37 protein-coding genes, 3 tRNA genes and 1 pseudogene are annotated in these 42468 nt (G+C 66.1%); 19 read left to right on the top strand and 22 right to left on the bottom strand.

Features of this window, described 5'->3' with window-relative positions; genetic code table 11:
• Nucleotides 1–591 (bottom strand): maleylpyruvate isomerase family mycothiol-dependent enzyme (locus ABZW74_RS14565; RefSeq protein WP_355277038.1); only part of this gene is annotated, 591 nt, incomplete at its 3' end.
• A 113-nt stretch (nt 592–704) separates the two neighbouring features.
• On the opposite strand from ABZW74_RS14565, the gene ABZW74_RS14560 reads away from it, so the two are divergent.
• From ABZW74_RS14560 to ABZW74_RS14550, 3 genes are all read left to right on the top strand, one after another.
• On the top strand, nt 705–2351 hold the full coding sequence (locus tag ABZW74_RS14560; protein WP_355277035.1) for a serine/threonine-protein kinase: 1647 nt from the start codon (nt 705–707) through the stop codon (nt 2349–2351).
• A 56-nt stretch (nt 2352–2407) separates the two neighbouring features.
• A complete protein-coding gene (locus tag ABZW74_RS14555; RefSeq protein ID WP_355277032.1) occupies nt 2408–3382 on the top strand; it encodes a YafY family protein in 975 nt (324 codons plus the stop codon).
• A 75-nt stretch (nt 3383–3457) separates the two neighbouring features.
• Nucleotides 3458–3529: transfer RNA gene (locus tag ABZW74_RS14550), tRNA-Val, on the top strand.
• Between the two features lie 75 nt (nt 3530–3604).
• On the opposite strand, the gene ABZW74_RS14545 is transcribed toward ABZW74_RS14550, so the two are convergent.
• Nucleotides 3605–4507: an oxygenase MpaB family protein gene (locus tag ABZW74_RS14545; protein ID WP_355277045.1), complete on the bottom strand. Its 903-nt coding sequence runs from the start codon at nt 4505–4507 to the stop codon at nt 3605–3607.
• A gap of 357 nt (nt 4508–4864) precedes the next feature.
• On the opposite strand from ABZW74_RS14545, the gene ABZW74_RS14540 reads away from it, so the two are divergent.
• Nucleotides 4865–5590: an SGNH/GDSL hydrolase family protein gene (locus ABZW74_RS14540; protein ID WP_240862294.1), complete on the top strand. Its 726-nt coding sequence runs from the start codon at nt 4865–4867 to the stop codon at nt 5588–5590.
• A gap of 157 nt (nt 5591–5747) precedes the next feature.
• On the top strand, nt 5748–8393 hold the full coding sequence (locus tag ABZW74_RS14535) for an acyltransferase family protein (RefSeq protein ID WP_355277030.1): 2646 nt from the start codon (nt 5748–5750) through the stop codon (nt 8391–8393).
• Between the two features lie 50 nt (nt 8394–8443).
• Here ABZW74_RS14535 and ABZW74_RS14530 read toward each other — a convergent pair whose 3' ends face one another.
• Entirely contained in the window at nt 8444–9415 is a 972-nt protein-coding gene (locus ABZW74_RS14530; protein ID WP_240862269.1) for a helix-turn-helix domain-containing protein, read from the bottom strand.
• A gap of 82 nt (nt 9416–9497) precedes the next feature.
• Between ABZW74_RS14530 and ABZW74_RS14525 the strand changes: the two genes are divergently transcribed.
• Entirely contained in the window at nt 9498–9716 is a 219-nt protein-coding gene (locus ABZW74_RS14525; RefSeq protein ID WP_240862267.1) for a hypothetical protein, read from the top strand.
• Nucleotides 9717–9732: 16 nt separating this feature from the next.
• On the opposite strand, the gene ABZW74_RS14520 is transcribed toward ABZW74_RS14525, so the two are convergent.
• The 3 genes from ABZW74_RS14520 to ABZW74_RS14510 form a co-directional block, all read right to left on the bottom strand.
• Nucleotides 9733–10215 carry a peroxiredoxin gene (locus ABZW74_RS14520; RefSeq protein WP_240862264.1) on the bottom strand — a complete coding sequence of 161 codons (483 nt, stop codon included), beginning with the start codon at nt 10213–10215 and terminating at the stop codon, nt 9733–9735.
• Nucleotides 10212–10646 (bottom strand): DUF3052 domain-containing protein, encoded by a 435-nt coding sequence (locus tag ABZW74_RS14515; RefSeq protein WP_240862262.1) that lies wholly within the window; start codon nt 10644–10646, stop codon nt 10212–10214. Before ABZW74_RS14515 ends, ABZW74_RS14520 begins: the two co-directional genes overlap by 4 nt.
• A gap of 139 nt (nt 10647–10785) precedes the next feature.
• The gene (locus ABZW74_RS14510; RefSeq protein WP_240862260.1) at nt 10786–11382 is read right to left on the bottom strand and encodes a hypothetical protein; all 597 of its coding nucleotides are present in this window, start codon (nt 11380–11382) and stop codon (nt 10786–10788) included.
• 220 nt (nt 11383–11602) lie between these two features.
• Here ABZW74_RS14510 and aceE point away from each other — a divergent pair, with 220 nt between their 5' ends.
• From aceE to ABZW74_RS14480, 6 genes are all read left to right on the top strand, one after another.
• Entirely contained in the window at nt 11603–14437 is a 2835-nt protein-coding gene (gene aceE, locus ABZW74_RS14505) for a pyruvate dehydrogenase (acetyl-transferring), homodimeric type (RefSeq protein WP_240862258.1), read from the top strand.
• A gap of 58 nt (nt 14438–14495) precedes the next feature.
• A complete protein-coding gene (locus ABZW74_RS14500; protein ID WP_240862255.1) occupies nt 14496–15767 on the top strand; it encodes a helix-turn-helix domain-containing protein in 1272 nt (423 codons plus the stop codon).
• Nucleotides 15768–15962: 195 nt separating this feature from the next.
• Nucleotides 15963–16871 (top strand): ACP S-malonyltransferase, encoded by a 909-nt coding sequence (locus tag ABZW74_RS14495; RefSeq protein WP_240862253.1) that lies wholly within the window; start codon nt 15963–15965, stop codon nt 16869–16871.
• A gap of 134 nt (nt 16872–17005) precedes the next feature.
• Entirely contained in the window at nt 17006–17311 is a 306-nt protein-coding gene (gene acpM, locus ABZW74_RS14490; protein ID WP_240862251.1) for a meromycolate extension acyl carrier protein AcpM, read from the top strand.
• The gene (locus ABZW74_RS14485; protein WP_308221091.1) at nt 17308–18579 is read left to right on the top strand and encodes a KasA/KasB family beta-ketoacyl-ACP synthase; all 1272 of its coding nucleotides are present in this window, start codon (nt 17308–17310) and stop codon (nt 18577–18579) included. The genes acpM and ABZW74_RS14485 overlap by 4 nt, the downstream gene beginning before the upstream one ends.
• Before the next feature lie 40 nt (nt 18580–18619).
• Entirely contained in the window at nt 18620–20071 is a 1452-nt protein-coding gene (locus tag ABZW74_RS14480; RefSeq protein ID WP_240862249.1) for a carboxyl transferase domain-containing protein, read from the top strand.
• A 203-nt stretch (nt 20072–20274) separates the two neighbouring features.
• On the opposite strand, the gene ABZW74_RS14475 is transcribed toward ABZW74_RS14480, so the two are convergent.
• The 5 genes from ABZW74_RS14475 to ABZW74_RS14455 all read right to left on the bottom strand — a co-directional run bounded on the left by ABZW74_RS14475 (nt 20275) and on the right by ABZW74_RS14455 (nt 25836).
• On the bottom strand, nt 20275–20793 hold the full coding sequence (locus ABZW74_RS14475) for a DUF3145 domain-containing protein (protein ID WP_240862248.1): 519 nt from the start codon (nt 20791–20793) through the stop codon (nt 20275–20277).
• 253 nt (nt 20794–21046) lie between these two features.
• Nucleotides 21047–21865 (bottom strand): serine hydrolase domain-containing protein, encoded by an 819-nt coding sequence (locus tag ABZW74_RS14470; protein ID WP_355277021.1) that lies wholly within the window; start codon nt 21863–21865, stop codon nt 21047–21049.
• Nucleotides 21866–21953: 88 nt separating this feature from the next.
• On the bottom strand, nt 21954–23084 hold the full coding sequence (locus ABZW74_RS14465; RefSeq protein WP_240862243.1) for an NDMA-dependent alcohol dehydrogenase: 1131 nt from the start codon (nt 23082–23084) through the stop codon (nt 21954–21956).
• Nucleotides 23085–23314: 230 nt separating this feature from the next.
• Nucleotides 23315–24919 (bottom strand): fatty-acid--CoA ligase FadD5, encoded by a 1605-nt coding sequence (fadD5, locus tag ABZW74_RS14460; protein ID WP_240862241.1) that lies wholly within the window; start codon nt 24917–24919, stop codon nt 23315–23317.
• Between the two features lie 95 nt (nt 24920–25014).
• Nucleotides 25015–25836: an enoyl-CoA hydratase-related protein gene (locus ABZW74_RS14455; RefSeq protein WP_355277041.1), complete on the bottom strand. Its 822-nt coding sequence runs from the start codon at nt 25834–25836 to the stop codon at nt 25015–25017.
• 245 nt (nt 25837–26081) lie between these two features.
• Here ABZW74_RS14455 and ABZW74_RS14450 point away from each other — a divergent pair, with 245 nt between their 5' ends.
• On the top strand, nt 26082–27290 hold the full coding sequence (locus tag ABZW74_RS14450; RefSeq protein ID WP_240862239.1) for a TetR family transcriptional regulator: 1209 nt from the start codon (nt 26082–26084) through the stop codon (nt 27288–27290).
• A gap of 12 nt (nt 27291–27302) precedes the next feature.
• Here ABZW74_RS14450 and ABZW74_RS14445 read toward each other — a convergent pair whose 3' ends face one another.
• On the bottom strand, nt 27303–28265 hold the full coding sequence (locus ABZW74_RS14445; RefSeq protein WP_240862237.1) for a hypothetical protein: 963 nt from the start codon (nt 28263–28265) through the stop codon (nt 27303–27305).
• Nucleotides 28266–28381: 116 nt separating this feature from the next.
• Between ABZW74_RS14445 and ABZW74_RS14440 the strand changes: the two genes are divergently transcribed.
• Nucleotides 28382–29521, top strand: coding sequence for an acyl-CoA dehydrogenase family protein (locus tag ABZW74_RS14440; protein ID WP_240862234.1), 1140 nt, complete (start codon nt 28382–28384; stop codon nt 29519–29521).
• Nucleotides 29478–30218: a GntR family transcriptional regulator gene (locus ABZW74_RS14435; protein ID WP_355277016.1), complete on the top strand. Its 741-nt coding sequence runs from the start codon at nt 29478–29480 to the stop codon at nt 30216–30218. Before ABZW74_RS14440 ends, ABZW74_RS14435 begins: the two co-directional genes overlap by 44 nt.
• A gap of 230 nt (nt 30219–30448) precedes the next feature.
• On the opposite strand, the gene ABZW74_RS14430 is transcribed toward ABZW74_RS14435, so the two are convergent.
• The 7 genes from ABZW74_RS14430 to ABZW74_RS14400 form a co-directional block, all read right to left on the bottom strand.
• Nucleotides 30449–30874, bottom strand: coding sequence for a pyridoxamine 5'-phosphate oxidase family protein (locus tag ABZW74_RS14430; protein WP_240862230.1), 426 nt, complete (start codon nt 30872–30874; stop codon nt 30449–30451).
• A gap of 58 nt (nt 30875–30932) precedes the next feature.
• Nucleotides 30933–32537: a DUF222 domain-containing protein gene (locus ABZW74_RS14425; protein WP_355277013.1), complete on the bottom strand. Its 1605-nt coding sequence runs from the start codon at nt 32535–32537 to the stop codon at nt 30933–30935.
• 724 nt (nt 32538–33261) lie between these two features.
• Nucleotides 33262–33334 (bottom strand) — tRNA-Asn (locus tag ABZW74_RS14420).
• Nucleotides 33335–33483: 149 nt separating this feature from the next.
• Entirely contained in the window at nt 33484–35082 is a 1599-nt protein-coding gene (locus ABZW74_RS14415) for a regulator (RefSeq protein ID WP_355277011.1), read from the bottom strand.
• An 87-nt stretch (nt 35083–35169) separates the two neighbouring features.
• The gene (locus ABZW74_RS14410; protein WP_355277008.1) at nt 35170–35883 is read right to left on the bottom strand and encodes a cysteine hydrolase; all 714 of its coding nucleotides are present in this window, start codon (nt 35881–35883) and stop codon (nt 35170–35172) included.
• Nucleotides 35884–35940: 57 nt separating this feature from the next.
• Nucleotides 35941–37365 (bottom strand): allophanate hydrolase, encoded by a 1425-nt coding sequence (locus tag ABZW74_RS14405; protein ID WP_355277006.1) that lies wholly within the window; start codon nt 37363–37365, stop codon nt 35941–35943.
• A gap of 71 nt (nt 37366–37436) precedes the next feature.
• Nucleotides 37437–38123, bottom strand: a complete 687-nt coding sequence (locus ABZW74_RS14400) for a GntR family transcriptional regulator (RefSeq protein WP_355277003.1) — start codon at nt 38121–38123, stop codon at nt 37437–37439.
• A 149-nt stretch (nt 38124–38272) separates the two neighbouring features.
• Between ABZW74_RS14400 and ABZW74_RS14395 the strand changes: the two genes are divergently transcribed.
• Nucleotides 38273–38346: transfer RNA gene (locus tag ABZW74_RS14395), tRNA-Ile, on the top strand.
• Nucleotide 38347: 1 nt separating this feature from the next.
• Here the strand turns inward: ABZW74_RS14395 and ABZW74_RS14390 are convergent.
• Both ABZW74_RS14390 and ABZW74_RS14385 read right to left on the bottom strand, forming a co-directional pair.
• Complete coding sequence (locus ABZW74_RS14390) at nt 38348–38713, bottom strand: metalloregulator ArsR/SmtB family transcription factor (protein WP_240862624.1); 366 nt, start codon at nt 38711–38713, stop codon at nt 38348–38350.
• 13 nt (nt 38714–38726) lie between these two features.
• Complete coding sequence (locus tag ABZW74_RS14385) at nt 38727–40082, bottom strand: MFS transporter (protein WP_355276999.1); 1356 nt, start codon at nt 40080–40082, stop codon at nt 38727–38729.
• Between the two features lie 126 nt (nt 40083–40208).
• Here ABZW74_RS14385 and ABZW74_RS14380 point away from each other — a divergent pair, with 126 nt between their 5' ends.
• The 3 genes from ABZW74_RS14380 to ABZW74_RS14370 all read left to right on the top strand — a co-directional run bounded on the left by ABZW74_RS14380 (nt 40209) and on the right by ABZW74_RS14370 (nt 41622).
• The gene (locus ABZW74_RS14380) at nt 40209–40976 is read left to right on the top strand and encodes a DUF1524 domain-containing protein (RefSeq protein WP_308221098.1); all 768 of its coding nucleotides are present in this window, start codon (nt 40209–40211) and stop codon (nt 40974–40976) included.
• A gap of 102 nt (nt 40977–41078) precedes the next feature.
• Nucleotides 41079–41297 carry an excalibur calcium-binding domain-containing protein gene (locus ABZW74_RS14375; RefSeq protein WP_308221097.1) on the top strand — a complete coding sequence of 73 codons (219 nt, stop codon included), beginning with the start codon at nt 41079–41081 and terminating at the stop codon, nt 41295–41297.
• Nucleotides 41298–41469: 172 nt separating this feature from the next.
• Entirely contained in the window at nt 41470–41622 is a 153-nt protein-coding gene (locus tag ABZW74_RS14370) for a hypothetical protein (protein WP_240862620.1), read from the top strand.
• 344 nt (nt 41623–41966) lie between these two features.
• Here the strand turns inward: ABZW74_RS14370 and ABZW74_RS14365 are convergent.
• Nucleotides 41967–42468: pseudogene (locus ABZW74_RS14365) on the bottom strand (DNA primase); the annotation flags it as partial.

The following is a 42468-nucleotide window of genomic DNA, read 5'->3' as shown; positions in this document are numbered from 1 at the left end:
CCGAACCAGGACCGAGGTGCCCGCGGGCGCACCTGCGCGTTTGCCGACCACGAACGGCAGCGAGGCCGCGATCTCGGCGATCGCCCACTGCGCAGCGCCGGTATCGGCCGGTGACGCGACGCCGATGCCGTCGCTCAGGTCGATCTCGTGCATCCAGCAGTCGAAGATGCGAATCCGCATGAACCGGCCGTAGGTGTCGGGACCGGCAGGGGTCATCGACGCGGCATCGAAGTCGTTCTGGCCCATCGCCGCAAGGGCCTCGGTGCGCAGGGCGACGATCTCGTCGAACGCTGCGAGCACATCTGCGCGTGGCTGCCCGCGAAAATGCTCGACCCACTTCTCATTCAGTTCACCGATCGGATTGCGCACGTGCGCAAGCGCACTCACGTCCACTGCCGCGACATCACGCCCGGCGAGCAGGCTCTCGGTCCCGATGATGTGGGCCACGATGTCGGCGTTGGTCCAGCCCGGGAGCACAGATGGCACGCCCCACTGATCGGCGTCCATGGTCTCGGCGAGGCCGCGGATACCCGCCCAGGCGGCCACGAGGCCTTCGGTCACCGGGCCGATGGGCAGGATCGTCGTCGCCATCCGAACTCCTCACATGTGGGCTGTGCTTTCACCGTATCGGGCGGACATGGACGCATCGGTGCGATCGGCTGCAACGGTCGCGACCGTCGGCGTCGAGCCACTACGCTGATCACGTGAAGGAGGATCGATCCGGTTCTGTGTTGGGGCATTACAAGATCGACGCCCTGCTCGGACGCGGCGGTATGGGCGAGGTCTACCGCGCCACCGACACCCGCAAGGGCAGGGTGGTCGCGCTCAAACTGCTGCGCGAATCCGTCGCCGACGACCCCGCATTCCGGGATCGCTTCCTCCGTGAATCCCGGGTTGCCGCCTCGCTGAACGACCCGCACGTGATCCCGATTCATGACTGGGGCGAGATCGAGGGTCTGCTCTACATCGACATGCGACTGGTCGACGGCCACGATCTGCGGGCGTTGCTCGACGCAACAGGTCCCCTCGCGCCCAGTCGTGCGCTATCGATCCTGAGCCAGATCGCCGACGCCCTCGACACCGCGCATCGGGGCGGGTTGATCCACCGTGATGTCAAACCCGACAACATCCTCATCGACCGTCGCGATTTCGCTTACCTGGTGGATTTCGGTCTGGCGCAGGCAGACACGGACACCCGGATGACGAGCGCCGGGACCGCCATCGGATCGTTCGGCTACATGGCACCCGAGCGGTTCGGCGACTCCCCACTGGGTGCGCCGGCGGACATCTACGCACTCGGATGTGTGCTCTACGAATGTCTCGCCGGAGCGCACCCGTTCGCGAGCGCGACGACCGTCGAGCAACTCATCGCCGCCCACCTCGCCAAGCAGCCGCCCAGCTTGTCGTCGCCGCTGGACTCGGTGATCGCCCGCGCCATGGCCAAGGATCCGGCGCAGCGATACCTGAGCGCAGGGGACATGATCGACGACGCCCGGGCCTTACAGACTGCCACCGGCATCAAGACCTTGACGCCGCGCGTCGCTCCCCCGACGGTCACCCCTTCAGCGCCTCCGACGATGCCGCCCGCCTACCTCTCGACGGCCGCGCGCCCGGTGTCGCCTCCCCCGCCCACCGGGGGTCAACCGACGTTGCGGGCGTCCGCGGATCGCTTCTCCGGACCGCATCCCAACCCGCAGTATCCGAATCCGCAGTATCCGAATCCGCCGTATCCGAGCTACCCGGCTCCAGAGAAGTCACGGTCGATCGCGGTCCCGGCGGCGCTCACCGCGATCGTCGTGCTGGTGATCGCGATCGGCGCCGTCGGGTGGGTGCTTTTCACGTCGGGTTCCGACGACTCGAAGAACGCGGCCGACGTATCGCGGGAGCCGCAGACCGTGACCGTCGAACGCGCGACACCGCAGGTGACCGAGACAACAGCCGAAACGACGGTCGAGACGACGGCCGGACAGACCCCGCCGTTCGTGCCGACGACGACCCAGCCGACCACCCCGCAGCGGGGTGCCGGCGATCTCGGCCTGGCCACCCCGATCTCCCGCCCGGCCTGCGACGGCACCGGGATCGTTGTCGTCGCGAACGCCGTCACACCGGGGCAGTACGCGTCCGAGGTCCAGGGCTACCTGAATTCGTATCCGGGCTTCAGCTACCTGCGCACCGACCAGTCCTGTCCGTCACTGCGGCAGAATCTCAACGGCAATCCAATCTACGCCGTGTACAAAGTCGCGGGTACAACGCTGCGCGAGATCTGCGCCCTGCGCAGCCAGATCGGCGGCGACGCCTACGGCAAGTGGCTGGACACCACCTCCAACCCGACGTCGTACATCACCTGCTGATCCGCTCTTGTCAATGCGGTCAGAAGTTGTCCGCAACATGCGGCAGCATGTGAACCATGCTGGAAACGTCGGCTCGTCTTCTCGCCCTGCTGTCACTGCTGCAGATGCGGCGTGAGTGGTCGGGCAACGAGCTCGCCGACCGTCTGAACATCACCACCCGGACCGTCCGCCGCGACGTCGACAAGCTGCGTGAACTGGGGTATCCGGTCGATGCGACGGTCGGCGTCGGGGGTGGTTATCGCCTGGGCGCCGGTGCCGAGATGCCGCCCCTGCTGCTCGATGACCAGGAAGTGCTCGCGGTCGCGCTCGGGCTCGACGCGGTGACCACCGGGCCGGTCGCCGACATGGCCGAGGCGTCCGCCGGGGCGCTCACCAAACTGCGGCAGGTGATGCCGTCGCGACTACGCCACCGTCTCGACGCGCTGCGGGTCGAGGCCGTGCCCCGCGAGCAGCCGCACAGCGCCGTCTCCGCGGACACGCTGACCGAAATAGCGACGACGTGCCATCGCCTCGAGCGTCTGCGCTTCGACTACCGACGCCGCAACGGCGAGGAAAGCCGCCGCGAGGTGGAGCCCTATCGTCTGGTGCGCAACGGATACCGCTGGTATCTGGTGGCGTGGGATCTGGCCCGGGAGGATTGGCGTTCGTTCCGGGTCGACCGGATGACGCTCAAGACACCGACCGGTCCGCGATTCACGCCGCGAGAGTTGCCCGACGACAGCGCCGCCGCCTACCTGGCCCGCAATCTCGGTGCCGTGTATCGCCAGGCCACCGCACGCGTTCGGATCCACGCGCCCATGGAGACGGTCACCGCGATGGTCGACGACTCCTGGGGCGTCATCGAAGCCGGGGACGACCACAGTTGCGAGCTGATCGTGTTCAGCACGTCGCTCACCTCGATCGCGCGCTGGCTGCGCGCGTTCGACGCGGATTTCACCATCATCGAGCCCGACGAGCTACGCGCCGAATGCGCCGAGGTCGCCGCCTACCACGAACGCGCGGCGCAACGGTACCGGCGAGCCGTCGGCTGACGCCTACTAACGGTTTTGCCGTCCCGGCAGGTGAGCCGCTACATTCGTTTGTTGGCGCGCCCAGCAGGCGCCCGAGCGCGTATAGCTCAGCGGTAGAGCTCTGGTCTTACACACCAGCGGTCAGGGGTTCGAATCCCTTTGCGCGCACCGTTACACCCTTGCCGACCTCCGGCCGGAGTGCTCCCACTGACGTGTGAAAAGAGATATACGCGGGCGCACCGTCTACACGGGACAGCCCGATCGCCCCTCTGGGACGGCGAAGGATTCCAAGCCGTACTTGCGGTGCGCCCTCACCAGCTTCTCGTACTCGAGCCGGTTGCGAGCGAGTGGCAGTAGCAGGACACGGTCCGGAAGTACCTTCCAGGACAACTGCAGGAACGCACAAATGATGGCGAACTCGACGTCGTGGTGCGGTCGCAGGCGGAACCCGGTGAGCTTCTGCACGCCCGGATGCATTGCCTTGGAACAGGAGACAACAATGGCGCGGCCAACCACCGGGCGCAATGCATACCAGAGGGGCCGCATCACCACCCGTTCCAGGGGCTTCATGCCCAAGGTGGGCATCGGCAGTCGGGTGAGCCCGGCAAACTGCTCCACCAGGAAAGGTGTCGATGCCAGCTTGGTCTCGACCATCTCCTCGTAGTACGAATCGGCGTCGGCGAGCGTCGGCGGCAACTTTCCCGCAGCGCTCGGCAACTCCAGGTCCATGAACACCTCGCGCAGCATCTGATAGCCGACTTCGCGCTCGGCGGCATTCATCCGGATGCCGGTGCAGAACTCGAAAGTGTTGAGCGACAGCATCATCCCGCTGACCGCGATCCACTTCCAGTTCTCCGGTTTCAGGGCGCTGTACCGGACATCGCGATATGCGCCCCGACCACGGCCACGAACTGCCTTGTGTTGCTCCTTGAGCCACCGAGCCTCGGCAGCGCGGTCGGCCGGGTCGCCCCATGTTGCGAGCATCGCCGACAGACTCCCACGAAAGCCACGATCACTGAAGTTCTCGGCAAACCTGCCCGAGCGGTCGACCGCCGCAGCAACCTCGGGCAAGGCAACCTGATCGAAGGCCACGCCACCGAAGAGTCCCCCAAGCGCACTCCCGGTGTGCCTCCGGAATTCTTTCATGACGTCGGCGCGCACCTCTGCGCTGTCCGAACTCGCTACCGGTGCCACCCCGACGTTTGTCGCCACGAAAGCCGCCCCTTGCCTCGCTCGATTGACGCTTGATAGACGCAATGAGTGAATTCTCATCACCCATCGAGGGGCGTCGAGGTTGCACTTCCGCGACGTCCGCTTGACCCAATCGTTGTGCTCTTCGGATTGCCAGCACTGTTACAGGTGTTGTTTAGTGGGGTCATTGTGACTAACAGACGCCCACGCCCCGCCCGCACGCTGGTTAGACGTGCGGGCCTCGTCGCTGCGGTCGCTGCAGCGCTGACCGCTTTCGGCACGGCCGGTGCCCACGCCGCCCCGAACCCCGACATCAAAACCCCAGACGCCAACAGCTCCGTCGACCTGCTCGGCCAGCTCACGCAACTCCCGATCATCCGCGACCTCCTACCGAAGCCGGGTACCGGCAACGGCCGCACCGGATGCGATCGAGTGATCCAGATCGGCGATTCGACCTCGGTCGGCGTCGATGACGCCGCACGCGTGCCGACTCCCGGCGATCGCCTCACCGCGCAGTACCAGCGAGTGGGCGCACGCACGGTGACGCTCGACGCACTCGGCGGGCGCTCCATCGTGGAACGCGTGAACGGCGAACCGAATGCTGCCGACGCCACTGCGGCGCACCTCGCCAAAGGCGAACGCGGCTGCTGGGTCATCGCGATGGGGGTCAACGACGCGGCGAACATCGCGGTGGGCAGCCGGGTCAACGCCGATCAACGCATCGACCGGATCATGACTCAACTTCGCGGACAACCTGTCCTGTGGCCGACGGTCTCCACCACGCCGGCGGCAAGCAACAAGGCGTACAACGCCGCCGCCATGCGCGGCTTCAACGACGCGCTGCGACGAGCGACCTCGAGGTACCCCAACCTCGCCGTCTACGACTGGGCAGCACACGCCAACGCCAACCTCTTCTCCGACGGCATCCACTACACCGCGGCCGGGACCGCCCAACGCAACGCTCGATTCGCCGACGCGCTTGCCACCGCATATCCCAACCCGTCTCCGACGACGCCGCGGATGAACTGGATCGCCTGACCGCTCGCTCCTGCCCCCAACTATTCGACCGACCGGGGGACGCGGAACTGAAGTCGGCCCGTATACACTCGCAAGCTGACTCCACTGGTTCGTTCGACGCTGCCGTCGACGATTCCAGGCTTGTTTCCCATCCCCCACCGAGGTTGAGCCACAACCAATGCCACGTCCCGCCCACGCGGGGACGACCTACCTGCCAGCGCTGGACGGACTCCGTGCGCTGGCAGTTGCCTTCGTCGTCCTCTATCACCTTCATGTGCCCGGGTTCACCGGTGGGCTTCTCGGCGTCGGTGTCTTCTTCACGCTCAGCGGCTACCTGATCACGTCGCTGCTGCTGCGTTCGCGCGAACGCACCGGCGGGTTCGAGCTGAACAAGTTCTGGCTCTCCCGCGCGCGCCGTCTGTTGCCGGCACTGATCCTGGTGCTCGTGACGTCGCTCGCCGCAGCGGCCATCGCTCGACCGGCAAAGCTCGGCGAGTACTCACAGCAAGCATTGAGCGCGTCGTTCTATGTCAACAACTGGCACAACATCGCCGTCTCCGACGACTACTTCAACCGCTTTCTCGGCCCGGGGCCGTTCGATCATCTGTGGTCGCTGTCGATCGAGGAACAGTTCTACATCGTGTGGCCGCTGCTCCTTCTGGGACTGATACTGCTCTTGCGGCGCCGGGTCTTCGTGACGGTGGCGATCATCGGACTCGCACTGATTTCGTTCCTTCTGCTCGACGCCGTCGCGCACGCAGGAATCGACAACACGCGCGCCTACGAAGGCACCGACACCCGCGCCGGCGGCCTTCTTCTCGGTGCGGCGCTTGCGTTTTGGTGGCCGGCCCGCCCACGGACGGTGACACACAACCAGCGCTGCGTGATCGACGTGATCGCCCTGATCGGACTGGCGACGATCGTGCACCTGGTCCGCGCCACCCCAGACGGCGCGATGTCGCTCTACAGCAGTGGCATCGCCGTTCTCACGATCGCGACCTGCGCGGTCCTGGTCGCCACCGTCGTCCCCGAGACCCTCGTCGCCAGCGCGCTGGGAATCGCCCCGCTGCGATGGATCGGCGAACGGTCCTACGGCATCTACCTGTGGCACATGCCTGTGATCGCCTTCCTGCCGGCCAACGTCCGAGTCGGGCATCCGGTCGCCGCGGGCACCCTCGTCATTCTGGCCACTCTGTTGCTGTCCTGGGCCTCGTGGCGCTACGTCGAAGATCCCATCCGCCGTCACGGCCTGCGCGCCGCCTTCAGTACCCAACCGATTGCGAGGAAGCCCATGGGCCAGCAGCTGGTACAGAAGCTGATCGACCTGCTCACCCGCCTGCTCGGTGTGCTGACGGGGCTGGCCACCCGGCTGGAAGCGCGCGGCGAGAAGAGCCCGAGGCCTGACGCCGTCGAATCCCCGGTGCCAGTACTCGACTCCGACGCGCATGCCCCCGACGCTGACTCGCCCGACACCGACGCCCCCGACGCTGACCGGACAGACGAGCCGATCGAGGTGGAGATCGCCCTCGACGAGACCGTCGCACATGCGCCCGACGATGGACCCAAGTACGACACGCCCGAGCCGGTTGAGTGTGAGGACGCCGAAGGCTCCGACGGTGAACTTGCCGAGGACGCACCGGTCAGCGAGCCTGCTGACGCGGTTGTCCTCAACGAGACTGCCGACGACACCGTCGACGAATCCGACTCCGAGGTCCGCGTCATCGAGACGGCAGCGGTCGACGCCGATACCGATACCGGTACCGACAGTGCCGAACCGGACGGCGAGATCGCGGCGTCCGCCGACCCCGCACCTGACACCGACCCCGCTCCGGAGACCGACCCCGCACCTGACACCGTCAGGGCCCTCACCGACGGACGCGAACTGGAGACGGTCCCCGCAGGTCCGCCCGAGTCGCAACGACTGTTTGACCGGGTGCCGCGATTGGCGGTCTCGCTGGTTGTGGTGACAGCGCTGGCGGTCGGGACGCTGGTTGCCATCAGCGCTATCAAGGCGTCTGCGCCCGACGACGGGGGCGCGGACCCGGCACTGGCCACCGAGCTCGCTCCAACGTCACCCGCCGTCCGATACGGCCCGACGATCCCCGTTGTCGACCGGCGCACCAGGTGCCGAACGGTCATCCACATCGGCGACTCCACCTCGATCGGCATGAACAGCATCGACACCCTCCCGCGGGCGTCCGAGCGGATCACCGGCCGCTACCAGCAGGTCGGGGCGCGGACGGTCATCACCGACATCGTCGGCGCACGGTCGAGCCTGGAGACGGTCAACGGCGAACCCAACGCGGCCACCGCGATTGCCGGGCATCTTGCTCGTGGGGAACGCGGATGCTGGGTGATGGCGATGGGCATCAACGACACCGCCAACATCGAGGTCGGCGGCCCGGGTCCGCTCAGCATGCGCATCGACCGACTCCTCGGGCCACTGAAGGATCAGCCCGTCATGTGGCCGACGGTGATCACCAGCAGCCTCAACGAGAATCCGGCCTACAACAACGCAGCGATGCGCCGATTCAACCGCGCACTGGTGAAGGCCTGCGAGCGGTACCCCAACCTGCGCATCTACGACTGGGCCGCCGAGACCAAACCGTCGTGGTTCATCGACGGCATCCACTACACCGCACCGGGATACGTCGAACGCGCCTACCGGTTCTCGATCGCGCTCGCGACCGTCTTCCCCGCCACCGACTTCCCGCCGGCGACGTGCCTGCTGCGGTCGTCGGACGTGGTTGCGGCCCCCAAGCCTGTCCCGCCGCCGGCCGCGGCCCCGCCGAACCGGCTCGCCATCGGAACTCCGACGCCCTGACGCGAGTCGGCAACCGGCGTTGCCTTGAATCTGCGTCGGCGTGAGTCCCATCATTGCGACACGGGGACGTCGCTCGCACACGCGAACCGACGCCGATAGGCCAGCGGCGCGACGCCGACTGCCGAGGCGAAGTGATGCCGAAGAAGCGTTGCCGACGCGAACCCGACGAGCCTCGCCACCTCCTCGATGGGCAGGTCGGTCTGTTCGAGCAGCCCCTTGGAAGCCAGCACGCGTTGTTCGGTGAGCCACCGGCGCGGTGCGACGCCCACCTCGTCGACGAATCGCCGAGCAAAGGTCCGCCCCGACATGTGCATCCGGGCCGCCAGATCGTCGACGGTGAGATCGCGGTCGAGGTGTTCGACCATCCACTCCAGCAATTCCCCGAACCCGGCGTCGGCGCAGGTCGGCATCGGCATGTCGACGAACTGTCGCTGGCCGCCGTCGCGGTGCGGTGGCACCACCATGCGCCGAGCGATTCGGTTGACCACCGCCGGACCCCACGACTCGCGCACGAGATGGAGTGCGGCATCGATCCCGGCGGCCGTGCCCGCGCTGGTGGTGATCGGACCGTCGTCGACGAACAGGACATCGGTGTCCACCCGCGCCTGTGGGTACATGCGTCCCAGCTTCGCGCCGTAGCGCCAATGCGTCGTACACCGCCGACCGTCGAGCAGGCCGGCCGCGCCGGCGACGAAGGCGCCCGAACACACGGTGAGCACACGTCCTCCGTTGTCGACCACCGTGCGCAACGTCTCGAGGATCTCGCTCGGGTAATCGCCTGAGGTACTGCCACCGGGAATCGCCACCAGGTCGACGTCGCGGCAGTCCTCGAGCGAGTGCGGTGCCGCGATCGTCACCCCGTTTCCCACATTCAGCGCTGCGCCGGGTTCGGGCGACGCGACGCGGAAGTCGAACGCAGGCACACCGTCGTCGGTGCGGTCGAGGCCGAAGACCTCACTGAGCACGCCGAACTCAAAGAGCGCGACGTCTCCGAACAGGAGTACTCCGATGGATCGCAACACACACCCAGTGTGGCAGATTCTTTGCGAACAATGTCTTTCCCGCCTCTGTTGGCAGGAACTTTATGCGCGCATGATTTCTTCCATGACCGCACTCACCATCGTTCTCGCCATCGCCATCGTGCTACCGATCGCCGTAATCGTGTACCGCACGCACCGCCGGGTCGACGACCCGAGGCCGATCCCACTGGGATATCTCGTCGACTGGGCAACCCGCGCCCAAACACGTCGCTACGGACCCGACACCGACCGCATCATCGCCGAACTCGACATCCTCGCCCGGTCCGATCGCACTCGGAACTGAACCACTGGGGCGTGTCTCAGCCCAGCGCGGTGAATGCCTTGTCCCACAACGCTTGTTCGCGCACCTCACCGGGGCCGACCACGTCGGAGAACACGATGTCACCGTCCGGTCCGACGAGGAAGGTGCCGCGGTTGGCGATCCCCCGCTCGGCGTCGAACACCCCGTAGGCCTGTGCGACCGCACCGTGCGGCCAGAAGTCCGACAGGATCGGGAACAGAAATCCCTGCGCCGACGACCAGACCTTGTGCGTGGGTGATGCCCCGACCGATACCGCGACCGTTGTGAGCGCGTCGTTGTCGAACTGCGGCAGGTTGTCGCGGATGTGGCCGAGTTCGCCCTGACAGGTTCCGGTGAACGCCAGCGGGAAGAACACGACCAGCACCGAGCCGTCTGCGCGGAGTCGTTCCAGCGACACGACCTGATGATTCTGGTCGCGCAATTCGAAATCGGGCGCGCGGGTACCGACGGGCAACGGCCCTGTCGGTGACGCGTCGTTCATGCGCGCTTTCCGGGGCGGGCCTTGGGCTGAACGAGCCGGGACCCCGACCACTCACCCAGGTTCACCACCGACGTCTGCGTCAATCCGGCAGTCGTCGCGGCCTCGGCGATCTCGCTCGGATCGACATAGCCCGTGTTCCCGGTCTTCGGTGAGACCACCCACACGAACCCGTCGTCGGCCAGCGGCGAGATCACATCCATCAACTCGTCGACAAGATCGCCGTCATCGTCGCGCCACCAGAGGAGGACCATGTCGATGACGTCGTCGGCGTCATCGTCGAGCATTTCGGCTCCGATGGCGTCTTCGATGTCTGCACGCAGGTCGTCGTCGGTGTCCTCGTCCCAACCCAGCTCCTGCACAACCATGCCGGATTCCAGACCGAGTTTGTCGGCCCTACTACCCCCCGAGCTACCGTCTGTGGCGGCTACCACCGCGCGAAACCTCCTACAAGTGCCAATGTGGTGCTGGACGAACTTAGAGAACAGCCTAGGGCATGTCTTTCAGTTCCACTGGGAGGCATGAACGGATTCGTTTTGTTGCACTCCCCCGGCCACTGCGTCGAGCGGGCGCTCACCCGGGCGTCGCCGACGGACGCGGTGTCGCGGACGTGGCCGCGGGCATGGGTACGTACGGTGCACAGGCATCGAGGAGGCGCTGCTTGTCGCCGGTCCAGCCGCTCGCGATCGGGTTGAGTGCGACCAACAATTCGCGACGGATGCCGTCCTCCAACCGCCCACTCGACGCCAGGAACGCCCGGGCCGGAGCAGCGACGTCTGCCGGGGTCACGCCGGTGATGTGCGGACGAATCTGATCGGCACCGGCGATGAGGCTTGCACGGGCCTTGTTGTCCAGATCGCCCACCGCCGGGTAGTTGTGCGCCTGGTTCAACCGACCGACGAAGGTGTTGTAACCCCGCACCATCACCACCATCGCGGCCATCGCCTCACGACACAGCTCGACACCGGCCGTCTTCGCCTTCGACTGACGCGCCGCGGTCACCTCGGACCGGTAGGCGGCAACCTCGCCCGGCGCCGCCACGCCGTGTCCGGGCAGCGTCGTCGCGCACGACGACAGCACGAGAGCACCTGCGGCGAGACCCACGAACAGCGCCACCAGACGAGTCGCCGACGCCGCGGCGAAACGTCTCCGCGCCGGTCCGCCCCACATGCTCAACTCCTTACGCGTCAGTAATAAGGACCAAACGCTACCGCACCCATGACGCGCGAGATGGCCAACACCGCCGCACCCGGTGCCAAGCGACCTCACATGGGGCACGATGTGAGAGGGACACCGCAGTTCTCACCATCTCCGAGGAAGCGGCGCCCATGTCATCGGACGCCGGACCTCCACCCGTTGGCCCGGCCGAGTCGAGGGAGTAGGCAACACAGTGACCCATGAGGCACCGACCGAACAGGCAAGCGCGAGCGGAAGCGACACATCTACAGGGAGCGACGGCACCGTCGATCCCTCGCGGAATGGTCACTCCAATCGCGTCCGCGTCATCCGTGAAGGAGTCGCGTCGTACCTGCCCGACATCGATCCAGAGGAGACCGGCGAGTGGCTGGAATCCTTCGATCAGCTGATCGATCACGCCGGACCATCCCGAGCGCGCTATCTCATGCTGCGGCTGCTGGAACGGGCCGGTGAGAAGCAGGTCTCCATCCCGTCGCTGACCTCGACCGACTACGTCAACACGATCACCACCGAACGCGAGCCCTGGTTCCCGGGCGACGAGGCGGTCGAACGCCGGTTCCGCCGCATCCTGCGCTGGAACGCCGCGATCATGGTGCACCGTGCGCAACGACCCGGCGTCGGCGTCGGCGGCCACATCTCGACCTACGCGTCCTCGGCCACCCTCTACGAGGTCGGCTTCAACCACTTCTTCCGCGGCCTCGACCACTCCGGCGGCGGCGACCAGATCTTCATCCAGGGCCATGCCGCGCCGGGAATCTACGCACGTGCCTTCCTCGAGGGCCGCATCGACGAGGCCCGCATGGACGGCTTCCGCCAGGAACACAGCCACGCCGGCGAGGGTGGCGGCCTGCCGTCGTATCCGCACCCCCGACTGATGCCCGAGTTCTGGCAGTTCCCGACAGTCTCGATGGGTCTGGGACCGATGAACGCCATCTACCAGGCCCGGTTCAACCACTACCTGCACGATCGGGGCATCAAGGACACCTCCGACCAGCACGTGTGGGCGTTCCTCGGCGACGGCGAGATGGACGAAACGGAGTCGCGCGGATTCGCGAGCTTCGCCGCCACCGAGGGTCTCGACAACCTCACCTTCGTCGTCAACTGCAACCTGCAGCGACTCGACGGCCCGGTCCGTGGCAACGGCAAGATCATCCAGGAGCTCGAATCGTTCTTCCGCGGCGCCGGCTGGAACGTCATCAAGGTCATCTGGGGCCGCGAGTGGGACAAGCTGTTCTACGCCGACCACGAGGGCGCGCTGGTCAACCTGATGAACACCACGCCCGACGGCGATTTCCAGACCTACCGCGCCAACGACGGCGGTTTCATCCGCGACCACTTCTTCGCCCGCGACCCGCGGACCAAGGAACTCGTGAAGAACATGTCCGACGCCGACATCTGGGAGATGAAGCGCGGCGGACACGACTACCGCAAGGTCTACGCCGCCTACGCGGCAGCGATGGCCCACAAGGGGCAGCCGACCGTCATCCTCGCGCACACCATCAAGGGCTATCTGCTCGGCAGTCACTTCGAGGGACGCAACGCGACCCACCAGATGAAGAAGCTGACCCTCGACGATCTCAAGGCCTTCCGCGACAACAACCGGATCCCGATCACCGACGAGCAGCTCGAAAAGGACCCCTACCTTCCGCCGTATTACAACCCCGGGCCCGAGTCGGCGGAGATCCAGTACATGCTCGACCGCCGCAAGGCGCTCGGCGGATCGCTGCCGGAACGGCGGACCAAGGCGAAGGCACTGAAGCCCGACGTCAGCCAGGCGCTCAAGACGAGCGGCAAGGGATCCGGCAAGCAGCAGGTGGCCACCACCATGGCGCTGGTCCGCATCTTCAAGGACCTGTTGCGCGACAAGGAGATCGGCAAGCGCATCGTCCCGATCATCCCGGACGAGGCCCGCACCTTCGGCATGGACTCATGGTTCCCGAGCCTCAAGATCTACAACCGCAACGGGCAGCTGTACACGGCCGTCGACGCCGAGCTGATGCTCGCCTACAAGGAGAGCTCGGAAGGGCAGATCCTGCACGAGGGCATCAACGAGGCCGGATCGGCGGCGTCGTTCACCGCCGTCGGCACGTCGTACTCCACGCACGGCGAACCGATGATCCCGCTCTACATCTTCTATTCGATGTTCGGTTTCCAGCGGACCGGCGACAGCTTCTGGGCCGCCGCCGACCAGATGGCCCGCGGTTTCGTCATCGGCGCGACAGCCGGACGCACGACGCTCACCGGTGAGGGACTGCAGCACGCCGACGGGCACTCACCGCTTCTCGCGGCGACCAACCCGGCGGTGGTGGCCTACGACCCCGCGTTCGCCTTCGAACTCGGCCACATCATCGCCGACGGTCTCAAGCGCATGTACGGCGAGAATCCGGAGAACATCTACTACTACCTGACCGTCTACAACGAGCCGTTCAGCCAGCCCCCGCAGCCGGAGAATCTGGACGTGGCCGGCGTCCTCAAGGGCATCTACCGCTTCGCCGACGCGCCGGAGGGCAAGGAACACCCGGCCAGCATCCTGGTGTCCGGGATCACCATGCCCGATGCCCTGCGCGCCCAGGAGATCCTCGCCGAGGAGTGGAATGTCGGCGCCAACGTCTACTCGGTGACGTCGTGGAGCGAACTCGCCCGCGACGGCATCCGGGCCGATCGGGCCGCGGTGCGCGAACCGTCGACCGACGGCGGCCGCGCGTACCTGACCGAGGTTCTCGGCGAGGTTCCCGGTCCGTTCGTCGCGGTCAGCGATTACATGCGCGGCGTGCAGGAACAGATCCGCGCCTACGTGCCGGGCACCTACCTCACCCTGGGCACCGACGGGTTCGGCTTCTCCGACACCCGACCGGCCGCGCGGCGATTCTTCAACGTCGACGCGCAGTCGATCGTCGTCGGCGTTCTGGTCGCACTCGCCCGCGACGGGCACATTCCGATGACCGTCGCACGCGAGGCGGCGGACAAGTACAAGATCACCGACGTCTCGGCGGCCGAGGTCTCGTTCGCGGATACCGGGAGCGCCTGAGCAGACCGGACCGTCGAGCACGGTCTCGACCACCTCCACCGACCACTACATTGGAGTGGTGTCGGACGCACGGATCAACCAGCAGCCCCCGAGCATCGACGTGTTCGGGGAGCGTGGTGCACACGTGCCTGCGCCGGCCACTGTGCACGACGCCCTGCCGGACACACTGCTGCGCCGGGTGAAGCAGTACAGCGGCCGTCTCGCCACCGAGGCGGTTCACTCGATGCAGGATCAGCTGCCGTACTTCGGCGACCTCGACGCCGCGCAGCGGGCCAGTGTGCAACTGGTGGTGCAGACCGCGGTCGTCAACTTCGTCGAGTGGATTCAGGACCCCGAGGGCAACGTCAAGTTCACCGTCCAGGCATTCCAGGTGGTGCCGCAGGATCTGGCCCGACGCATCACGCTGCTGCAGACGGTCGAGATGGTGCGGGTCGCGATGGAGTTCTTCGAGAAGTGGTTGCCGCTTCTCGCCCGCAACGACGCGCAGCTCCGAGCGCTCACCGAGTCGGTCCTGCGCTACGGCCGCGAGATCGGTTTCGCCGCGGCCTCGATCTATGCGTCGGCGGCGGAATCACGTGGCGCGTGGGACTCGCGCCTGGAGGCACTCGTCGTCGACGCCGTGGTCCGCGGCGACACGGGGCCGCAGCTGCTCTCCCGAGCCGCAGCCTTGAACTGGGATTCCGACGCCCCCGCTACGGTCATCGTCGGCGCGCCACCGCCCGAGCAGAACGTGTCGGTCCCCCTCGCGATCCACAACACCGCACGTGCACACGACCGGTCGGCGCTGTCGGTGGTGCAAGGCTCGCTGCTGGTGGCCATCGTCAGCGGCCCGATCAAACCGACCGAGAAGTTCACGACCGCCCTGCTCGGCCATTTCGCCGACGGTCCGGTGGTGATCGGTCCCACCATGCCGAACCTGGGAAGTGCGCACGCGAGCGCCACCGAGGCCATGTCCGGAATCACCGCCGTGGTCGGGTGGCCGAACGCACCACGACCGGTGCACAGCCTCGAACTTCTCCCCGAACGCGCTCTGAACGGGGATGACTCCGCGATGGCCGCATTGAGCGAATCCCTCGTCCGACCGCTGGAGAAGGGTGGGGCCACGCTGAACTCCACTTTGGAGGCATACCTCGACTCGGGCGGTTCGGTCGAGTCGTGCGCCCGTGTTCTGTATATCCATCCAAATACGGTTCGTTACAGACTGAAGAAAATTTCAGAAATCACAGGACGTGATCCAACTAACCCGCGCGACGCGTACGTACTGAGGATCGCAGCGACTGTGGGTCGACTGACACACTTCCGACACGAATCGCCTACACAAGCAACATAGGAAACATCCGTAACACGGCCATTTCGACGTTTCCGCAGTTAGAGCGCCCGAAGACACGGTTGGGTAACGAATCTCAGTGTGATGACGAACCAGGTGACGCCAAGGTGAAGTTTGTAGGAACCCCACAAAAGTGCTCGACAAGGTTCATGCTTCTCTACACCCACATATGTCGTTCAAACGGTGTTCTCTGGTCACGTGCTAACGATGCTTGCCCCCGGACAGGGTTCCCAGACGCCCGGCATGCTCACGCCGTGGCTGGATCTTCCTGGCGCGCGTGATCAACTTGCGACCTGGTCGAAGCTGACCCGCCTCGATCTGGAACGCCTCGGCACCTCCGCGACCGCGGAGGAAATCACCGACACCGCAGTCACCCAGCCGCTCGTCGTCGCCTCGGCGCTCCTGGCCTTCGACGAGGTGCGCAAGGGTGGCGAACTCCCCGACGACGCGGTCGTGGCCGGCCATTCGGTCGGCGAACTCGCCGCGGCCGCCATCACCGGAGTCATCAGCTCCGACGAGGCTGTGACCCTCGCCGCCGTCCGCGGCGCCGAGATGGCCCGGGCCTGCGCACTGGAACCGACCACGATGGCCGCCGTTCTCGGTGGTGACGAAGCGCAGGTGCTGGCACGTCTCGCCGAACTCGACCTCGTACCGGCCAACCGCAATGCCGCCGGGCAGATCGTCGCCGCCGGCGCCGAATCGGCGATCGACGAACTCATCGCCGCTCCGCCGGAAAAGGCGCGCATCCGTAAGCTCGCCGTCGCCGGTGCATTCCACACCCGCTACATGGCGCCGGCCCAGGAGGCTGTCGCCGAGGCGGCTGCGCGGATCACCCCGGCCGACCCCAACCGCACCCTGCTGTCGAATTCCGACGGTCAGCCGGTCGCGAACGGCGCGGACGCACTGACGAAGCTCGTCGCCCAGGTGACCAGCCCGGTCCGCTGGGACCTGTGCTCGGCCTACCTCCGCGACAACGCCGCGAACGCAATCGTCGAACTCCCGCCGGCCGGCACGCTGGTCGGCATCGCGAAGCGCGAGCTCAAGGGCACCCCCGCGGTCGCCCTCAAGGCGCCCGCCGACATCGCGAAGATCACCGAACTTGGATAGCGGTCACGGCTTAGTTGCCTGACCCCCGGAAGATCGGCAGTGTGCCGGTTGTCCAAGCGCCCGTGGGCGAATGCTGCCCTCGTCGCGCTCCGGAGCGAGTAATCACCCAAGAGAATCAAGAAGGGAACCACACAGTGGCTGCCACCCAGGAACAACTCATTGCCGGCATCGCCGAAATCATCGAGGAAGTCACCGGCATCGAGCCGTCCGAGGTGACCTTGGAGAAGTCGTTCGTCGACGACCTCGACATCGACTCGCTGTCGATGGTGGAGATCGCCGTGCAGACCGAGGACAAGTACGGCGTGAAGATCCCCGACGAGGATCTCGCCGGCCTGCGCACCGTCGGTGACGCGGTTGCCTACATCCAGAAGCTCGAAGCCGAGAACCCCGAGGCCGCAGCTGCCATCGCCGCCCAGGTCGAGGCAGACAAGAACTCGTGAGCTCCCCCTCCCTCCGCGAATATTCGACGCTGGGCGGGAACTTCCCGAGCGTGGTGGTCACCTCCATGGTGGCCACCACCTCGCTGGGCGAAGACCTCGACTCCACGTGGAAGGGTCTTCTCGCCGGCGAGTCCGGCATCCGGCTGCTGACCGACGACTTCGTCACCCAGTACGGCGAACTGCCGTGCCGTATCGGCGGGCGGATGCTCAAGGACCCCGCCGAGGAGGTCACCCGCATCGAGGCGCGTCGTATGGCCTATGTCGAGCGCGTGTCGCACGTCATGAGCAAGCGTCTCTGGGCGCACGCCGGTGAGCCCGAGGTCGATCCCGAGCGTCTCGCTGTCGTGATCGGTACCGGTCAGGGCGGCGGTGACGCGATGGTCGACAACGTCAAGGCGATCGAGCAGTCCGGCAACTACCGCAAGGTCTCCCCGCTGGCCGTCTCGATGGCGATGCCCAACGGTCCGGCCGCGGTTGCCGGCCTCAATGTCGGCGCGCGCGCCGGAGTGATCACCCCTGTCTCGGCATGCTCTTCGGGCGCCGAGGCGATCGCACACGCGTGGCGTCACATCGTCATGGGTGACGCCGACATGGTCGTCGCCGGTGGCGTCGAAGGTCATATCGATGCGATTCCGATCGCGGCCTTCTCGATGATGCGGGCGATGAGCACACGCAACGACGATCCTGCGGGCGCCTCCCGGCCGTTCGACAAGGACCGTGACGGATTCGTGTTCGGCGAGGCCGCCGCGATGCTGATCCTCGAGCGTGAAGAGCACGCCAAGGCGCGCGGCGCTCACATCCACGCCCGCGTTCTCGGTGCGGGCATCACGTCCGACGGTTTCCACCTGGTTGCCCCCGACCCCAGCGGTCAGGGCAACGCGCGGGCCATGGCCCGCGCCATCCAGACCGCAGGTCTGAGCAAGACCGACATCACCCATATCAATGCCCACGCCACGGCGACACCCATCGGTGACACCGCCGAGGCCGTCGGCATCGTGTCGGCGGTCGGCCAGCACGCTGCGGTCTATGCACCCAAGTCGGCACTCGGACACTCCATCGGCGCAGTCGGGGCGCTGGAGTCGGTGCTGACCATCAAGAGCGTCGAAGAAGGGGTCATCCCTCCCACGCTCAACTTGGAGAACCAGGATCCGGAGTGCGACATCGATGTCGTCCACGGCGAGCCCCGCTATGGACAGATCGACTACGCGATCAACAACTCCTTCGGATTCGGTGGGCACAACGTGGCGATCGCCTTCGGTCGTTACTGAATCCGCCAACACACCCCCGACACCCTGCAGGAGACCGCGAATGACGACCTTGGCTCCGATCAGCGGCCATGAAGAAGCTGCCGACCCCCGCGACCCGTTGCTGCGGTTGACCAACTTCTTCGACGAAGGCTCGATGTCGTTGCTGCACTCGCGCGACAAATCGGGCGTTCAGGCGGCGATCGGCCTCGTCAACGGCGTTCGTACCGTCTCCTACTGCACCGATGGCACCGTCATGGGCGGTGCCATGGGTGTCGTGGGGTGTGCCCACATCGTCAACGCCATCGACACCGCCATCACCGAACAGGCGCCGGTCATCGGCATCTGGCATTCGGGCGGTGCTCGACTGGCCGAGGGCGTCGAAGCTCTCCACGCGGTCGGCCAGGTCTTCGAGGCGATGGTCCGCGCGTCGGGCTACATCCCGCAGATCTCCGTCGTCGTCGGTTTCGCCGCAGGCGGCGCCGCCTACGGTCCGGCACTCACCGACGTGGTGATCATGGCTCCGGCCGGCCGGGTGTTCGTGACCGGCCCCGACGTCGTCCGCAGCGTCACCGGCGAAGACGTCGACATGGAATCGCTCGGCGGGCCCCTCACCCACGGCAAGAAGTCCGGCGTGTGCCACATCGTCGCCGACTCCGAGCCCGACGCGTTCTGGCGCGCACGGCGTCTCGTGTCGACCTTCAGCCGACAGGGCCACTTCAACCGCGAGCAGGCGCAGGCCGGTGACACCGACCTCAAAGCCCTTCTCCCCGAGTCCAATCGACGCGCTTACGATGTGCACCCCATCGTCGAGCAGCTGCTCGACACCCAGCTCGCCGCCGACGGCGAAACCGAGATCTCCAGTTTCGAAGAGCTGCAAGCCCGTTGGGCCCCGAACATCGTGACCGGATTCGGCCGGCTCGCCGGCCGCAGCGTCGGCGTGATCGCCAACAACCCGCTCCGCATGGGCGGCTGCCTCAACTCCGAGAGCGCCGAGAAGGCGTCCCGATTCGTCCGCCTCTGCGACGCGTTCGGTGTTCCCCTCGTGGTCATCACCGACGTCCCCGGTTACCTGCCCGGTGTCGGCCAGGAATGGAACGGCGTCGTTCGACGCGGTGCAAAACTGTTGCACGCCTTCGCCGAATGCACCGTTCCGCGGGTCACCCTGGTCACCCGCAAGATCTACGGCGGCGCCTACATCGCGATGAACTCGCGTGCCCTCGGCGCCACCGCCGTCTACGCCTGGCCCGGCTCCGAGGTCGCCGTCATGGGCGCCAAGGCAGCCGTCGGCATCCTGCACAAGAAAGCCCTCGCCGCCGCACCCGACGACGAGCGAGAGGCCCTGCACGAGCGTCTCGCAGCCGAGCATGAGGCCATCGCGGGCGGCGTGGGACGCGCTCAGTCGATCGGCGTGGTCGACGAGATCATCGATCCGGCCAAGACCCGCAGCATCATCGCCGAGGCCCTCGCGGCCGCACCGGCACGACGCGGGCGGCACAAGAACATTCCGCTGTAGGCTGCCTGCCACCACTGCCTGAGGTGTGAACCACCACTGCCTGAGGTGTGAACCACCACTGCCTGAGGTGTGAACCACCGCTCCCTGAGGTGCGAGCTTGCGAGCCTCCACCGCTCCCTGAGGTGCGAGCTTGCGAGCCTCCACCGCTCCCTGAGGTGCGAGCTTGCGAGCCTCGAAGGGCAGCGCCCGCCCGCTGACGAAATTCAGCCGACCCGTTGCTGTAGCCAGGTGACCTCGGCGCCCGCACCGCCCATGCGATACGGCTCCAGCGCCTCGTCCCACGCGGTTCCGAGAGCGGCTTCCACTTCACCGGCGAGGCCGGCGCTGTCGGGCTGCGCCTCGATCATCGTCCGCAGCTGCATCTCCCCGATCACCACGTCGCCGTTCGCGCTCGTCGAACCGCGCCACAGACCAAGACCCGGTACGTAGCTGAAGCGTTCGCCGTCGACGCCGTCGCTGGCGTTCTCGGTGACCTCGAAACGCAGCGCCGACCACTCGCGCAGCGCAGTGACCAAGCGGGCCGCGGTACCCACCGGGCCTGCCCAGTCCACCGTCGCGCGCTGCAATCCGCGGTCGGCCTCTTGCGCGGACCACTTGAGGTTGGCCCGCGCATTCAGGGTCGACGACAGAGCCCACTCCACATGCGGGCACAGCGCCACCGGCGCCGAGTGGATGTACACCACTCCAGTCGTCATGTCCGCAAACTGGTTCAGATTGCGCACCGTCTTCACCTCCGGTTGTCGACGAGGAACGTCTTCCCCAACACACCTCGCGATACCGGATATCACATCGTTGTGGTTTATTGTGCCCCATGGTGCACGTGTTGCGCCAGTTTCTCGTGCGATTATCTATCACTTACGTGACGAAACTGCCGTCGGAAAGCGGTACGCCCCGGCCCGACCGACTGCACTGTGCACTTGGGCGGCCTCGCACGTACAGATTCCCGTAGCTCAACGGCCCCGGTCACCGGCCGGATCAGTCCGACGACCGGATCGCCGCGACCACGGCGTCGTTGAACTCACTCCACAGCGGCTTGGCCCAGGCTCCGAAGTCGCGGTCGGTCAACACGACACATGCGGCGCCGAGTTCGGGGTCGACCCACAGGAATGTGCCGGACTGGCCGAAATGCCCGAACGTCCGTGGCGAATTCGACGATCCAGTCCAGTGCGGCGACTTGTTCGAGCGAATCTCGAACCCCAGACCCCAGTCGTTCGGGCGGTGCTTGCCGTAGCCGGGCACAAAGCCGTCGAGCCCCGGGAACTGCACGGACGTCGCCAGATCTGAGGTCTCCCGGGACAAGAGCTGTGGCGCCAAGAGTTCGGACGCGAACGCCGTGAGGTCGGCGACACTCGACCGCGCACCATGTCCGGCGGGACCGGCCAACTCCGAGGACGCCATACCCAGCGGCTCGAATACCGCACCGGCGAGATACTCCGGGAAGGCGATCTGCGTGGCCGATTCGACGACCTCGGCCAGCACCTCGAAACCCGCGCTGGAGTAGATGCGCCGTTCCCCTACCGGCGCCTCGACGTCGCGTGTGCCGAACGCCAGGCCCGACGCGTGTGCGAGCAGATGCGCGACCGTCGCGCCGGGAGGCCCGGCGGCATCGTCGAGCTCGACCGCCCCCTCCTCGACGGCGACGAGTACCGCCTCGGCCACGAGAAGCTTGGTGACCGAGGCGAGTTCGAAGACCGCACCGGTGTCGCCGAACTCCTCGACCACGCCGTCGGGCATGATGAGCGCCCCTGACACACGGTCAACCGGCCAGTCCGCCAACGCTTCGAGTGCCGCCACAACAGGCCACGTTACCGCCGCGCTCCGGCCCAGACACACCGATGGCGGCCGAGTACGAGACCCGACCGCCATCGCAACTTACGAACGGCTAGTGATCTTCGTCGGTGTAGCGGATGACGCCGCGAATGTTCTTGCCGTCGAGCATGTCCTGGTAGCCCTCGTTGATCTGGTCGAGACGGTACTGCCGGGTGATCATGTCGGCGATGTTCAGTTTGCCGAGCTTGTACATCGACAGCAGGTTCGGGATGTCCAGCTTGGGATTGGCACCACCGAAGATGGAGCCCTGCAGGTTCTTCTGCAGCAGGGTCAGCATCGCGAGGTTGAGGGTCACATCGCTCTCCATCATGTTGCCCATGCCGGTGAGCACGCAGGTGCCGGCCTTGGCGGTGATGCCCATCCAGGTGTCGACGTCCTTGCCGTGTACCTCGCCGACCGTGACGATCACCTTGTGGCACATGTGCCCGTGGGTGATCTCCGCGATCGACATCGCCGCTTCCTCGACCGACGCAAAAGCATGGGTGGCGCCGAACTTCAGGGCCTGCTCGCGCTTCCACTCGACCGGGTCGATCGCAAAGATGTTGCGGGCGCCCGCGATCACCGCACCCTGCAGCGCGGCGGTGCCGACACCGCCGACGCCGACGATCGCGACATCTTCGCCCGGCCGCACGTCACCGCTGCGGGTCGACGAGCCGTAGCCGGTGGGGATACCGCAGCCGCACAGGGCGGCGACCTCGAACGGGATGTCCTTGTCGATCTTCACCGCCGACGCCTCGTGCACCACCATGTACGGCGAGAAGGTGCCGAGCAGCGTCATCGGGTAGACGTTCTCCCCCGCCGCGGTGTGGATGCGGAAGGTGTTGTCCGACACCGCCTCGCCCTGCAGGAGCATCGCACCGAAGTCACAGAGGTTGGCCAGACCGGCCTTGCACGACGGGCACTTGCCACACGACGGGATGAACGACAGCACCACGTGGTCGCCGACCTCGAAGTCGGTTACACCCTCACCGACCTGTTCGACGACGCCCGCCCCTTCGTGGCCACCGAGGATCGGGAAGCCCGCCATCGGGATGCCGCCGGTCATCAGATGATGATCCGAGTGGCACATGCCGGCCGCTTCCATGCGGATCTTGATCTCACTGGCCTTGGGGTCGCCGATCTCGATCTCCTCGATCTGCCACGGCTTGTTGAGTTCCCGAAGCAGTGCACCCTTTGTCTTCACGTCACATCCTCCATTCGCCCCGACGACATCGATCCGCCGGGAATTCCACCCGCAATGGTGATTTCTCCTGTGAGGGTAGTCACTGAATCCGAAAAATGAAACGTGTTCTAATGTGCGTTTCTTGAGATTCGCATATTCGCAGGTCACACGCAGTTATCGACCACTTCGACGCGAACGACCCGGACGCCGTAACAGGCGTCCGGGTCGGTGTCCGGTGATGCGGTGCGGCGTCAGTTCGCCAGTCCGGCGTCCTTGCTGCCGTAGCTGCTGCGCAGCGTCGGCTTGACGACCTTGCCGCCCGCGTTACGGGGCAGCTCGTCGACGATCACGATGTCCTTGGGGTGCTTGAATCGCGCGAGGTTCTCGTTGAGGTACGGCTCGAGGTCCTCGAGGGTGAGGTCGTCGACGCCCTCGGCGAGCACGACGACCGCCACCGGCACCTCGCCCCACTTCTCGTGTGCGCGGCCGATGATCGCGGCCTCCACGATCTTCTCGTGGCCGAAGAGCACGTTCTCCACCTCGGCGCAGTAGATGTTCTCGCCGCCGGAGATGATCATGTCCTTGGCGCGGTCGACGACGTAGATGAAGCCCTCTTCGTCCTGGCGGACCAGGTCGCCACTGTGGAACCAGCCGCCGTGGAATGCGTCGGCGGTGCCCTGCGGGTTCTGCCAGTAGCCCTTCATCATGTTGGGTCCGCGGTAGACGATCTCGCCCACGACGCCCGGTTCGACGTCGTTCATCTCCGGGTCGACGATGCGCGCGGTGACCGCAGGCACGACCTTGCCGATGGAACCGATCTTGCGCAGGGCATCGCGGCCCTCGAGCACGCAAGTGATCGGCGACATCTCGGTCTGACCGAAGACCGCCACGTTCATGGCATCCGGGAACGTCTCGTTCATGGCGTTGAGCACGCTGTCCGAGGCGGGCGCGGCACCCCAGCTGATGACACGCAGCTTGAGGTCACGCGGCTTGGCCTGCTGCACGGCACACACGGCCTGCCACTGAGCGGGCACCAGGAAGATGGAGGTGGTGCCCTCCTTCTCGAGGGTGTCGAGCATGTCGTTGGGGTCGAACGCCCCCAACGGGTGGATCACCGAGAGCGCACCCATGTAGAACAGCGGCGCCATCGCGCCGAGGCCGGCAATGTGGAACATCGGCGCAACACACGAGCCCACATCGTCGGACCGGGTGTTCAACGCCTGCAGACAGGTCACCGCCTGCGCCTGCAGGTTCTGGTGGGTCAGCATGGCGCCCTTGGGCTTTCCGGTGGTGCCGGAGGTGTACATGATGAGGGCGACGGTCTCTTCCGGGACGTCGATCTCCGGCAGGTCCGAGGAGTCCTCGGCCACCAGGTCCTCGAACTTCAGGTGCGCCTCGTTCTGGGTGTCGCCCACCACGACGGTGGCGTCGATCGCGCCGGTCGCGGCGCTGACCGCGTCGGCCAGCGGTGCGAGCAACGACTCGGTGACGATGACCTTCGCGCCGCTGTCGGTGACGAGGAACGCGATCTCGGCGGGACTCATCCGGATGTTGACCGGCACCGGAATTGCGCCGATGAGGTTGGCGCCCAGCGTCGCCTCGACATACTCCGAACGATTCAGCAGGATCAGCAGGATTCGGTCACCGAACTGCACGCCTCGACGGCTGAGGGCGGCGGCGAATGCGCGCGACCGTTCGTCGAGCTGCTTCCACGTGGTGACCTGCCCCATGAACTTCAGCGCAGGCTTGTCCGGTGTCATGAACGCATGGCGGCGAATCTGGTTGTTCCAGTGATTGCGGCGGGAGCGCAATGGCTCGGTGACGAGATCGCTGCTCGAATCGAGGGTGGCGGTCATCGGTGTCTCCTTCTTCTTCGGACGTGCGAATTGATTGTCGAGTGGTATCGGTGGCGAGCGAGATCAGCTCGGCCACAACACTTTTGGTCGGCAGGCTACCTGCCGGTGAAGGCCGCGAGTGCGGCCTGGAACTCGGGTGACTGCAACAGCGACGTCTGACCGGCGAGTTCGCGTTCGAGGGCGGCTTCGAACCCGGCCATGGTGTGCGCGTCGAGCGCGGCCTTGGTGAGCCGCATCGCGGCCGGGCTCGAGGACGCGACCTTGTTCGCAGCCTTGTCGACCGCGGCGTCGAGGGCGGCACGGTCGTCGAGGACAGCCGTCACCAGTCCGGCGTCGTAAGCGGCGGACGCCCGCAGCTTCTCGCCCAGCAAAGCCATCGCGTTGGCACGCGCACGACCCACCGACACGGCCGGCAGCATCGAGGCCGCGCCGTCGGGCATCAGCCCGATGTTGATGAACGCGAGCAGGAAGTACGACCGCGACGTCGCGTAGACGAGGTCGGCCGCAATGGCCAGCGAAGCACCGATACCCACGGCCGCGCCGTCCACCGAGGCGATCACCGGCACCGGCACCCGGCGCACGGCACGCGCCAGCTCGGAGCCACCCGAGATCGTCTGGCGCGCCTGCTCAGGCGTGAGGCCGGCCGACCCCGACGCAGCGTTCTTGGCGGCATTCTCGGCGATCGCGATGACGTCTGCGCCGGTGCTGAAGCTGCCGCCGGCACCGTCGATGACCACCGCACGGACGTCGTCGTCGGACGCCCACGCGTCGAGGGCCTCGATGATCGCGGCCGACGCCGCACCATCGAGCGCATTCATGCGTTCGGGCCGCGAGATCGTCAGACGCGCGACGCCGCGCTCATCGACGTTGGTCCCGATTCCGCTGGCCCCGATCCCCGTCGTCGGCCTATCCGTCACCTTCTCCGTCACCGCACCGTCGCTCACAGCACTCCTCGTCCGCCATGACATTCCACGCCACGGCATCGATAGACACAACCGGACATATCCGTCCCATCGGGTCCTGACCTTACTACCATAGTGCGACCCACATCACGAGAATACCGGTTAACTTATCACGGCCACACACGCGGTCTTCCTGGTCTTTTTGTGCCTGCGACATAAATCGGTCACGCGAAGACTGCATCCGGCTAGGCTGAACCGTCATGACCGCACAACCAGGGACCACGCCATCCGACGTGCCTGCCGCAGACGCCGGCGCACCTCGTCGGCGACGCCCTGCTGCGCGGCGACAGTTCATCCTCGACGCGGCCGCCAAGGCGTTCAGCGCCGGGGGTTTCCACACTGTGCGGCTCGAGGACATCGCCGACGCGGTCGGCATCTCCGCGCCCGCGCTCTATCGCCACTTTCCGACGAAATACGCACTGTTCGCGGAGACGACCGCACAGTTGGCGCACGGGCTGAGCGGCGCCGTCGACGGGGTCGAACCGGGTTCACCCACCGAACTCGACGACCTGCTCAGCGCCATCACAACCACGTCGATCGAGAACCGCCGCACCGGTGGCCTCTATCGCTGGGAGGCCCGCTACCTCGAAGGTGCCGACGCCGACCTCGTGCGAGAGGTGGTCATCAACCAGCACCGGCGCATCCGGGCCGCGCTACAACGACGCCGACCCGGCCTGAGCGACGCCGACGCCGATCTGATCACCGCGGCAATGACGAGCGTGGTGGCCAGCCCGGCCACGCACCGAGCGGCGCTCCCGGCCCGCGAGGCACATACCCTGATCCGTGACGCGGCAACCGATCTCGTCCAGGTCGATCTACCCCCGCCGACCGACCCCACCACAGCCACACCCGGCACCGGACTGCTCCCCGCGGCCAAGCGGGAGGTGGTCCTGGCCGAGTCGATCCACCTGTTTGCCGCGCGCGGATTCCGGGACGTCACCATCGACGACATCGCGCGCGCCGCCGGGATACCCGCATCAGGTGTCTACCGGCACTACCCGAGCAAGTCGGCGATCCTCGAGGCCGCGTTCTGGCGTGCCGCCGAGCGAGTGACCGCGTCGATCACCGACGCACTCGCCGCGTCGAGCACCCCTCGCGAGGCGATCGTCGCACTCGTCACCCGCTATGTCGGATTGACCTGCGGCAGTACCGAGTTGATCACCGTGTATGTCACCGAGATCGGGCATGTCGGGCCGACGCAGCGCACGGCGCTGCGCAACCAGCAACGACTCACCGTCGAGGAATGGGCGACTTGGGTGACCCGGTGGCGACCCGATCTGAGCGCAACTCAGGCCCGCTTCCTCGTGCACGCGGCACTCAACGTGATCACCGACTTGGCGCGACTCCCCCAGCAACCCTCCGAGGCGCGGATCACCGCGCTGAGCTCACGAATTCTGCTGGGCGAATGAGATTTCCGAGACTCAGACGACGTCGAAATCGTCGATGAGCCAGCGCCCGTCGTCGGACTGGACCAGCGTCATCTTCACGCGGGATTGGTAGAGAATTCCGTCCGGCTTGGCCTTCCGGATCTCCGGCGACGTCACTGTCTGGTCCAGCGTGAGCAGCACGACGTATTTGCCCTCGTCGACCGACATGATCGCGGCGTTGTCGGCCTTGGCCGACGACACCGCTTTGACCTGCGCACTGCCCCGACGCGCATCTTGCGACGACGCGATGTACGACTGCGCGAACTTGGGTGTCGAGACCGCCTCGATCCGACGATCGAGGTCGGCGAAGTTCGCCGAGTCGTAGCTGGTGAGTTCGACGGCGTACTTACGCGCGGCATCGACGGCCGACTGTGTCGTCGGGTCAAAGCCTGACGACGCCGCGACGTTGTCCGACTTGGCATCTCGATACGCCACGGCCAGCCACGCGGTGGAGACCGCCAATGCGACCACGAGCGCCGCCAACGCTGCGATCACCAAGAAGGTCTTCCGACTACCGCCCACCCGGAAGCGACTCCCCGTTGTCGCGGCACGATCGCCTGCCTCGAGTTTGCGAGGTATCCGATCCACGGCCATCTCGGCGGGGTCTGCCTCGTCTGCCGCGCCAACGGCATCGACTTTGTCCGAGGCATCGTCGGCGTCGTCCGACGCTCCCCGACGACCGGCCTTCCGGTCGGCCTTCGCCGCTTCGCGCGCCGCCTTGCGCTCCGCCTCGACTCGATACTTTTCTCGATTTGTGCGGTTGGCAGCCAAGAATGCCTGCCCGTCGAGCGGCGTCGGGTCCTTGACGAGGGACACCTCGGCCGGGTCGTCGGTCACGTCAGGGCCGTCGGCGGCGTCACCGTCGACGTCGGTGTCGACGACCTTGGTGTCGACGACGTCGGTGTCGATGACGTCGGTGGAATCCCCGGCGCTCGGTACGTGTCGAGACTTCGGCATCCCACCAATGTAGCGACAGTGATTTGTGTCCCAGCTCACGCCCAGTCGTATCAAATATATTTGATGTGATAGCTTGGCCACCGATTTGGGCGTCAATCGAGAGGACAGGCACAACGATGGTGAATTTCACCGAGGAACAGACCGCGTTCGCGAAGGCCGTTGCCGACTTCTGCCAGCGTGAGGCGGGCACGCGGGAGCAGCGCGATCGTCTCACCGACAACGGCGCCGAACTGCATTCGCCGGAGCTCTACAAGAAGATGGCAGAACTCGGCTGGGCCGGCATCCTCGTGCCCGAGGAGTACGGCGGCGCCGGCGCAGGCAACGTCGAGATGTCGATCCTGCTGCACGAGTCGATGCGTGCGATGGCTCCGATCGGCGGCATCGGTCCCACCCTGATCACCGCCGCCGCCTACCAGAAGTTCGCCGATGAGCAGCTCAAGAAGGAGGTTCTCACCGGTGTCGCGGAGGGCGACTCGCTCTCGATCTCGATGTCCGAACCCGAGGCCGGCTCCGACGTCGCCAACCTCAAGTGTCGGGCCGAGAAGGTCGACGGCGGCTGGATCATCAACGGCCAGAAGACCTGGTGTTCCAACGCGCATTTCGCGAAGTCGATCTTGCTGATCGCGCGCACCGAGCGCAGCGACAAGAAGCATGAAGGCCTCACCCAGTTCCACATTCCCGCCGACACCCCCGGGCTGGAGATCAAGGGCATCGACACGCTGGGCGGCCGCGAGGTCAACGACCTCTACTTCACCAACGTCAGGGTCCCGGATTCGGCGGTCGTCGGTCACGTCAACAACGGCTGGAATCAGCTGATGGCCGGCCTCAACACCGAGCGGCTCATCCTGGCGGCGATGCAACTCGGTGTGGCCGAGCGTTCCTTCGCCGACACGCTCACTTTCGTCACCGAGCGCAAGCAGTTCGGCCGGCCGGTGGGTACGTTCCAGGCGCTGCGACATCGTCTTGCCGACCACGCGACCGAGATCGAATGCACCAAGCTGCTGGTCTACCGGGTAGCGGAGCTCGCCGACACGTACCCGAAGAAGCTGTTCCCGCGCGAGGCGTCGATGGCCAAGCTGAAGGCCACCGAGGTTTCCAAGGCGATGACGATCGACGCCATGCAGATGATGGGCGGCTACGGATACGCCACCGAGTTCGACGCGGAGCGGCAGATGCGCGGCGCCATCATCTCGACTGTCTATGGTGGCACCAATGAAATCCAGCGAGACATCATCGGCAAGACGTTTGGCCTCTGAGCCGGCCGACGTCGACGTGCCGTCTCGCGCTGCGGCCAAGCCGCTTCGGCGGCGGCCGCAGTTGTCCGAGGAGGTGGCCACGCACCTGCGTGGTCAGATCATGACGGCTGCCGTCCAACCGGGCGACTACATCCGGATGGACGAGACCGCCGAGGCGCTCGGTGTCAGTGTCACCCCCGTCCGGGAGGCGCTGCTGACGTTGCGGGGCGAGGGCATGGTGAACCTCGTCCCGCGACGCGGCTACGTGGTCGCCGAGCTGAGCCGCACCGACGTCGAGGATCTGTTCTGGCTCCAGGGCGCGATCGCCGTGAAATTGGCGCTGCGCACCGCCGACGTCATCACCGAGGAGCAGTTGGCCGAGCTCGAATGGTGCAACCGGCAGTTGCGAGCGGCCCTCGACGCGGGTGACGTGGACGCCGTGCAAGACGCCGAGTTCGACTTCCACCGCGTCCACAACCACATCGCCGACTGCCGGAAGCTGGCCTGGTTCCTCCTTGCCGCCACCCGCTACACGCCCGCGCACCTCTACGCGGCCGACCCCGAGTGGGGCGACGTTGCGGTCGACAGTCACGCCCGACTCATCGACGCCTACCGGTCGGAGGATCGCGACGCCGTGGTCGAGCAGACGCGTCGCCAGTTCGTCGACGGTTCAACACGTCTCACCCGACACCTCGAATCCGCCGGCATCTGGTCCTGACCCCCGGTTCACCGTGCGCCAGCCTTGCTTCCGCTCGTTGAAGTGCGAGGAGCGCGATTCGAAGACTCATCCGCTCCCTGAGGTGCGAGGAGCGCGAGCGACGAGCCTCGAAGGGCCTGGTGAGACAGGGTATTTGGGCGACAAGCGCCATGCACCCCACCGCCGCCTGAGGTGCGACGAGCGCCATGCGCGAGGAGCCTCGAAGGCCCGGGCGACCTTGATATGCCAACTCAGACACTGCCGAGATCCAGCGACACCCACTGTCGCGGCTCGAGCGTCACTCTGGTCTGCGGACCGTGGTTGTCCCATGCGAAGTCGACGTACGGCCCGACCTTTTCCTCGGGCAGGTAGCGCGCGGCCATCTCCCACAGGTCATCTCGCGTCGCATCGTCATATCCGACGACGTCGCCCGACACCGACGCGTACCGGATAGTCGGTTCGACGCGTTCCACCATCAGAGTGAATCGACCTGCGGCCCTTATCAATCCGAGCTTTCGTGATTCGGTGCCGGTGAGCAGCCATGGCCTCTCCCCCGGCGTGTACTGGTACCAGATCGGAACGGTCAGCGGTGCCCGTCCTGGTTCTGCTTCCACCGACAGTGCAGCGATGTGCGGTTCGGACAGGAACTGTTCTCGTTCGGTGACGGTGAGTGCCATGCCTCCACCGTAGATCCGAGCACCGACACACCTGTGCGCGTCGGCACCGCGAGCCGTCTTACAGGTACTTCTCGACCAGCGCCATGGCCAGGCGTGCTTCTACCGCCGAGACCGGTGGTGGGATGGTCTCGGTGAGTTGGTATGTGGCCGACGGTGGCGGGTCGGGTTCGGTGTGGTGGATTCTGCCGCGGGCCTTTTCGAGTTGTTGGTCGAACAGTGCCCGGATGTCGGGGCGCCGGTTCACGCGCGCCGGATTGGGTGGCGCACCGGGTCGGTGGTTACGCCGCCACCAGGTGCGTCCGGCCAGATCACCACTGCGATACACCCCGGTGGTGTAATCACCGAGCCGACCACTGACCATCCGATTGTGCTTCGGACACGCCGGCGCAAGGTCGACGATGTCGGTGCGCCCACCGTCGGCCCAATCACGGTGCGCGTGATGCATTTCCACGTGCGTGGCCGGCTGATCACAGCCCGGTGCCGAACACACCTCCCCGTCCTCACGGGCAAACGACATCAACCGCTGCGCCATGGTGGCGCACCGCTTGGACCGGCCCTCGTACAGGGCTAGTGGAATGTTGTCGGCGAACACCGCCAAATACTGTTCGGCCTCGGCCGCCAGACGCACCACATCGGCCATCGGCAGCAGCGACCCAGTCGCCGTCGTACCGAACCCGGCCTTGGCGATCAGGTCCTCGAGTTCGACCTTGATGATCAACTGCACCGGCAACCCACGATGGGTTTTGCCCAGCAAACCATCTGTGAACACTGCTTTCAGCAACGCCGAGAGCGCATCATGATTGCGTTGGGCTTGTGACCGCCCATCACGGGCGGCGGCCGCTTTCAACTGGTCGGGGTCGGCGTCGTCTTCGGCACCACTGGGCGAGTCAGGATCGTTGGGGTTGTTGAGACCGGGTTTGGCCCAGACCGCCAACAGCATGTCCACCAGCGCCCGGGTTTCCGGGTCGAGGTGAGCGGTCAGTTTCGACATCTGTTGCGCGTTCTGCCGATTCAGCCACAGATTGCGTTGCCGTTTACGGTCGGCGTCGTCGGACAGTTCCCCATCCGGATCCAGATGCGCCAGGATGCGTTGCCCCAACGTGTTGATCTCGTCCGGTGTGTGTTCGGCAGCCAACCCCGACAGCGTCGCTTCCGCGGCGACCTGCTTGTCGTGGGACACCTTGTGCGGGATGGCATCCAACATCTCCGCGGTCTTGCGTACATGGCCGGGCCCCACGAGTCCGTCGGCGAACGCGGCCGCCAGCGTCGGATACCTCGGCTCCCTCAGCTGCCCATCGAGTTCCCGGAAGCGGCCGGTCGCGGCCATCTGGTCTTTGCGTCGCGCCGGGTCCGACACCCGCAGCTCGACGTTCAGGAAGTTGGTGAGACTACGAAACCCCATCGCGCGGGGCACATTCCGATCCGACAGCTCCAGCACTTGTCGATTGCCTTGAAACGTCATCCGATTGATGGCACGCTCCTGAGCCTGCGCAACAGCCACCAACTCGGCATCAGAACAGCGCGTCAGATCCGCGGCCGCCAACCGATCCAGCAACCCGTCGATCTCGGTGAGCAGACCAGGAACCTCCGACAACGACGACTCCGCCGCTTGGCCGATCTGCTGATCCATGCTCACCCCCGAATCCGGATCACTCGAACTCACATTCGAGAGTACATGCCTAGCGCCGGGTTCGCAAGTATTTTCGACGACACCTACACAACATCAGGAGACTTGTCGAATCATGTTGAACCACAGCATTTTCGACAAATCGACAGATCGTCCGACCACTGCGGCCCCTCCGAATGACGGCGTCGCCCAGGAGTTGTCGTCGACGAAGCGGTCAGGCCGGTCACTTTGGGCGGACCCATACTCCGTCGAGTAGAGACAGTTCATCGTCTGGGTTTTCAGGGTCCACGTCGCACACCGTGAGTGAGTGCATGGTGAACAGTCCCCAGCCCGGGAAGTCGTGCCCGATGGCGGTCTCCTCACCACAGAGACCGATAGCAGCGAGCTCAGCGATGACATCGTCGTACGCCCGGCAACTAAGCCGGATTCCCTGGACGACCAGCACTGGTTCGCCTGGCCGTGAGTACGACAACTGGGCGAAAGGCACGCGACCTGCGCTGTCGAACTCGACCTCGATCGCATTCTCGCGATAGAGGAGATTGCCACGCGCCTCGGCTGAAGGCGCGCCGATGACAGCTTCAACCTCTGTGCGACTGCCCCAGGACTACCGGGCCGATCCGCCTCCCGGGAACGACTTCAAGAATCTCCGTCATGTGATCGATCCTCACACATTTGGCGGCACCCGAGTCTTCTCGGAGAGCCAGTCCGGCACCAACAGAAAAGGCCCGGCGGAAACCGGGCCTGACCTGCTGCTACTCTGCTCCCCCAACTGGACTCGAACCAGTAACCGTTCGATTAACAGTCGAATGCTCTGCCAATTGAGCTATGGGGGATTGCTCTCGGCTCGCCCACCTTGTCGGTGACGATTCAGCAGGTGAACCGAACGCTGACTTTAGCGCATGGACTCCCCGGAGAACAAAACGCCTGCCCCGGACGCTACGTCAGTCCGGGGCAGGCGCGTTCGTGGTCAGTGACCGGCGCCTCAGTGACCGGCGACGACGTCGGCTTCGTCGACGGTGACTGGTGTGCGTGCCCCCGGTAGGAACCAGTAGGCGATGCAGATCACTGCGAACATCAGGTAGCCCAGCGCTACCTCGGGACTCGCCGCCCAGGCCACTTCCGGAGCGTGGATCAGGCCGATGAAGGACAACGCGGCACCCACCAGTGCGGCGATGGCCGCGAAGTGGAACTTCTTGTCGAGAATGAAGGTGACGATCGCACCCAGGATCAGGCCGACGAGCACCGCTCCCTCCCCCAGCGTGCGCATGCCGTCGTAGACGACGCCTGCGCTGTTCAGCGCCTCCATGCCCACCTTGTCGGCAGTCGTGTCGACGGCGGCGAGCGCATTGTCTATCAGTCCTGATCCCCATTGCGCGAGGTTGGGGATGATCGCGGCGACCACGGCCACCGCGTGGAGTCGCGGCACGGCCTGGAATGCCTGGGCGCCGATGAGCAGGCCGATGTACAGCAGGATCGGCACGATCGCGGGTACCGGTAGCAAAGCTTCGAGCACGCCGAAGAGACCGAGGAAGCACAGCAGGCCGATCGCGATGCCGCTGGCCAGCGAATAGCTCGACCGTCCACCAGCGTCTTTCCACCCGGGATGCCCGATGTACACGGCGGGCGGGAACGGCGAGCCGAAGGCCGCACCGATGCACGCGCCCGCGCCGTCGGCCAGCAGGACGCTGCGGAGGTTGTAGTTGTCGCCCGCCGCAGCGGCGCTTTCCACGTTGCTCATCGCCTCGGTGAAGTTGTAGACGCCGAGCGGAATCGCCGTGCCCAACAGCGGAGCGAGGTCGCCGAGTCCGGAGAACAGGAGGTCAAATCGCTGGTCAGGGATGCCTACCGCGACGTTCTCGACGGCCGACGTGAGGTCCGGCACCGACATGAAGCCACCGATCCAGCCAATCGCCGTACCGACCAGAAGGGCCGCCAAACCGACCGGAACTCCGCCGGGCAGCTTCACGTCGGTGAAGAAGCCGATGAGGATGATCGCGAGTACCGGCAGGCCGATCCAGGCCGCCTCCCACATCTGCGCGGCCGGGCGCATCGAGATGAAGGTGATCGAGATGCCGGCCAGCGTGCCCAGCATCGCGGCGCGCGGGGTGATCTTGCGGATGTACGGACCGACGAACGCGCCGATCATCACGATGACACCGATCATGAACGCCCAGGCGAGGCCCGCTTGCCACGCCTGCATCGCGTCCTTGGTGTTCAGGTAGACCGGCAGCATGACGACGAACACGACGATGAACATGTGCGGCACACTCGGCCCGTACGGCAAGGCCGTGACGTCGTCGCGGCCCTCCTTGGCGGCCAGTCGACGCGCCAGGAACGTGTAGTACAGATTGCCGAGGATCAGGGCGACGCCGAGTGCGGGCAGCACCGTCCCGAGCACGTCGTCGGCCTTGACGCCCACCACAGCGATCATCAGACCGGTGAGTGTCAGAACGTTGACGAGGATGTTGAACCCGAGGCCGAAGAATGCGTTCGTGTCACCGCGAGTCCACCACGGGACCTTGAGAGTTGGTGTCGGAGTTGGGGGATCGGCGGGTGGAGCAGGTTCGGTGGTGGCGCTCATGGGGATTCCCTTTCGGATTCTCGGCGGAACTCTGGGGTGAGGCGCGGGACGACGCTGGCTCGCGAGATTGGCGGGACTTCTGCAGGTTCAGGCGCTGGCAGCGGTCGGCTCGACAGTGGTGTCGACGGAGGCGGCCAACCGGGGTATGAGGTCGGCGCCGGATGCGGTCCAGCCGAAGATGCCGCCCTGAGCCGCGATCATCTCCAGGCCGACCCGCTGAAACTCGGGGAAATACGAACCAACGCAATCGGATACGACGACGCACTCGAAACCACGATCATTGGCCTCGCGTGTGGTGGTGTGCACGCACACCTCGGTGGTGACACCGGTGACGAGCAGCTGGGTGATCTCGTTGTCGGCCAGCACCTTGGCGAGATCGGTCGCATAGAAGGCCCCCTTGCCCGGCTTGTCGATGACCACTTCGCCATCGGCGGGGGCGAGTTCGTCGACGATGTCGTGGCCGTACTCACCGCGGATCAGGATGCGGCCGAATGTGCCCGGATCACCAATGCGTTTCGACGGCGCGCCGCGATTCAACTTCGCAGGCGGGCAATCGGAGAGATCCGGCAGATGCCCTTCTCGGGTGTGGATGACGAGCATCCCGGCTGCACGTGCCGCGGCAAGTAGTGCGGCGAGCGGTTCGACGACCCGTTGCAACTGCGCGACGTCGTTGCCGAGGGTTTCGCCGAATCCACCGGGCAGCAGGAAGTCTCGCTGCATGTCGATGATGATCAGGGCGGTGTGATCCAGGTCGAGTTCGAGCGGTTCCGGCAACGCCGGAACGGTGACGGGAGTGGGCATGGGGGTGTGGCCTTCCGAAACGTTGATGTATGAAGCGAGGGAGATTGCGTACCGATATCAGGACGAGACTGCTGCTTGGACCGCCGCGTCCACGCCGCTGTCGCGTGGTTCGTCGAGCAATGCCGCTGCCAGCGTGAGCACCACATCGTCGGTCAATGCCGCCCCGAGCAGCATCGCGCTGTGGGGGCGTCCGTCCGCGGTGGTGCTCTGCGGGACAGCGACACCCACGAGGTCGAGCAGATTGCCGAAGTGGGTGTAGTGCCCGAGCATCGTGTTGGCGGCGATCGGTTGCGCGAGCACCTCGTCGACGGTGAACGTGCGGCCGATCGTCGGGACGACGAGAACGTCCATCTGCTGCCACAACCGTCCGACCTCGGCGCGCAGTTCCTGTAGGCGCTGCATCGCCGTGAATGCGTCCACGGCCGAGTACTTCTCGCCGCTGCGCAAGATGTCGCGAACCACGGGGAAGATCGAATCCGGTTGCTCGGCAAGGAAATCACCGAAAACAACGAGCCGCTCGGCCACCCACGGTCCTGAATAGAGCAGTTCACCCGCCGCCAGGAAGGGAGCCAAGGAGACGTCGGCCACCTCGACACCGACCATGTGCCCGCCGGGCGCCAACGACACATGCGCCAACTTGTTGCGGAATGCCAGGTGGGCGTCGCGCATCGCGTCGTCGCCGAAGAACTCCAGCTCCTCGACCGGCGGCAAACCCACGGTTATCGACGTCGCGGAGTGTTTGGCGCCGGCCGCGCGTGACCACGGATCCCGATCGTCGGGTCCGGCCATCACCGACATCACCCGGTCCACGTCGTCGATGCAGCCGGCCATCATCGTGATGCAGTCCAACGACTTACAGGCCGGCACCAGACCGACCGTGCTGATCAGCCCGCGCGACGGCTTGTAGCCGACGATGCCGTTGAGCGCGGCCGGAACTCGTCCCGAACCGGCGGTGTCGGTGGCCACCGCAAACGGCACCTCGCCGAGTGCGACGGCCAAGGCCGAACCCGAACTCGAACCACCGGAGATCATGCCGTTTCCGTATACCCCGCGCGGGACGGTGTACGGCGTACGGGTGCCGTTGAGTCCGGTCGCGAACTGGTCGAGGTTGGTCTTGCCGACGTACAGGGCCCCGGCGTCGAGCAATCTCTGCACCGAGGGCGCGGTTTCCGTCGCGACATAGGCGAAGTCGGGACAGGAGAGCGTTGTCGGCACACCCGCGACGTCGATCGAGTCCTTGACTCCGAACGGCACCCCGTACAGCGGCAGATCCCGTGCGCCGGGACGGTTCTCGAGATCGGCCGCCGCGGCCAGCAACTCCTCCCGCGGCACCGTCGACAGCCACGTTCCGTCGTCTCCGCGGGCCTCGATCGCGTCGGCGACGGCACGCGCCGTCCGCGTCGGCGACCCACTTCCCTGCAGGTGGCTGTCGAGGATTTCGGCAATCGTCGGACCCGTCGTCGGCCCGGACAAGTTGGTCATACCGTCGATTGTCGACAGAATCATGGCGCCTGAGGAACGGTTGTGTGTCGATTGTGTTAGGGCGTGTCTCCCTAGTTCTGCGCAGGCTCCTCGGACGCAGCCGCACTCGCTGACACGAGCCCCAGGTAGTGCAGGTGCCCGTGGTCACGCAAAGCCGCCACCACGGTGGCCGCGTCGCCCTCCTCCAGCGCTTCGAGAATCGCCTGGTGGCGGTGCAACCCGTCGTCGGGTCCATGGTGATCGACGGTCTCCGCACGGAGATTCACCGCCATCGGCAACTGGAGCTTCAGCAGAATCGGCTCGAGCGCGATGTCGAGCTGCCGGTTGCCGGCCAACCCGACCACGGCGGCGTGGAACTTGCGATGCGCGTCATCCTTGGCCAGATCGTCGGCAGCCCGCCGCATCTCGTCGATCGCCGCGCGCACCGGTGCCAGTTGAGTTTCGGGATCGTCGAGCGGCAACGCAGACTCGACCGCAAACCGCTCGAACAACTGACGAAGTTCGAAGAGCTGCAAGATGTCTCGCGGCGACCACTCCGCCACGCGGGTTCCGCGTCGCGGCTGATGCTCCACCAACCCCTGCTGCGCCAGCAACCGCAGCGCCTCCCGAACCGGCGCCCGGCTGATCCCCAGGTCGGCGCACAAGGTCTCCTCGACGATCTTCTGGCCCGGCGCCAGCGCACCGGACAAAATCTCGGCGCGGATCCGGCGACCGGCAACATCCACAAGACTCTCGGGTAGCTCATTCGCCCCGGTCATCGTGGAATCTCCCCCGGTGTCGTCGTTTGCGGTTCGGCCAGTCTACCGTCCCGTCGACAGTCGACGGTTTCACCGCGACCGCGACGATGGTCTCGCGCAGGTGTGCGGTAATCTCCACCCGCGGACCGCGCTGCGCAATCGTGGTCCGAGGGGCGGTAGCTCAGTCGGTTAGAGCCGTGGACTCATAATCCATTGGTCGCGGGTTCGAGCCCCGCCCGCCCCACTCAAAGAATGTCTCTCACCGCGTCACCGCGATGATGGGCGGGCACGCCGGGGCCCGCGTGTTCGGCATTACGGACCGCGTCCACGACGAGTTGGCGTACGTGATCGTTCTCGAGGCCGTAGAAGATCGTCGTCCCCTCCCGACGGGTCCGGACCAACCGCGACATGCGCAACTTGGCCAGGTGCTGCGACGTCGACGACGGCGGCTTTCCCACGGCCGCAGCCAATTCCGACACCGACAACTCGCCGGCGGTGAGCTCCCACAGCAGCCGGACCCGCGTGGGGTCGGCGAGCATCCGGAACACCTCGACCACAAGGGCAACCTGATCGTCGGCAAGTCCGTCGGCAAGTCGGTCGTCGGGGCTCATGACCTGATCGTATTCATGTCGAGCGCGCGAGATCGGGCCAACGGTCGTGCTCCCGATCGATGACAAACGGATGGGCGTGCCGCCACCGACCATCGCCGAGCGGCACGGCGTGGGTGACGTGCTCGCCGACGACCGGCCCGACGTGCACGTGGTCGAGGACCTCTGGATCCCGTCGCGGCCAGGAATGGCCGGCCGCCCAGGCCCCTGCGGCGGCCAGCGCGGCAAGGATCGTCCACGTCGGCGTGTAGCCCAGCATTGTGGCACCCCAACCGGCGACCGGGTAGGCGATCAGCCAGCACGCGTGCGACAGCGAGAAATGCGCCGCGAACACGGCTGGGCGGTCGGTCGATGAACTCGAACGCGCCAGCACCCGGCCGGTTGGGGTCAGCACCAGTCCGGTCCCGACGCCGATGACCGCCCAGATCGCCGCGGCCGCCGTCCAACACCACGCGGCCGACGCGGCCCACGACAGCACGACTGCAGTGATGACAGCGCAGACAAGCACCACACAACCGAACAGCATCACGCGCCGCTCGTGTGCGCGACGGAGTAGCGCCGGGACCGACAGCGCCGCGAGCATCACACCGAAGCCGTTGCACGCCAACAACACCGCCACGTCCGTGTCGGATCGGCCGAGAGTCTCGCGGACATAGTTGACGGTGTTGACGATGACGACAGAACCGACCGCCGCGACAACCAGGTCCATTCCCACCAGCCCCCGCAGGCGGGGCGTGGCGGCGAAGATACGCAGGCCCGCGACGGTCTTGTCGAATACGTGGGCATCGCCTTCCGGCGCCGTGGCGCCGGGAATGCGGCTGGTCATGACGAGCGCCGCCGAACACACGAAACCCACCGACGTGGCGACGAACAGCCAGTGGAAGCTCACCAGCGCCATCACCACCGCGGCACACAGCGGCGACAGCAACGTCTCCATCGTGGCGGCGAGCTGCGAGTACGACAGCGCGCGCGTGTACTGCTCCCGGTCGGGCAGCAGATCCGGCAACACCGCCTGAAACGCCGGGGTGAACGCGGCCGACGCCGACTGCAGGATCACGATCAGCACGTAGACCTGCCAGACGTGCTCGACGAACGGCAGCACGATCACCACCGCCGCGCGAACGACGTCCAGCCCCACCAACATGAACCGTCGCGGAAGCCGATCGGCGAACGCGGCGGCGACCGGCGCCACGACAACGTAGGTGACCATCTTCAGCGCCAGTGCCGTCCCGAGTACTGCCGCGGCGCGAGGCCCGGCCAACTCGAAGGCGAGCAAGCCGAGCGCAACGGTCGTCAGTCCGGTCCCGAACAGCGCCACGATCTGGGCACCGAAGAGATGCCGGTAGTCGCGCATTGCGAAGATCGATGCCACAAGCCCTCCCCCGCAGTTTCAGTCGACAAGCACTATCAGACTATCTGCATACCTACGCATATATCTACACAAGTTTGTGCCGGGGGCGGCGAACCACTCACCGGAGCGGTATGTGAGTGTGAGGTCATGGACGTTCGGGGCGCAGCCACCATTGCGCTGATCGTCGCGCTGGCGGCGACGCCGGGATGCGCAACGGCAACCCCCGTCACAGCGCCGTCGTCGTTATCGGTATCCCCGTCGGCGACACCCCCGTCCGTCGCACCCCCGACCGTCACACCCCCGTCGATGTCGCCGCCCGGTGTTTCGCCCAGTATCCCGCCGACCTCGCCGGTGCTTCGCCGGCTCGACGCGCTGGTCGTCAAGGGACGCGCGCCGAGAACCGGCTATTCGCGGACCAAATTCGGCCAGGCATGGTCCGACGATGTCTCGGTGGCCGAGGGCCACAACGGCTGCGACACCCGCAACGACATTCTTCGACGAGACCTGCGCGACGTCCGCCTCAAGCCCGGGACTCGAGACTGCGTGGTGCTCTCCGGCACTCTCGTCGACCCCTACACCGGTACGACGATCGCGTTTGTTCGTGGACCGCAATCCGCGCGTGTGCAAATCGATCACGTGGTCGCGTTGTCAGACGCCTGGCAGAAGGGCGCTCAGCAGTGGACGCCCGACAAACGGCGCGACTTCGCCAACGATCCGCGCAATCTCCGGGCGGTCTCCGGCGCGGCCAACCAGCGCAAGGGCGATGGTGACACCGCGACGTGGCTCCCACCCAACAAGGCGTTCCGGTGCACCTACGTCTCCGATCAGGTGACTGTCAAATACACCTACGGCCTCTGGGTGACCGCCGCCGAGAAGGACGCGATGCGTCGAGTGCTCTCGACGTGCTTCACCTGAGCCCTCGTCTGTTCAGATGACATCGCGTCCGTTCGCCGAATACGGCACAGGCTCGGCACGCTAGACTGCCGCCACCGCACGACGAAGAACCGAGGAACAACGATGAAGTTGACGAAATGTATTGCAGCCGGCGGGATTCTGGCCGGCGCGGTGATCGCCGGCGGTTTGGCAGCACCCACCGCTGATGCCGCCCCGACACCGGTCGCCTACTACAAGAACTGTCAGGCCGCACGGGATGCCGGAGTCGCGCCCTTGAAGAAGGGCGACGACGGATACCGCCCCGGACTCGACCGTGACGGCGACGGCATCGCCTGCGAATAGCAGGCCTACATTCGGCGCGGGTGATCGAAACCTCCCGGCACCCGTCCCACCTGGTGTGATGCCGCCAACAATTGCAAACGTTGCGTGACATCTCGCCTCTCGACCTGACCATTCGGACAGGTGCCGCCCCATACTGAGCATGACTCATACATGCTCACGGGGAGGCGAGCACTTGACGCATTACATCTGGGGTCGTCCACGCCCGACGCCCGACCGGTGCGACGGCGCGCACACCTACACCGGCGGATGCCGCTACAACGCCGAGGATCCGCACCGCCCGCTGTATCCGGAGGAATTGCGCCCGGGGTCGCGGTCGGCCGCCTGATCCGAAGGGTTGGGTGACCGACCCCGCTGAACTGGGAAAAGCAACCTGCCGAGGAAGCGCCTCGGACACTCAGTGTCCCGTTGGAGAACCTGTGTGCTGCAGAACACCGTTGAGCCGAGTCGGCACAGGGTGTGGCCCGAGGACATCGCCGGCCAGGTCGGGCGCGGCCTGGGCACTGTTCTGGCCACATCCCGCGTCGAGCTGCGAGAACTAGAGTTGAATCGGAGGACGCGAGTGCTGTAGCACTCGCGTTCTCCAATTCGGCACCACTCGTCGCGGGCGCTGGCCGCACACGGACGATGTCGGTGGTCGCTCCCCCGCCGACGTCGCAGCGGTGACCGGCGTCAGGCGATGGGGTCGACGGCCTGTTCCAGCAGACTTCGCCGGTAGGCTTCCAGCGCGACGAGGTCGCCGAACACCGCGTGGTACCCGTCGGGATCTTCCCCGGGTGCCATGCGGCGCAGACGGGACTTGATGTCGGCGATCTGGGCGCCGACCCACACCTCCTGCAACCGCGCCAGCACGGAACTGATGTAGCGGGCGATGTTGAGTTCGTCGACCGGCATGCTCTCGACGGCGAGTTCGGTGACCAGCGGATCGATCGGATCGTCGACGGCAGACCGCACCACGTCGACCCATTCCGCGCCGCCCAGCCCCGACGACGTCCCACCGACGTTGGCCATGGACTCGCGGATCGCGCCGTAGGAGGGATCGGTGAAACACTCCGACGGAAGCGAATCGAAGACGGTCCCGGCGATCGCTGGATACTGCAGGGCAGCTTTCAGCGCCTCCCGCTGCGGCCAGAGCGTCGGATCGTTGGCGCGCGGGCGGGCGGGTGCCGGCCGT

Origin of the sequence: Gordonia sp. NPDC003585 (assembly GCF_040610755.1) — a bacterium.
In the GTDB taxonomy this organism is placed as follows: Bacteria; Actinomycetota; Actinomycetes; order Mycobacteriales; family Mycobacteriaceae; genus Gordonia.
Note: the sequence above shows the minus strand (reverse complement) of the source record. Positions and strands in the feature narration are given on the sequence as shown.

Coding starts and splice junctions, on each gene's coding strand:
- fadD5 (WP_240862241.1), bottom strand. CDS start 24,919: ATGACCGCCACCCTCGATTCGAGCAGCGATCTCGTCACCGAGCCATTG.
- ABZW74_RS14410 (WP_355277008.1), bottom strand. CDS start 35,883: ATGCCCACTCCCGTCACCGTTCCGGCGTTGCCGGAACCGCTCGAACTC.
- ABZW74_RS14400 (WP_355277003.1), bottom strand. CDS start 38,123: ATGACCGGGGCGAATGAGCTACCCGAGAGTCTTGTGGATGTTGCCGGT.
- ABZW74_RS14435 (WP_355277016.1), top strand. CDS start 29,478: ATGAAATCCAGCGAGACATCATCGGCAAGACGTTTGGCCTCTGAGCCG.
- ABZW74_RS14415 (WP_355277011.1), bottom strand. CDS start 35,082: ATGAGCGCCACCACCGAACCTGCTCCACCCGCCGATCCCCCAACTCCG.
- ABZW74_RS14405 (WP_355277006.1), bottom strand. CDS start 37,365: ATGACCAACTTGTCCGGGCCGACGACGGGTCCGACGATTGCCGAAATC.
- ABZW74_RS14430 (WP_240862230.1), bottom strand. CDS start 30,874: ATGGCACTCACCGTCACCGAACGAGAACAGTTCCTGTCCGAACCGCAC.
- ABZW74_RS14375 (WP_308221097.1), top strand. CDS start 41,079: ATGAAGTTGACGAAATGTATTGCAGCCGGCGGGATTCTGGCCGGCGCG.
- ABZW74_RS14380 (WP_308221098.1), top strand. CDS start 40,209: ATGGACGTTCGGGGCGCAGCCACCATTGCGCTGATCGTCGCGCTGGCG.
- ABZW74_RS14520 (WP_240862264.1), bottom strand. CDS start 10,215: ATGAACGACGCGTCACCGACAGGGCCGTTGCCCGTCGGTACCCGCGCG.
- ABZW74_RS14510 (WP_240862260.1), bottom strand. CDS start 11,382: ATGTGGGGCGGACCGGCGCGGAGACGTTTCGCCGCGGCGTCGGCGACT.
- ABZW74_RS14450 (WP_240862239.1), top strand. CDS start 26,082: ATGACCGCACAACCAGGGACCACGCCATCCGACGTGCCTGCCGCAGAC.
- ABZW74_RS14555 (WP_355277032.1), top strand. CDS start 2,408: ATGCTGGAAACGTCGGCTCGTCTTCTCGCCCTGCTGTCACTGCTGCAG.
- ABZW74_RS14525 (WP_240862267.1), top strand. CDS start 9,498: ATGACCGCACTCACCATCGTTCTCGCCATCGCCATCGTGCTACCGATC.
- ABZW74_RS14535 (WP_355277030.1), top strand. CDS start 5,748: ATGCCACGTCCCGCCCACGCGGGGACGACCTACCTGCCAGCGCTGGAC.
- ABZW74_RS14545 (WP_355277045.1), bottom strand. CDS start 4,507: ATGAAAGAATTCCGGAGGCACACCGGGAGTGCGCTTGGGGGACTCTTC.
- ABZW74_RS14480 (WP_240862249.1), top strand. CDS start 18,620: ATGACGACCTTGGCTCCGATCAGCGGCCATGAAGAAGCTGCCGACCCC.
- ABZW74_RS14445 (WP_240862237.1), bottom strand. CDS start 28,265: ATGCCGAAGTCTCGACACGTACCGAGCGCCGGGGATTCCACCGACGTC.
- ABZW74_RS14440 (WP_240862234.1), top strand. CDS start 28,382: ATGGTGAATTTCACCGAGGAACAGACCGCGTTCGCGAAGGCCGTTGCC.
- ABZW74_RS14390 (WP_240862624.1), bottom strand. CDS start 38,713: ATGAGCCCCGACGACCGACTTGCCGACGGACTTGCCGACGATCAGGTT.